This window comes from Thioalkalivibrio sp. ALMg11 (assembly GCF_000377905.1).
Classification (GTDB): Bacteria; Pseudomonadota; Gammaproteobacteria; order Ectothiorhodospirales; family Ectothiorhodospiraceae; genus Thioalkalivibrio.
Window position 1 is genome coordinate 111,639 of record NZ_KB898875.1, and the last position, 56,064, is coordinate 167,702.

57 protein-coding genes and 5 tRNA genes (2 of these 62 running past the window's edge) are annotated in these 56,064 nt (G+C 65.6%); 53 read left to right on the forward strand and 9 right to left on the reverse strand.

What is annotated here, in order from left to right:
• A protein-coding gene (gene nadB, locus D578_RS0110105; protein WP_018949840.1) for an L-aspartate oxidase crosses the window boundary here: on the reverse strand, positions 1–934 show its 5' portion. The gene continues 707 nt to the left of window position 1, outside the view; only the first 934 of its 1,641 coding nucleotides appear in the window; it begins with the start codon at positions 932–934; the stop codon falls past the left edge of the window.
• 144 nt (positions 935–1,078) lie between these two features.
• Between nadB and rpoE the strand changes: the two genes are divergently transcribed.
• From rpoE to D578_RS0110195, 18 genes are all read left to right on the forward strand, one after another.
• Complete coding sequence (gene rpoE / locus D578_RS0110110) at positions 1,079–1,660, forward strand: RNA polymerase sigma factor RpoE (protein ID WP_018949841.1); 582 nt, start codon at positions 1,079–1,081, stop codon at positions 1,658–1,660.
• A gap of 12 nt (positions 1,661–1,672) precedes the next feature.
• Positions 1,673–2,239, forward strand: coding sequence for a sigma-E factor negative regulatory protein (locus D578_RS0110115; protein WP_018949842.1), 567 nt, complete (start codon positions 1,673–1,675; stop codon positions 2,237–2,239).
• Positions 2,240–2,245: 6 nt separating this feature from the next.
• Positions 2,246–3,232 carry a MucB/RseB C-terminal domain-containing protein gene (locus D578_RS0110120; RefSeq protein WP_018949843.1) on the forward strand — a complete coding sequence of 329 codons (987 nt, stop codon included), beginning with the start codon at positions 2,246–2,248 and terminating at the stop codon, positions 3,230–3,232.
• A 22-nt stretch (positions 3,233–3,254) separates the two neighbouring features.
• Complete coding sequence (locus D578_RS0110125; protein WP_018949844.1) at positions 3,255–3,743, forward strand: SoxR reducing system RseC family protein; 489 nt, start codon at positions 3,255–3,257, stop codon at positions 3,741–3,743.
• An 81-nt stretch (positions 3,744–3,824) separates the two neighbouring features.
• Positions 3,825–5,249, forward strand: a complete 1,425-nt coding sequence (locus tag D578_RS0110130) for a DegQ family serine endoprotease (RefSeq protein WP_018949845.1) — start codon at positions 3,825–3,827, stop codon at positions 5,247–5,249.
• Positions 5,250–5,359: 110 nt separating this feature from the next.
• The gene (locus tag D578_RS0110135; RefSeq protein WP_018949846.1) at positions 5,360–5,599 is read left to right on the forward strand and encodes a glutaredoxin family protein; all 240 of its coding nucleotides are present in this window, start codon (positions 5,360–5,362) and stop codon (positions 5,597–5,599) included.
• Positions 5,596–7,404, forward strand: coding sequence for a translation elongation factor 4 (lepA, locus tag D578_RS0110140; RefSeq protein WP_018949847.1), 1,809 nt, complete (start codon positions 5,596–5,598; stop codon positions 7,402–7,404). The genes D578_RS0110135 and lepA overlap by 4 nt, the downstream gene beginning before the upstream one ends.
• Positions 7,405–7,471: 67 nt before the next feature.
• Complete coding sequence (gene lepB, locus D578_RS0110145; RefSeq protein ID WP_018949848.1) at positions 7,472–8,242, forward strand: signal peptidase I; 771 nt, start codon at positions 7,472–7,474, stop codon at positions 8,240–8,242.
• A 42-nt stretch (positions 8,243–8,284) separates the two neighbouring features.
• Positions 8,285–8,641: a DUF4845 domain-containing protein gene (locus tag D578_RS0110150; RefSeq protein ID WP_018949849.1), complete on the forward strand. Its 357-nt coding sequence runs from the start codon at positions 8,285–8,287 to the stop codon at positions 8,639–8,641.
• Between the two features lie 43 nt (positions 8,642–8,684).
• Positions 8,685–9,362: a ribonuclease III gene (rnc, locus tag D578_RS0110155; RefSeq protein WP_042798437.1), complete on the forward strand. Its 678-nt coding sequence runs from the start codon at positions 8,685–8,687 to the stop codon at positions 9,360–9,362.
• Complete coding sequence (era, locus tag D578_RS0110160; RefSeq protein WP_018949851.1) at positions 9,359–10,279, forward strand: GTPase Era; 921 nt, start codon at positions 9,359–9,361, stop codon at positions 10,277–10,279. Before rnc ends, era begins: the two co-directional genes overlap by 4 nt.
• Positions 10,276–10,932: a recombination protein O N-terminal domain-containing protein gene (locus tag D578_RS0110165; protein ID WP_018949852.1), complete on the forward strand. Its 657-nt coding sequence runs from the start codon at positions 10,276–10,278 to the stop codon at positions 10,930–10,932. Before era ends, D578_RS0110165 begins: the two co-directional genes overlap by 4 nt.
• A 35-nt stretch (positions 10,933–10,967) precedes the next feature.
• Positions 10,968–11,735, forward strand: coding sequence for a pyridoxine 5'-phosphate synthase (locus D578_RS0110170; protein ID WP_018949853.1), 768 nt, complete (start codon positions 10,968–10,970; stop codon positions 11,733–11,735).
• Between the two features lie 7 nt (positions 11,736–11,742).
• On the forward strand, positions 11,743–12,141 hold the full coding sequence (acpS, locus tag D578_RS0110175; protein ID WP_018949854.1) for a holo-ACP synthase: 399 nt from the start codon (positions 11,743–11,745) through the stop codon (positions 12,139–12,141).
• Positions 12,142–12,268: 127 nt separating this feature from the next.
• Positions 12,269–13,483: an FtsH protease activity modulator HflK gene (hflK, locus tag D578_RS0110180; RefSeq protein WP_018949855.1), complete on the forward strand. Its 1,215-nt coding sequence runs from the start codon at positions 12,269–12,271 to the stop codon at positions 13,481–13,483.
• Positions 13,483–14,367 carry a protease modulator HflC gene (gene hflC, locus D578_RS0110185; RefSeq protein ID WP_018938413.1) on the forward strand — a complete coding sequence of 295 codons (885 nt, stop codon included), beginning with the start codon at positions 13,483–13,485 and terminating at the stop codon, positions 14,365–14,367. The genes hflK and hflC overlap by 1 nt, the downstream gene beginning before the upstream one ends.
• Before the next feature lie 132 nt (positions 14,368–14,499).
• A complete protein-coding gene (locus D578_RS0110190; RefSeq protein WP_018949856.1) occupies positions 14,500–15,684 on the forward strand; it encodes an ATP phosphoribosyltransferase regulatory subunit in 1,185 nt (394 codons plus the stop codon).
• The gene (locus tag D578_RS0110195; protein ID WP_018949857.1) at positions 15,684–16,985 is read left to right on the forward strand and encodes an adenylosuccinate synthase; all 1,302 of its coding nucleotides are present in this window, start codon (positions 15,684–15,686) and stop codon (positions 16,983–16,985) included. Before D578_RS0110190 ends, D578_RS0110195 begins: the two co-directional genes overlap by 1 nt.
• Positions 16,986–17,128: 143 nt before the next feature.
• Here the strand turns inward: D578_RS0110195 and D578_RS0110200 are convergent.
• Positions 17,129–17,215: transfer RNA gene (locus D578_RS0110200), tRNA-Leu, on the reverse strand.
• A 243-nt stretch (positions 17,216–17,458) separates the two neighbouring features.
• On the opposite strand from D578_RS0110200, the gene rnr reads away from it, so the two are divergent.
• The 16 genes from rnr (at position 17,459) to D578_RS0110280 (ending at position 35,458) form a co-directional block, all read left to right on the forward strand.
• Positions 17,459–20,371 (forward strand): ribonuclease R, encoded by a 2,913-nt coding sequence (rnr, locus tag D578_RS0110205; RefSeq protein WP_018949858.1) that lies wholly within the window; start codon positions 17,459–17,461, stop codon positions 20,369–20,371.
• A 106-nt stretch (positions 20,372–20,477) separates the two neighbouring features.
• On the forward strand, positions 20,478–21,254 hold the full coding sequence (gene rlmB / locus D578_RS0110210; protein ID WP_018949859.1) for a 23S rRNA (guanosine(2251)-2'-O)-methyltransferase RlmB: 777 nt from the start codon (positions 20,478–20,480) through the stop codon (positions 21,252–21,254).
• Positions 21,255–21,426: 172 nt separating this feature from the next.
• Positions 21,427–21,831, forward strand: coding sequence for a 30S ribosomal protein S6 (gene rpsF / locus D578_RS0110215; protein ID WP_018168152.1), 405 nt, complete (start codon positions 21,427–21,429; stop codon positions 21,829–21,831).
• Between the two features lie 42 nt (positions 21,832–21,873).
• Positions 21,874–22,098: a 30S ribosomal protein S18 gene (gene rpsR, locus D578_RS0110220; protein ID WP_018144049.1), complete on the forward strand. Its 225-nt coding sequence runs from the start codon at positions 21,874–21,876 to the stop codon at positions 22,096–22,098.
• Between the two features lie 30 nt (positions 22,099–22,128).
• The gene (locus D578_RS0110225) at positions 22,129–23,064 is read left to right on the forward strand and encodes a hypothetical protein (protein ID WP_018949860.1); all 936 of its coding nucleotides are present in this window, start codon (positions 22,129–22,131) and stop codon (positions 23,062–23,064) included.
• 68 nt (positions 23,065–23,132) lie between these two features.
• Positions 23,133–23,582, forward strand: a complete 450-nt coding sequence (gene rplI / locus D578_RS0110230) for a 50S ribosomal protein L9 (RefSeq protein ID WP_018949861.1) — start codon at positions 23,133–23,135, stop codon at positions 23,580–23,582.
• Positions 23,583–23,661: 79 nt separating this feature from the next.
• Positions 23,662–25,020 (forward strand): replicative DNA helicase, encoded by a 1,359-nt coding sequence (dnaB, locus tag D578_RS0110235; protein ID WP_018949862.1) that lies wholly within the window; start codon positions 23,662–23,664, stop codon positions 25,018–25,020.
• A gap of 14 nt (positions 25,021–25,034) precedes the next feature.
• Positions 25,035–26,144 carry an alanine racemase gene (alr, locus tag D578_RS0110240; protein ID WP_026289290.1) on the forward strand — a complete coding sequence of 370 codons (1,110 nt, stop codon included), beginning with the start codon at positions 25,035–25,037 and terminating at the stop codon, positions 26,142–26,144.
• 53 nt (positions 26,145–26,197) lie between these two features.
• Positions 26,198–27,391 (forward strand): O-succinylhomoserine sulfhydrylase, encoded by a 1,194-nt coding sequence (locus D578_RS0110245; RefSeq protein WP_018949864.1) that lies wholly within the window; start codon positions 26,198–26,200, stop codon positions 27,389–27,391.
• A gap of 7 nt (positions 27,392–27,398) precedes the next feature.
• The gene (gene cls, locus D578_RS0110250) at positions 27,399–28,868 is read left to right on the forward strand and encodes a cardiolipin synthase (RefSeq protein ID WP_018949865.1); all 1,470 of its coding nucleotides are present in this window, start codon (positions 27,399–27,401) and stop codon (positions 28,866–28,868) included.
• A gap of 128 nt (positions 28,869–28,996) precedes the next feature.
• Entirely contained in the window at positions 28,997–29,353 is a 357-nt protein-coding gene (locus D578_RS16185) for a hypothetical protein (protein WP_231364112.1), read from the forward strand.
• Positions 29,354–29,461: 108 nt separating this feature from the next.
• Positions 29,462–29,593 carry a hypothetical protein gene (locus D578_RS16260; protein WP_018949867.1) on the forward strand — a complete coding sequence of 44 codons (132 nt, stop codon included), beginning with the start codon at positions 29,462–29,464 and terminating at the stop codon, positions 29,591–29,593.
• Positions 29,594–29,604: 11 nt separating this feature from the next.
• Positions 29,605–32,121 carry a heavy metal translocating P-type ATPase gene (locus D578_RS0110265; RefSeq protein ID WP_018949868.1) on the forward strand — a complete coding sequence of 839 codons (2,517 nt, stop codon included), beginning with the start codon at positions 29,605–29,607 and terminating at the stop codon, positions 32,119–32,121.
• Complete coding sequence (locus tag D578_RS0110270; protein ID WP_018949869.1) at positions 32,121–33,692, forward strand: multicopper oxidase family protein; 1,572 nt, start codon at positions 32,121–32,123, stop codon at positions 33,690–33,692. Before D578_RS0110265 ends, D578_RS0110270 begins: the two co-directional genes overlap by 1 nt.
• A gap of 30 nt (positions 33,693–33,722) precedes the next feature.
• The gene (locus D578_RS0110275; protein ID WP_018949870.1) at positions 33,723–34,559 is read left to right on the forward strand and encodes a ferritin-like domain-containing protein; all 837 of its coding nucleotides are present in this window, start codon (positions 33,723–33,725) and stop codon (positions 34,557–34,559) included.
• A gap of 677 nt (positions 34,560–35,236) precedes the next feature.
• Positions 35,237–35,458: a hypothetical protein gene (locus D578_RS0110280; protein ID WP_018949871.1), complete on the forward strand. Its 222-nt coding sequence runs from the start codon at positions 35,237–35,239 to the stop codon at positions 35,456–35,458.
• A 168-nt stretch (positions 35,459–35,626) separates the two neighbouring features.
• Here the strand turns inward: D578_RS0110280 and D578_RS0110285 are convergent, their stop codons facing one another.
• Positions 35,627–36,382: a UDP-2,3-diacylglucosamine diphosphatase gene (locus D578_RS0110285; RefSeq protein WP_018949872.1), complete on the reverse strand. Its 756-nt coding sequence runs from the start codon at positions 36,380–36,382 to the stop codon at positions 35,627–35,629.
• 7 nt (positions 36,383–36,389) lie between these two features.
• Positions 36,390–36,905, reverse strand: coding sequence for a peptidylprolyl isomerase (locus tag D578_RS0110290; protein ID WP_026289291.1), 516 nt, complete (start codon positions 36,903–36,905; stop codon positions 36,390–36,392).
• A 199-nt stretch (positions 36,906–37,104) separates the two neighbouring features.
• Between D578_RS0110290 and gltX the strand changes: the two genes are divergently transcribed.
• Entirely contained in the window at positions 37,105–38,535 is a 1,431-nt protein-coding gene (gene gltX, locus D578_RS0110295) for a glutamate--tRNA ligase (RefSeq protein WP_018949874.1), read from the forward strand.
• A gap of 50 nt (positions 38,536–38,585) precedes the next feature.
• Here the strand turns inward: gltX and folD are convergent, their stop codons facing one another.
• A complete protein-coding gene (folD, locus tag D578_RS0110300; RefSeq protein ID WP_018949875.1) occupies positions 38,586–39,449 on the reverse strand; it encodes a bifunctional methylenetetrahydrofolate dehydrogenase/methenyltetrahydrofolate cyclohydrolase FolD in 864 nt (287 codons plus the stop codon).
• A gap of 139 nt (positions 39,450–39,588) precedes the next feature.
• A complete protein-coding gene (locus tag D578_RS0110305) occupies positions 39,589–40,464 on the reverse strand; it encodes a GGDEF domain-containing protein (protein ID WP_018949876.1) in 876 nt (291 codons plus the stop codon).
• Between the two features lie 173 nt (positions 40,465–40,637).
• Between D578_RS0110305 and D578_RS0110310 the strand changes: the two genes are divergently transcribed.
• The 5 genes from D578_RS0110310 to D578_RS0110330 all read left to right on the forward strand — a co-directional run bounded on the left by D578_RS0110310 (position 40,638) and on the right by D578_RS0110330 (position 41,712).
• Positions 40,638–40,714 (forward strand) — tRNA-Pro (locus D578_RS0110310).
• Between the two features lie 67 nt (positions 40,715–40,781).
• A tRNA-Arg gene (locus tag D578_RS0110315) sits at positions 40,782–40,858 on the forward strand.
• Positions 40,859–40,898: 40 nt separating this feature from the next.
• A tRNA-His gene (locus D578_RS0110320) sits at positions 40,899–40,974 on the forward strand.
• Positions 40,975–40,992: 18 nt separating this feature from the next.
• Positions 40,993–41,068 (forward strand) — tRNA-Lys (locus D578_RS0110325).
• 188 nt (positions 41,069–41,256) lie between these two features.
• A complete protein-coding gene (locus D578_RS0110330; protein ID WP_018949877.1) occupies positions 41,257–41,712 on the forward strand; it encodes an RT0821/Lpp0805 family surface protein in 456 nt (151 codons plus the stop codon).
• A gap of 133 nt (positions 41,713–41,845) precedes the next feature.
• Here the strand turns inward: D578_RS0110330 and soxB are convergent, their stop codons facing one another.
• The 3 genes from soxB to D578_RS0110345 form a co-directional block, all read right to left on the reverse strand.
• On the reverse strand, positions 41,846–43,654 hold the full coding sequence (gene soxB, locus D578_RS0110335; protein ID WP_026289292.1) for a thiosulfohydrolase SoxB: 1,809 nt from the start codon (positions 43,652–43,654) through the stop codon (positions 41,846–41,848).
• A 110-nt stretch (positions 43,655–43,764) separates the two neighbouring features.
• Positions 43,765–45,207, reverse strand: a complete 1,443-nt coding sequence (locus D578_RS0110340) for a M48 family metalloprotease (protein ID WP_018949879.1) — start codon at positions 45,205–45,207, stop codon at positions 43,765–43,767.
• A 55-nt stretch (positions 45,208–45,262) separates the two neighbouring features.
• Positions 45,263–45,616: a hypothetical protein gene (locus tag D578_RS0110345; RefSeq protein ID WP_018949880.1), complete on the reverse strand. Its 354-nt coding sequence runs from the start codon at positions 45,614–45,616 to the stop codon at positions 45,263–45,265.
• 198 nt (positions 45,617–45,814) lie between these two features.
• On the opposite strand from D578_RS0110345, the gene D578_RS0110350 reads away from it, so the two are divergent.
• The 13 genes from D578_RS0110350 to D578_RS0110410 form a co-directional block, all read left to right on the forward strand.
• Positions 45,815–46,144, forward strand: coding sequence for a rhodanese-like domain-containing protein (locus D578_RS0110350; RefSeq protein ID WP_026289294.1), 330 nt, complete (start codon positions 45,815–45,817; stop codon positions 46,142–46,144).
• 137 nt (positions 46,145–46,281) lie between these two features.
• Positions 46,282–46,512, forward strand: coding sequence for a sulfurtransferase TusA family protein (locus D578_RS0110355; protein ID WP_018949882.1), 231 nt, complete (start codon positions 46,282–46,284; stop codon positions 46,510–46,512).
• Positions 46,513–46,699: 187 nt separating this feature from the next.
• Positions 46,700–47,374 carry a 4Fe-4S dicluster domain-containing protein gene (locus tag D578_RS0110360; protein ID WP_017941141.1) on the forward strand — a complete coding sequence of 225 codons (675 nt, stop codon included), beginning with the start codon at positions 46,700–46,702 and terminating at the stop codon, positions 47,372–47,374.
• Positions 47,375–47,417: 43 nt separating this feature from the next.
• Positions 47,418–48,824 carry a heterodisulfide reductase-related iron-sulfur binding cluster gene (locus D578_RS0110365; RefSeq protein WP_018949883.1) on the forward strand — a complete coding sequence of 469 codons (1,407 nt, stop codon included), beginning with the start codon at positions 47,418–47,420 and terminating at the stop codon, positions 48,822–48,824.
• Positions 48,825–48,847: 23 nt separating this feature from the next.
• Positions 48,848–49,876: an FAD-dependent oxidoreductase gene (locus tag D578_RS0110370; RefSeq protein WP_018949884.1), complete on the forward strand. Its 1,029-nt coding sequence runs from the start codon at positions 48,848–48,850 to the stop codon at positions 49,874–49,876.
• On the forward strand, positions 49,815–50,687 hold the full coding sequence (locus D578_RS0110375; RefSeq protein ID WP_018949885.1) for a hypothetical protein: 873 nt from the start codon (positions 49,815–49,817) through the stop codon (positions 50,685–50,687). Before D578_RS0110370 ends, D578_RS0110375 begins: the two co-directional genes overlap by 62 nt.
• A gap of 48 nt (positions 50,688–50,735) precedes the next feature.
• Positions 50,736–51,452 (forward strand): 4Fe-4S dicluster domain-containing protein, encoded by a 717-nt coding sequence (locus D578_RS0110380; RefSeq protein ID WP_018949886.1) that lies wholly within the window; start codon positions 50,736–50,738, stop codon positions 51,450–51,452.
• Positions 51,445–52,356, forward strand: coding sequence for a CoB--CoM heterodisulfide reductase iron-sulfur subunit B family protein (locus tag D578_RS0110385; protein ID WP_018144004.1), 912 nt, complete (start codon positions 51,445–51,447; stop codon positions 52,354–52,356). The genes D578_RS0110380 and D578_RS0110385 overlap by 8 nt, the downstream gene beginning before the upstream one ends.
• A 111-nt stretch (positions 52,357–52,467) precedes the next feature.
• Positions 52,468–52,914 carry a glycine cleavage system protein H gene (locus tag D578_RS0110390; protein ID WP_018168416.1) on the forward strand — a complete coding sequence of 149 codons (447 nt, stop codon included), beginning with the start codon at positions 52,468–52,470 and terminating at the stop codon, positions 52,912–52,914.
• Positions 52,915–52,922: 8 nt separating this feature from the next.
• The gene (locus D578_RS0110395) at positions 52,923–53,330 is read left to right on the forward strand and encodes a DsrE family protein (RefSeq protein WP_026289295.1); all 408 of its coding nucleotides are present in this window, start codon (positions 52,923–52,925) and stop codon (positions 53,328–53,330) included.
• 36 nt (positions 53,331–53,366) lie between these two features.
• Positions 53,367–53,804 (forward strand): glycine cleavage system protein H, encoded by a 438-nt coding sequence (locus tag D578_RS0110400; protein WP_081617365.1) that lies wholly within the window; start codon positions 53,367–53,369, stop codon positions 53,802–53,804.
• Between the two features lie 105 nt (positions 53,805–53,909).
• Entirely contained in the window at positions 53,910–55,091 is a 1,182-nt protein-coding gene (locus tag D578_RS0110405) for a radical SAM protein (protein ID WP_018949889.1), read from the forward strand.
• Positions 55,084–56,064, forward strand: partial view of a biotin/lipoate A/B protein ligase family protein gene (locus D578_RS0110410; protein ID WP_018949890.1) — the 5' portion only. Its footprint extends 114 nt past the window's final position; the window shows 981 of its 1,095 coding nt (coding positions 1–981); the start codon lies at positions 55,084–55,086; its stop codon lies beyond the right edge, outside the window. Before D578_RS0110405 ends, D578_RS0110410 begins: the two co-directional genes overlap by 8 nt.

Here is a 56,064-nt window from a genome sequence, read left to right on the forward strand (position 1 = left end):
GGCTGATGTCGAGGTTCACGTGGTCGATGCCGAGGCGTTTCATCTCGTGGTCGACCGCGCGCGCGACGATGTCGCGCGGGGCCAGTTCGGCGCGCTCGTCGAAACGCGGCATGAACCGCTCGCCGTTCGGCAGGAGCAGGACCCCGCCCTCGCCGCGGACCGCCTCGGAGATCAGGAACGACTTGGCCCGCGGGTGGAACAGGCAGGTCGGGTGAAACTGCATGAACTCCATGTTGGCGATGCGACAGCCAGCGCGCCAGGCCATCGCAATGCCGTCGCCGGTGGAGCCGTCGGGATTGGAACTGTAGAGATAGACCTTGCTCGCGCCGCCGGTGGCGAGGATCACGGTCGGGGCGAGGATGGTCTCCACCTCACGGGTCTTGGCGTCCTGCACGTAGGCACCGATCACGCGCCGGCTGCCATCCACCGGGTGAGTGATCAGGTCCACGGCGACGTGGCGCTCGAACACCTCGATGCTGCCCTGGCCCGAGGCGCTGCGCACCAGGGCCTCCTCGATCGCGCGGCCCGTGGCATCGGCGGCGTGCGCGACGCGCCGCGCACTGTGCCCGCCCTCGCGGGTCAAGTGCAGTCGGCTGCGGCCTTCAAGTGGTTCGCGGGTGAACGGGACCCCGAGATTGAGCAGCCAGTGAATCGCCTCGGGGCCCGCCGCCACAGTGCGGCGCACGGCATCCGCGTCACACAGGCCGGCGCCGGCGTCCAGGGTGTCCTGGATGTGGGCATCGAAGGAGTCGGTCCGGTCCAGGACCGCCGAGATTCCGCCCTGGGCATAGCGGGTGGAGCCCTCGTCCACCGGGCCCTTGCTGATCACGGTAACGCGACGATGCGGGGCCAGATGCAGGGCCGCGGAGAGCCCCGCCGCGCCGCTTCCGATGACGAGGACGTCCGCCAGGCGCGGTTGTTGTACTGTCCCCATGGGTCAGGTAACGTGCTGCGCTTGTTGCCAGAGCGAAATGTGGCCCTTGCGCAACAGTGTTGTGCGCAAAGCGAACTTAATGCGAGTCAGGCGGTCCATGCAACATAGAATACCGGAGACTGGCGTGTTGGCGGGAGTCCCCGCATGAGCGAGAAGGCTTCCGACGAGGCCCTGGTCAAGCGAGTCCAGAAAGGCGACAAGGCGGCCTTCGACGTTCTGGTGCTGAAGTACCAGCACAAGATCGTCAACCTGGTCGGGCGCTATGTCCATGACCATGCAGCGGCCCTGGACGTGTCCCAGGAGGCCTTCATCAAGGCCTACAAGGGGCTGGCGAACTTTCGTGGCGAGAGCGCGTTCTATACGTGGCTTTACCGCATCGCCATCAATACGGCCAAGAATCACCTTGTCTCCCAGGGACGGCGGCGGCCCGAGGCCGAAATCGATGCGCAGGACGCGGAACAGATGGGCGGTGACTCCGCCCTGAAGGACAGTGCAACCCCGGAGGGGGAACTGTTGTCCGAAGAGATTGAAGGGGCGGTGCGTCGCACCATCGAGGAATTGCCCGACGACCTTCGGATGGCCATCACACTGCGCGAGATCGAGGGACTGAGTTACGAGGAAATCGCGCAGACGATGGGATGCCCGATCGGCACGGTCCGGTCACGTATCTTCCGGGCCCGCGAGGCCATCGACCGGACCTTGCGTCCTTTGTTAGACAACCACTGAACGAGTAGCGCCATGACAGAGCAAGTCTCAAAGAATGAACGTCTTTCGGCCCTGGTGGACGGAGAAACGGATGACTTCGAGACGCGTCGCTTGATGGATGAACTGGTCAAGTCCGAAGAGGACCGCGGCCAGTGGGAACGCTATCACCTGATCGGCGACAGTCTGCGCGGCGGGATGCGCCGCACGGCCCCCGCGAACTTCATGGACGGTGTCCATGCGGCCCTGGCCGACGAGGCCCCGCTGTCGGCTGCCCACAAATCGGCTCATCCGCGCTGGCTTAAGCCGGTTGCGGGCACCGGCGTGGCCGCCGCGGTCGCGATGGTGACCCTGGTCGGGATGCAGATGATCGGCCCCGACACGGGTACGCAAGAGGCCGCTCCGGTCGCCAGCGAGACCCGTACCCCGGCACAGGTCGCCGATGGCGTGCAGCGGGCCAGTAACACCGACGTCGAGGCCCCGGCCGCCGGACGCGAGTCGCTGGATCCACGCTTTGCCCGCTACCTCGAAAATCACGCGGAACTGACCGGGCCGGGTTCCACCGCCCTGGGCCGGGTTCGTTACTCGGTGAGTGACGAGTAACGCGTGATGCGCCGCGGCCTGCCGTTCGTCCTGGTTGCCGCCGCTGCACTTTGCTGCGTTCCGTTGCCGGTTTTGGCCGGGGATCAATCCCCGGCAGACTGGCTGCAGCGGATGACCAGCAGCCTGCATTCGGAGAGTTATCAGGGAACTTTCGTGCTCCAGCGGGAGGACCGACTGGACGCCATTCGTGTGGTGCACGCCGCCGAGAACGGTGGCTACCGCGAGCGCCTGGAAACCCTGACCGGAACCCACCGCGAGATCGTGCGGTCGGTCGACCGTCTGAGCGCGTTGAAGGGTGCCCGGGCCGCGGCCGGCGAGGGCGCTGGCGGGGCCCCGCACTGGCCGGCCGGAGCACCGGTCTTTCTGCTCGAACATCACGATCAGTACGCCCTGGAAGACATGGGCGTGGACCGTGTCGCCGGACTCGAGTGCCGCATGATCCTTGCGCGTGCCCGCGACATGCTGCGTTACAGCCATCGCTACTGCCTGCACACCGCGACCGCACTCCCCTTGCTCAGCGAACTGTACGACGGTCACGGGGCGCTGCTCGAACGTCTGGCCTTTACCGATCTCGAACGTCTTGACGAGGTCGCGGAAACCGCCCTCGAAGCGACCCGCGAGGACGCCGAGCATGTCGAGGTGCGGGCCGACCATGGGCACAAGAAGCCCGACTGGGACGAACAGACCGGCATGGACGGCTGGGGTTTTGCCAACCTGCCGGATGGCTTCACCGCGATTGCCGCGTCCGAACGCCGTGTCGGAGATGATCAGGACAGCCTGCGTCACTTCGTGTTGAGCGACGGTCTGGCCTCGGTCTCGGTCTATATCGAGAAGGCCAGCGGCGAGCAGATGTTCGAGGGAACGACACGTGCCGGGGCCACGCACGGGGCCGCACGTTCGATTGCGGGGCACCAGGTCACTGCGGTGGGCGATGTCCCGCAGGCGACGGTGCGGGGCGTGCTGGACGCCGTGGTGCATCACCCCGGCAATTGAATCGCCACATGGGCCCGCAAACATGAGTGAATGGATCCGCGAACAGGGAACCGTGCTCTCAGTGGAGGGCTACGCGGCGCGTGTGCGCATCGAACGCCGGTCGACCTGCGGCAGTTGTTCGGCCCGGACGGGCTGTGGCAGCGGCGTCCTGTCCGAGGTGCTCGGCCGCAAGGCGGTGGAGGTGTCCATCGGCCACCCGGGCTCGCTGCAGCCGGGGGATACCGTGACTCTGGGTATTCGCGATCAGGCGCTGGTTTCGGGGGCCCTGGCGATGTACCTGCTGCCGCTCGCCGGCCTGGTGGCGGCGCCGGCACTGCTGATGCTGATCGTGCCTGGCCTCGGGGAGGGCTTTCACTTGCTGGCCGGGGCCCTGGGGTTCGCGGGTGGGCTGCTCGGCGTGCGCGCCTGGCTGCGCCGACGCGCCCCGGATCTGGCGCCGGTGCTGCTGGAGCGCCATCCGGCCACTGGAACCCACCGCGCCGCGACCCCCATGGCTGCGCCCCGGCCCTGAATCTTCGCGCCGGTCGCCGGGAACTTGTGGCCGGGCCAGCTTTCTAGAGCCATGAACCTACGACTTCCCAATGCGGGTTGGATGATGATGAAACCGATGCAATGGGCACTTGTGGCCCTGACCTTTCTCGCCCTGTCGCTGCCGGCCTCGGCGCGCATGCTGCCGGACTTCGTGCCGCTGGCGGAGGAACACAGCCCGGCGGTGGTGAATATCGCGACCACCCGCGAGCGCGAGAACCCGCATCGCAGTCAGATGCCGGACTTCGAGGGTTCGCCCTTCGAGGAACTGTTCGAGCGTTTCTTTGGGGGCCCCGGGGGCGAGGGTCAGCGCGGGCCGGAGCGCTTCGAGCGCAACTCGCTGGGTTCCGGGTTCATCTATACCGAGGACGGCTACATCATCACCGCCAATCATGTGGTGGAGGGTGCCTCGGAGGTTGTCGTGCACCTGTCCGACCGGCGCGTGTTCGACGCCGAGATCGTTGGCAAGGACCCGCAGAGTGATGTGGCCCTGCTCAAGATTGACGCCGAAAACCTGCCCACTCTGAAACTGGGTTCCTCGTCCGATCTGAAGGTCGGCGAATGGGTGCTGGCGATCGGTTCGCCGTTCGGTTTCGACCACTCGGTGACCGCAGGCATCGTCAGTGCCAAGGGGCGCAGCCTCCCGAGCGAGAATTACGTCCCGTTCATTCAGACCGATGTGGCCATCAACCCGGGCAATTCCGGTGGGCCGCTTCTGAACCTGGATGGCGAGGTGATTGGCGTCAACGCCCAGATCTACAGCCGCACCGGCGGCTTCATGGGGCTGTCCTTTGCCGTGCCCATCGAGATGGTGGGAGACGTGGTGCAGCAGTTGCGCGAGCACGGCGAGGTGACGCGTGGCTGGCTGGGTGTGCTGATCCAGGAGGTGACCCGCGAACTGGCCGACTCCTTCGGCATGGACAAGCCGGCCGGGGCGCTGGTCTCGCGCGTGCAGCCGGACAGTCCGGCGCAGAAGGCCGGTTTTGAAACCGGGGACGTGATCCTGTCGTTCAACGGTATCGAGGTGCCGAACTCGTCCGCGCTGCCGCCGATCGTCGGGCGTACGCCGGTGGGCGCCGAGGCCGAGGTCGAGGTGCGCCGCGGTGACGACACTCGCACCATCATCGTCGCGATCGAGCGTCTGCCGGAGGATATCTCCGCCCAGCGCGGCGGGCCGCAGCGCGAGGCCCCGGAGCGGACCGAACCGCAAAGCCTGTTGGGGATGGTCCTGGAGCCGCTGGATACCGAGCGCGCCGCGGAACTGGACGTCGATGGCGGCCTGGTGGTCCGGGACGTCACCGACAACCCGGCGCGCTCGGCCGGGGTGCGCTCCGGAGACGTGATCGTCCAGTTTGGTGGCCATGCGGTCGACTCGGTCGAAACGCTGGAACGCCTGATCGACGAGGTCGGTGAGCGGCGCACGGTACCGGTACTGGTGTACCGTGGCGGCAATCCGACCTATATCGCCCTGCGCGTTCCGCGGGACTGAAACCGCCTCGTGCTGCGCTCGCGCGTGTCCAACGGCGCGGGTGCTTCGGGGCAGCAATGGAGAACGGGAGGGCTGCCGGCGGGTTCGGCAGCCCTCCCGATCGTTTCTGGATGACCGAACTGACCCTTTATCATCGCGAGAGCTGCGGTCTCTGCCATGACATGCTGGCCGAGATCATGGCCCTTAAAAGCCGTTATACTTTCGCGCTTACGGTCGTCGACATCGACGAGGACCCGGACCTGCAGGCGCGTTTCAACGTCAAGGTCCCGGTGCTCGCGGTCGACGGCGACATTCTCTGCTGCCATTTCCTCGACCGAAAGGCACTGCTGGACCTACTGGCCCCTGCATGACCGAAACCCGCCTTACCCGCAATTTCTCCATCATCGCGCATATTGACCATGGCAAGTCCACGCTGGCGGACCGCCTGATCCAGGGTTGCCACGGCCTGACCGAGCGCGAGATGTCGGAGCAGGTGCTGGACTCGATGGATCTGGAACGCGAGCGCGGGATTACGATCAAGGCGCAGAGCGTGTCGCTGTACTACGACGCCCTGGATGGTCAGCGCTACCAGTTGAACCTCATCGACACCCCGGGGCACGTGGATTTCTCCTACGAGGTGTCGCGCTCTCTGTTCGCCTGCGAGGGCGCACTGCTGGTGGTCGATGCGTCGCAGGGGGTGGAGGCGCAAAGCGTCGCCAACTGCTATACCGCGCTCGACCAGGGTCTGGAGGTCGTGCCGGTCCTGAACAAGATCGACCTGCCGGCCGCCGAGCCGGATCGGGTGGCGGCCGAGATCGAGGACGTGATCGGTATCGAGGCGACCGACGCCCTGCGGGTCTCCGCGAAGACCGGCGAGGGGATGGCCGAACTGCTGGAAGAGATCGTGCGTCGTATCCCGCCGCCGGAGGGCGATTCCGAGGCCGCGCCCAAGGCGCTGGTGATCGACTCCTGGTACGACAATTACCTGGGAGTGGTCGCGCTGGTGCGGGTCAAGGCCGGGCGCTTCCGCGCCGGGCAGAAGATCAAGGCGATGTCGGTCGGGCGCGCCCACGAGGTCAGCCGGGTGGGTGTGTTCACGCCCAAGCCGGTGGATCGCGCGACCCTGGAGGTCGGCGATGTCGGGTATCTGATCGCGACCATCAAGGACATCTCCGGGGCCAAGGTCGGGGACACCTTCACCGATTTCAACAACTCGGCCACCGAGCCTGTGCCGGGTTTCCAGGAGGTTCAGCCGCGGGTGTTCGCCGGGCTGTTCCCGGTCAGCGCGGAGGACTTCAACGACCTGCGCGATGCCCTGGACAAGCTGCGCCTGAATGACGCCGCGCTGTCCTTCGAGCCGGAGACCTCGCAGGCACTGGGCTTCGGCTTTCGCTGCGGCTTCCTCGGCATGCTGCACATGGAGATCGTGCAGGAGCGCCTGGAGCGTGAATACGACCTCGACCTGATCACCACCGCGCCCACCGTGGTCTACGAGGTGGAAAGAAGCGATGGCGAGGTGGTGACGGTGCACAACCCCTCCGAGCTGCCGCCGAACAACGAAATTTTAGAGATCCGCGAGCCGATCATCGAGGCCAATATCCTGGTCCCGCAGGAATATGTCGGCGCGGTGATCACGCTGTGTGTGGAGAAGCGCGGGTCGCAGACCAAGATGCAGTACCTCGGGCGCCAGGTGCAGCTGTCCTACGAGTTGCCGATGTCCGAGGTGATGCTGGACTTCTTTGATCGGCTGAAGTCCGCCACCCGTGGCTATGCCTCGTTCGACTATCAGCCGCTGCGGTTCCAGGCGGCCCCGCTGGTGCGTGTGGATATCCTGATCAACGGCGACCGGGTGGATGCCCTGTCGGCGATTGTGCATCGCGACCACTCGGAGTCGCGCGGGCGACAGATCATCGAACGTATGGCCAAGATCATCCCGCGCCAGATGTACGAGGTGGCGATCCAGGCAGCGATCGGGTCGAAGATCATTGCGCGCTCCACGGTCAAGGCGATGCGCAAGAACGTCCTGGCCAAGTGCTACGGCGGGGATGTCTCGCGCAAGCGCAAGCTGCTGGAAAAGCAGAAGGCCGGCAAGAAACGCATGAAGTCGATCGGTAGAGTGGATGTGCCGCAGGAGGCCTTCCTCGCGGTGCTGTCTGTGGACGACGACAAGAAGTAACCATCAGGCCTGCGGCCCGGACGGGTCGCTGGGCGATCCCCGGCGGGCCGGGAACAGAGGACACGGCATGGCAAATCTCGAACTGATCCTGGTGCTGGCAACCGCCGTGACCGGCCTGATCTGGCTGGGCTGGGTGATCCTGCGGCGGCGCCGGAGCCCCGAGCGCCAGCGCGAGATGCCCTGGTTCGTCGACTACTCGCGCTCGTTCTTCCCGGTCCTGCTGATCGTGCTGATCCTGCGCTCGTTCGTGGCCGAGCCCTTCCGTATCCCCTCGGGTTCGATGATGCCCACCCTGCTGGTGGGTGACTTCATCATGGTCAGCAAGTTTTCCTATGGCATTCGTCTGCCGGTCACCCGGACCAAGGTGTTCGACGTCGGTGAACCGGAGCGGGGCGAGGTGGTGGTGTTCAAATTCCCGCGCAACCCGGCCGAGGACTACATCAAGCGTGTGATCGGCCTGCCGGGCGACACCATCGCGTTCCGCGACCGCGTGCTCTACGTCAACGGGGAGCCGCAGTCGGCCGAGCGCGTCGGTACCTTCGAGGGCGAGGGCTCGGGGCAGGTGATGGCGGGTGCCTCGCTCTTTGAGGAGACTCTGGACGGGCGCACCTACAACACCCTGATGCGTGAGCAGCAGGCCAGTCTGGACGGCTCGGTTACCGTGCCCGATGGGCACTATTTCATGGTCGGCGACAACCGTGACAACTCCAATGACAGTCGTGTCTGGGGGTTTGTCGCCGAGGAGCACCTGGTTGGCCGGGCGCTCTTCGTCTGGCTGCATTGGGATTACAATGAAGGCCATCGGGACTTTTCCCGGATCGGCCAGGCGATTCGCTAGGGAAACAGGGGCGGGGTATTCATGCAACATTCCAGACACTCGATGCAGGGCGCGGGCGCGGTCACCATTCTCGCGCTGATTTTCCTGGCGCTGCTGGTCGGGACCTTCGTGATCAAGATGGGCACGCAGTACACCCAGTTCCTCACCGTGCGCTCGATCATGCAGGACGTCGCCACCCAGGCCGGCGCGGCCGAGAAGAGCGAACGCGAACTGTGGCGCGAGATCAACCGTCGCTTCCAGATCAATTCCGTATACGACGGGATTGTCGAGGAGGACTTCAGCGTGACCGAGAATGGCGCCAGCCGCCAGCTGCACGTGGAGTACGAGGTCCGCCGCGAATTCCTCGGCAATGTGGACGTGGTCGCGCGCTTCTCGAACAGCGAGACGCTGGCCCCCTGATGGGGTCGGCGCCGGTTTCTGGCAGGCTTTGTCGGGTGGTTTCGTGAGCCGGGATTTTCGCAGTCTGCTGCCCGCGGCCGTGCGCGACGGCGACGGGATTGACCAGGCGTTGACCCACCGCAGCGCCGGCGGGCGCAACAACGAACGCCTGGAGTTCCTGGGTGATGCCGTCCTTGGGCTGGTGATCGCCGACGCCCTGTACGAAATGCTGCCGGAGGCCCCGGAAGGGGATCTCACCCGCCTGCGTGCGGCGCTGGTCAATCGCGAGTCGCTGGCGGATCTGGCTCGGGAGACCGGCCTCGAGGGCACGCTGAACCTGGGCCAGGGCGAGCGCAAGAGCGGCGGCCAGCGGCGCGACTCCATCCTGGCCGACGCGGTGGAGGCCCTGATCGGGGTAACCTACCGCGAGGCCGGGATGGAGGCCGCGCGCGACTTTACCCTGGCGCTGTATGTCGAGCGCCTGAACGATCTCCCGTCGGCCGAATCGCTGAAGGACCCCAAGACCCGGCTGCAGGAACAACTGCAGGGCCGCAATGCGGATCTGCCGGTCTATGAGGTGCTGGAGGTGGTCGGCCCCGATCACAAGCGCCAGTTCACCGTGGCGGTCCACCTGCCCACCCAGGGCTGGGGCCAACGTGGCCAGGGCTCCTCGCGCCGTCGCGCCGAACAGGCCGCGGCCGAGGCTGCCCTGAAACGCCTGCAACAGGTACAGGAACAATGAGTGAAACCATAGCCCCCGAACCCGCCACCACGCACTGCGGGTTGGTCGCGCTGATCGGCCGACCCAATGTGGGAAAGACCACGCTGATGAACCGCCTGGTCGGCGAGAAGTTGGCGGCGACGACCCGCCGGCCGCATACCACGCGCAATCGCATCCTCGGCATCGTGACCGAGGGGCAGGACCAGGTCGTACTGATGGATACCCCGGGGATCGATACCGAGCGTACCCAGCTGGTGAATCGTGTCCTCAATCGCACGGCCAGTCAGGCGCTGGCGGATGCCGACCTGGTCTGCTTCATTGTCGAGGCCGGAGAGTTCGGCCCCGGCGACGAGCGTATCGAGGAGACTATCCGTCATTCCGGGCGTCCGGCACTCCTGGTGATCAACAAGGTTGACCAGTGTCGGGAGAAGGAAGAACTGCTGCCGTTCATCGAGGCCCGCGCCGCGGCCTTCGGCTATGTCGGCGTGGTGCCGCTTTCGGCAAAGACCGGATCCAACCTGGACGGTCTGATCGCGGAGATTCGGGCGCATATCCCGGAGGGGCCGTTCCTGTACGACCCTGATCAGCTCTCGGATCGCCCGCAGCGCTTCCGTGCCGAAGAGATGATCCGCGAGTCCATGCTGGAGCACCTGGGCCAGGAAGTCCCGTACTCGGTGGCGGTGCGTGTGGAGGAATGGTCGGACGAGCCGCGCACCACCCACATCGATGCCGTGATCCTGGTCGAGCGCGACAGCCAGAAGGGCATCGTGATTGGCAAGGGCGGGCAGCGACTCAAGCGCATCGGCCAGGCCGCGCGCGTCCAGTTGGAGGCGCTGCTGGAGCGCAAGGTGATGCTGCGCCTGACCGTGCGTGTCGAGGCCGACTGGACCCGTAACCCGCGGGCCCTGCGTGAACTCGGGATCGAAGAATCGCGGTGAGCGCGACCGCCGGGCTCACCCAGGGGGTGGTCCTGCACGCCCGCCCGCTACGCGAAAACAGCCGGGTGCTCGACCTGCTCACCGCCGGGGCCGGGCGCCTGTCGGCAGTGGTGCGCGGCAAGGCCGGATCGGTGCAGCCCTTCGTGCTGCTGGATCTCGCCTGGCGTGGGCGCGGCGAGCTGCCCACGCTGAATGTGGCCGAGCAGCAGCGGGTCTTCCCGCTGACCGGGCGGGCCCTGGTCTGCGGGCTGTACCTCAACGAGCTGATCCTGCGCCTGTACCCGCGCGACGCACCGATCCCGGAGGCGCTCCCGGCGCTGTTATCCGCTTATGCCCGGCTGGCCGCCCGCGAGCGTGCCGATACGGTCCTGCGCCGCGCGGAATGGGCCCTGCTCGCACCGCTCGATTCCGGACTCGAACACGTCGACCCGGCCGAGCTGGACCCCGATGCCTGGTATCGCTACGACCCGGAAGCGGGGATGGAACGCGTGGCCGCCGGTCGCAGCGAGGCGATCCCCGGTGTCGCGCTGCAGGCGCTGGCCAGCGCCTGCGACGTGCCGGATAATCAGGCCCGCGTCAGCCGCGACTTCATGCGCCGGCTGATCGACATCCATCTGGCCGGGCGGCCGCTGCGGACCCGGGGTCTGCTGTAGTGGCTCGGACCGCAGCCATACAAGGGCACCGCATCATGTCGCATCCTGCTCCGCTGAAGCTCGGGGTCAATCTCGACCATATCGCCACCATCCGCCAGGCGCGGCATACGCCGTATCCGGACCTGATGCAGGCCGTGCGCCTGGCCGAGGCCAGCGGGGCCGACTCGATCACCCTGCATCTGCGCGAGGATCGGCGCCATATTCAGGATGACGACGTGTTCGGGATCAAGCCGCGCCTGAAGGTCCCGATGAATCTGGAGATGGCGGCCACCGAAGGGATGCAGGCGATCGCCCTGAAGCTGCTCCCGGAGGCCTGCTGCATCGTGCCGGAAAAGCGCGAGGAGTTGACCACCGAGGGCGGCCTGGATGCCGTGGGTCAGCTGGAGCGGCTGCGCGAGTTTGTCGCGCCGCTGACCGCCGCCGGGATCGAGGTCTCGCTGTTCGTAGAGCCGGATGCGCGCCAGCTGGAGGCCGCCGTGGCCATCGGCGCCCCGGTGGTGGAGTTGCACACCGGTGCCTATGCGAATGCCCGCGATGTAGCCGAGCGCGAGCGGCTACTGGACGGGATTAACGAGGCCGCTGCGGCCGGCCGGGCCATGGGGCTGGTCATCAACGCGGGGCACGGGCTGGACTATGACAACGTGCGGCCGATTGCCGCCAACCCGGTTTTTCACGAGCTGAACATTGGGCATTCGATCGTGGCCCGGGCCCTGTTCACCGGCCTGCCCGAGGCGGTCAGCCATATGCGCGGCCTGATGGATGCCGCTCGCCAGGGTCTGCCGCCCGGTCAGTACCCGGTTTGAGCGTCGGATGATCCTGGGCATCGGAACCGATCTGGTGCAGGTCGCGCGCATGCAGGGCATGTGGGAGCGCCACGGTGCGCGCCTGGCCGAACGTATCCTGCACCCGTTGGAGCGCGAGGACCTGCCGCCGGAGCACCCGGCCGGTTTTCTCGCCCGGCGTTTTGCCGCCAAGGAGGCCCTGTCCAAGGCGCTCGGCTGCGGGATCGGCGCGGATATGGCACTGGCCGAGGCCGGCGTGACCCATGATGCCCGCGGTCGTCCGGAGTTCGTGCTGGAGGGGCGCGCCCGCGCCACGGCCGAGCGTCTGGGCGCCGGGACCATCCATCTCAGCATCAGCGACGAGCGCGATTATGCCCAGGCGTTTGTCGTGATCGAGGCCGAACCGGCTCGAGCGGGGCCCGAGTAACCCGCATTTCCCTCCGGACGTGGTTGCCCGCCCGGGTGTGCCTCCCTAGAATGTGTCCCCTTATGCCCGCCGGTCTCCATGGATTCCGCGTCGGGCGCAGCCCTGAGCGAGCGACGGAGTCCACTCCATGCCCTGGAACGAACCGGGAAATAACAACCGCGACCCCTGGAGTGGGGGCGGCGGCGGCCAGCGCGGTAGCGGTGGCGGCGGAGGCGGTAACCAGCCGCCCGACCTCGAAGAGATGATGCGCAAGCTGTCGCGGCAGCTGAGCGGGATCTTTGGCGGGGGTGACAGTGGTGGCTCCGGCGGTTCCGGGAGTGGCGGCATGGGGCGTGGCACGCAGGCCCTGGTCAGCCTGGGTCTGATCATTGCCGTGGTCGTCTGGCTGGCCTCTGGGTTCCATATCATCTCGGAAGGCGAGCGCGGCGTCGTGTTGCGCTTCGGCGAGTTCCAGCAAGTGAAGAACCCGGGTCCGGGCTGGCACCTGCCGTACCCGATCGAGCGCGTCGAGATCGAGAATGTCGACAACGTGCGAACCCTCTCCCATCGCGCCCTGATCGTGACCGGCGATGAAAACATCATCGACGTCGATATCGCGGTGCAGTACCGCGTCCTCGATCTGGTCGATTATCTGTTCAATGTGCGCGACCCCGACACCACCGTGAACCAGGTGATGGAGTCGGCGATACGCGAGCGCATCGGCAAGAACAACCTCGACTTCATTCTCGGCGAGGGGCGTGGCGAGATCGCATCCTCCTCGCGGGTAGTGATGCAGGAAAACCTCGATTCATATGGCGCGGGCATTATCGTGACTGCCGTGTCCATGCAGCAGGCGCAGCCGCCGGAGCCGGTACAGGAATCCTTTGCCGACGCCATCCGCGCCCGCGAGGACGAGGTGCGCTTCCGCAACGAGGCCGAGGCCTACGCCAATGGCGTGATCCCGCGGGCCCGCGGTCAGGCCGCCCGCGTCATCGAGGAGGCCGAGGGTTACCAGGATCAGGTGATTGCGCGCGCCGAAGGTGACGCCTCTCGCTTCGATCAGTTGCTGGCCGAATACCAGCAGGCGCCGGAGGTGACCCGCGATCGTCTGTACCTCGAGGCCGTCGAGGCCGTGCTGCAGGATTCCCGCAAGGTGATGCTGGATGTCGGCAGCAGCAACAACCTGATGATGCTGCCGCTGGATCAACTGTTCCAGGGGCAGCGCTCCACCACTAATTCCGGTGACACGCCAACACCGCGGCCGCTGGATACCAGCCGCAGCACGTTCGGCAACAGTGGCACGGGCACGAACCGACTGGGCGATCGCAGCCCGGCCGCCCAGCGTTCGCGGGAGGTTCGCTAATGTTACGCATCGTCGGTATTGCCGTAGTCGTGCTCGGGATCGTGGTCGCGTTGTCGACCTACACCGTCGACGAGCGCGATCGCGTGATCAAGTTCGCCCTTGGGGAGATTCGCGAGGTCGACCCGGCCCCTGGGCTGCACTTCAAGTTCCCGTTGATCCAGAACGTCGAGAAGTTCGACGCCCGGATCATGACGCTGAACATCCCGCCGGATCGGTTCCTGACCTCCGAGGCGAAGAACATCATTGTCGATTTCTACGCCAAGTGGCGGATCGACGATGTCGGCCAGTTCTATCGTGCCACTCGTGGTGACGAGCGCCTGGCCGAGGAGCGCCTGGCGCAGATCCTGCGCGACGGGATGCGTAACGAGTTTGCGCGCTTCGAGTTGCAGGACGTGGTCGCTGGCGAACGCCTGACGATCATGGGTGCGGTGCGCCAGACCGCGCTGGAGACCGCGCAGGAGCTGGGGATCGACCTGGTCGATGTCCGCATCCGCCGCATGGACCTCCCGGAGGAGGTGTCCGAGTCGGTGTACGAGCGTATGCGCGCCGAACGTCAGCGGGTCGCCCAGGATTTCCGCGCCCGCGGTCAGGAAGAGGCCGAACGCATCCGCTCGCGCGCCGACCGTGAACGCACGGTCATCCTGGCGAATGCCTATCGTGACTCGGAAGAGATCCGCGGTGCGGGTGATGCCATCGCCACCGAGACGCTGGGACGTTCGTTTGGCGAGGATCAGGAGTTCTTCCGCTTCTATCGGAGCCTGATTGCCTACCGCAACAGCATGAGCGGCGAAAACAGCACCTTTATCCTGGAGCCGAACTCCGAGTTCTTCCAGTTCTTCAACGCCCCTGGTGGCGAACGCCCGGCGCCGCTGCCGACCCGGTAACGGGGTTCGGTTGCGGGCAGCCGTGGCTGCCTTGAAGGTGGCCGTTTGCAACGGGCCCGGAAGATTCCGGGCCCGACTTTTGCCGGGCCGCCAAGCGGGCGTGGTGGATCACAGCACAAGGGCAGGGACGAGATGACCGATATCAATCGCTGGCTGCTGCCGGACGGGCTGGAGGAGGCCCTTCCGGATGCCGCGCGCCGCCTGGAGGATCTCCGCCGGCGCGTTCTCGACCAGTTCGACACCTGGGGTTATGACCTGGTCATGCCGCCCCTGGCCGAGTATCTGGAGTCCCTGCTGACCGGGGCCGGGCACGCCCTGGACCTGCAGACCTTCAAGCTGACCGACCAGCTGACCGGCCGGATGATGGGCGTGCGCGCGGATCTGACCCCGCAGGTGGCGCGGATCGACGCGCATCGCCTGCGTGTGCAGGGCCCGAACCGCCTGTGCTACGTCGGTTCCGCGTTGCGGACCCGCGCGGACGAGTGGTCCGGCTCGCGCAGCCCGTTGCAGGCCGGGGCCGAGCTGTTCGGTCATGACGGGATCGACAGTGATCTGGAGATCATCCGCCTGATGCTCGCGACCCTGGCGACCTGCGGGGCGGAACGTCCGAGCATGGACCTCGGCCACGTCGGCATCTACCGCGCCCTGGCGCAGGATGCCGGCCTGAATGTGAACCAGGAGCAGGACTTCTTCGACCAGCTGCAGCGCAAGAGCGTGCCCGAGATTGAGCAGACGCTTGCCGCCTGGCAGGCCGGGGGCAAGGATCCGGCGGCCTGCGCGCGGCTGCGCTCCCTGGTGGATTTGAATGGGGATGCCACGGTACTCGACGCCGCCCGTCGCGCCCTGGCCGGTGCGCCGGCCGAGGTGGCGGTGGCGCTGGATCACCTGCAGGCCGTGGTTGCACGTCTCGAGGCCAGCGAGCCGGGGCTGGACCTGCACCTGGACCTGGCCGAGCTGCGTGGCTATGCCTATCACACCGGTTTGGTGTTCGCGGCCTTCGTGCCCGGTTCCGGCCAGGCGATCGCGCGGGGTGGACGCTACAACGAGATCGGTCGCGTGTTCGGCCGCGCACGGGCGGCCACCGGTTTCAGCACCGATCTGCGCGCCTTCGTGCGCCGCGAGGCCGGGGCGCCGATGACGGCTCGTCAGACGGTGCTTGCACCGGCCACTGGCGATGTGGCGCTGGAGGCGGCCATTGCGGATCTGCGGGCACGCGGCGTGCGCGTAGTGCGCGAGCTGGAAGGCCAGGAAAACGAATTACCCGGGGGCGCGCGGCTCGAGCAGCGCGCCGGGGAATGGACAGTAGTGGAGCATTGATGGCGATGGGACGTTTTGTAGTCGTACTGGGCAGCCAGTGGGGTGACGAGGGCAAGGGCAAGATCGTCGATCGTCTGACCGAGGATGCCGCGGCCGTCGTGCGCTTCCAGGGTGGGCACAATGCCGGGCATACGCTGGTGATTGATGGCGAGAAGACCGTGCTTCACCTGATCCCGTCGGGCATCCTGCGCGAGGGCGTGGAATGCATGATCGGCAATGGCGTGGTGCTCTCGCCGGAGGCCCTGATCACCGAGATGGAGGAGCTGGAGGCCAAGGGTGTGCCGGTGGCGGACCGTCTGCGCCTGTCGGATGCCTGTCAGCTGATCCTGCCCTACCATGTGGCCCTCGACCTCGCGCGCGAAAAGGCGCGTGGCAAGGCCGCGATCGGCACCACTGGGCGCGGCATCGGCCCGGCCTATGAGGACAAGGTCGCGCGCCGGGGACTGCGCCTGGACGACCTGTTCCACCGCGAACGCCTGGCCGCCAAGCTGGGTGAGGTGATGGACTACCACAACTTTGCCCTGAAGCATTATTTCAAGGCGCCGGTGGTGGATCAGCAGGAGGTCCTCGAGCAGTGCCTGGCGCATGCCGAACGCTTGCAGCCGATGGTGACGGATGTCGCCGGGCGCCTGCACAAGCTGCGCGAGCAGGGCAAGGACGTCATGTTCGAGGGGGCCCAGGGGACGTTGCTCGACATTGATCACGGCACCTATCCGTTCGTGACTTCGTCGAATACCACCGCCGGTGGCGCGTCCACCGGGTCCGGCGTTGGCCCGCGGGACCTGGACTACGTGCTGGGGATCACCAAGGCCTACACCACCCGGGTGGGCGCCGGACCGTTCCCCACCGAGCTGTTCGACAATATGGGTGAACACCTGGCGCGCCAGGGCAACGAGTTCGGATCCACCACCGGGCGGGCACGGCGCTGCGGCTGGTTCGATGCAGTCGCGTTGAAGCGGGCGGTCAAGGTGAACAGCATCAGCGGATTGTGCATGACCAAGCTGGATGTGCTGGACGGCCTGGAGAACGTGCAGATCTGCGTGGGCTACAATTGCGATGGCGAGACCCGCGAGGCGCCGCCGTCCGGCGCCGAGGCCTATGCGGCCTGCACGCCGATCTACGAGGAGATGCCGGGCTGGACGGAATCGACGGTCGGGGTCCGCGAGTACGATAAGCTTCCGGCTAATGCACGTGCCTATCTGGAGCGGCTCAGCGAGGTGGTCGGAGTGCCGGTCGACATGGTTTCCACCGGGCCTGATCGGGACGAGACCCTGGTGCTGCGCGACCCGTTCGACAGCTGATTCAGATAGACACGTCGGGGCTCCCATCTTGCGAGCCCCGACGTGTCCGGTGGCGAAGCAGGTGGGATGTACCACGCGCAAAGATACGCCACCCTCACGGGTGTCGCTTCGCGTATAACAGGGATTCGGGTACAGCTAAAAAATGGTGCCGAGGAGAGGACTTGAACCTCCACGGGGTTACCCCCACTAGCACCTGAAGCTAGCGCGTCTACCAATTCCGCCACCTCGGCACGAGGGACGACACACTGGGAAAACCGTGTGTCCTGCGCTTCAGGAGCGCGCAATATAGAGCGCGCCCGGGAGGCTGTCAACGTCCCGGAGCGGGAATGTGCCCCTCCGGTGTGGTCGGCAGGGGGCGCGCAAACGCGTCCCCTGCGCAACAAAATTCCGCATGCCTCATAATGGGCGCTTTGCGCGCCCAGCCGGATTCCCGGCGAGGGGCTGCCCATTGCAACATCCACAGAGTTCACTGAATGCCAAGACAACGTCGCAAGACCCCCGCCGATCCCAATTTCGAGCGCGAGGCGCAGAAATACGACAACCCCATCCCCAGTCGCGAGTTCATCCTCGGGCTTCTGCAGGAAGCCGACAATCCGTTGTCCTACGACGAGATCGCGGAACGTCTGAAGATCGACGACGAGGATCGCCTCGAGGCCCTGCGCCGCCGCCTGAAGGCGATGGAGCGCGATGGGCAGGCCCTTTGCAACCGTCGCGGTGCCTATCTGCCAGTCAACCAGGAAGACCTGATCCGCGGGCGCGTGATCGGTCATCCCGACGGCTTCGGTTTCCTGGTGCCGGACGAGCAGGACGACGACCTGTTCCTGTCGCCCAAGCAGATGCGCGGGATCTTCCACGGTGACCGGGTCCTCGCTCGGGTCATGGGCGTGGACCGCCGTGGGCGCCGCGAGGGCGGGATCGTCGAGGTCCTGGAGCACAACACCACCCAGGTGGTCGGGCGCCTGAAGATCGAGGACGGTGTCGGCATCCTGACCCCGGACAACAAGCGCATCACCCACGACATCCTGGTGCCGCCGGATGGCCTGGGCGATGCCGTCGACGACCAGATCGTGGTCGTGCGCATCCGTCAATCTGCTTCGCGCACGGCGCGCCTGCGCGGGGATGTACAGGAAGTCCTGGGCGAGCATATGGCGCCGGGTATGGAGATCGACATCGCGATCCGTGCCCACGCCCTGCCGCACGAGTGGCCGGACGAGGTCACGGCGGCGGCCGACGAGCTGGGCGCCGATGTGGCCGAGGCGGACAAGAAGGACCGCCTGGACCTGCGCGAGAAGCCGTTCGTCACGATCGATGGCGACGATGCCCGCGACTTCGACGACGCCCTGTACTGCGAGCCGGAAGGCAAGGGCTGGCGGTTGTGGGTTGCGATTGCCGACGTGTCGCATTACGTGCAGCGCGACGCCGCGCTGGATCGCGAGGCGCGCACCCGTGGCACGTCGGTATACTTCCCGAACAACGTGATTCCGATGTTGCCGGAGGCCCTGTCCAACGGTCTGTGCTCGCTGAATCCGAACGTCGATCGCCTGAGCATGATCTGCGAGATGGAGATCGGTGCGCGCGGGGCGCTGAAGAGCTATCGCTTCCACGAGGGACTGATCCGTTCGCACGCCCGCCTGATCTACGAGGACGTGGCCGCGATGCTCGACGGCGACGCGGCGCAGCGCGAGCAGAACGCGCACGTGATGCCGAACCTGGAAACGCTGCAGCAGGCCTTCAAGGCCCTGCACGCGGCCCGCAATCGCCGCGGCGCGATTGACTTCGACACCACCGAGACCAAGATCGTCTTCGGCGAGGACCGCAAGATCGAAAAGATCGTGCCGACCGTACGCAACGATGCGCATCGCCTGGTCGAGGAATGCATGATCATGGCCAACGTGGCCGCCGCACGCTTCCTCAAGAAGCACAAGGTGCCGGCCCTGTACCGCATCCATGATCAGCCGCCGTCGGACAAGATCGACGACCTGCGAGATTTCCTCAATGGCGCGGGCCTGAGCCTGGGCGGTGGTGACGAGCCGAGCCCCGCCGACTACACCGAAGTCCTGAAGGCAGCGCGCCAGCGCACCGACCAGCAGCTGATCCAGACCGTGCTGCTGCGTTCGCTGAGCCAGGCTGTGTATGCCCCGGAACTCGACGGCCACTTTGGCCTGGCGCTGGACGACTACGCGCACTTCACCTCGCCGATCCGCCGCTATCCGGACCTGCTGGTGCATCGCGGTATTCGCCATGTGCTGCGCAAGGGCAGTGGCAAGGCCTTCCCGTACTCGCATGGCGACATGGAGCAGCTGGGCGAGCATTGTTCGATGGCCGAGCGACGCGCCGACGACGCGACCCGCGACGCGGTGGCCTGGCTGAAGGCCGAGTATATGCAGGACAAGGTCGGCGAGACCTTCCCCGGCGTGGTGTCCGGTGTGACCGGCTTCGGTCTGTTCGTGGAGATCAAGGACGTCTACATCGAGGGCCTGGTCCATGTGACCAGCCTCGACAACGATTTCTACCACTTCGATCCGGCACGCCACAGCCTGACCGGCGAGCGCGGTGGCCGGGTGTTCCGTATCGGCGACGAACTCCAGGTGCAGGTGGCCCGAGTGAGCCTGGATGATCGCAAGATCGACCTGGCCTTGGCTCAGGAAGCGGGTCAGCCGAGCCCCGCCGATCCGCCGCCAAAAAAGCGCAGCCGTCGTAGCAAGCGCCGCAAGGATGCCGATACGGCCCCGGTCGAGGCCGACGCCGAGCCGACCGCAGCAGCGCCCGAGCCGGAGGCAAAACCCACAGCAGCTGAGTCGGAAGCGCCCGCGGCCGATGATGACGGCCCGGCGCCGAAGAAGAAGCGCCGCCGTCGTGGTGGTCGCCGCCGTGGGGCCGCCGGTGGCGAGACGAGCCCGTCTGCCGAGCCGAGCCCGGGGAAAGAACCGGGCTCGGGGAAAGAGCCGAAACCGGGGAAAGAACCGAAACCGGGGAAAGAACCGAAACCGGGGAAAGAGCCGAGCTCGGGGAAAGAGCCGAGCCCAGGCAATGAAGCAAGCCCGGGCAATGAGGCAAGCCCGGGCAATGAGGCAAACCCAGGCAATGAGGCAAGCCCAGGCAATGAGGCAAGCCCAGGCAATGAAGCGAGCCCGGGCAATGAACGCCGCCGGGGTAGCGGACGTGGCCGGGGCAACGAACGCAGCCCGCGGAACGCGCTGGATGAAGGTAACAGCGATGCCCCGGAACCGGGCAACGAGGCGGTTCCGCCGCCGCGACCCGAGGCCGACAAGGACGGAAATACCATTGTCGAGCCGAGTGCGGATCGGCCGGCCAAGGCCAAGGCCAAGGAATCGTCTGGGTCCGGACGTGGCCGCGGCCGCCGTCGACGTCCGTCCTCGTCCTGAGGCGCCGGGTGAGCCCGCGTCCGTTCCCCCGCTTGCTCGGGGGCCGCTCAGGCGATACCGGCCGGGACCTTGACCCGTGGCGGGATCGCCGCGCCGGAGGTCCACGATGAGCAAGGGGGGCAAGGGCAGTCGCGCCGAGACCTTTGGTGGCATCCACGCGGTGGCCGCCGTGTTGCAGCGGGCCCCGGAGCGGGTCAAGCGGTTGCAGCTGGCGACTGACCCCATCGAGCCCGCCCTGGAGCGCCTGCGAGAGCTGGCGCAGGCGCGGGACATCTCGATCGAGCGGGTAGGCCGCGAGCGGCTGGATCAGCAGCTTCCGGGGTTCCAGAACCAGGGCGTGGTCGTGCACTGCACGCCGCGTCCGCTGCTGGACGAAAAGGCCCTGATCACCCGGGTGCGCGATGGCCTGGATCTGCTGCTGGTGCTCGACGGGGTGACCGACCCGCACAATCTCGGGGCCTGCCTGCGGACCGCCGATGCGGCCGGGGCCGGGGCGGTGGTCATGCCGCGCCATCACAGCGCCGCATTGACCCCCGCCGCCGTCAAGGTGGCGTCCGGGGCCGCCGAGACCGTGCCGGTGGTGACGGTCGGCAATCTCGCGCGGACCCTGGCGGCCCTGAAGGATGCCGGGATGTGGACCGTAGGCCTGGCCGGGGAGGGGGGGGAGAGCCTCTATGACCTGGACCTGCGCCCGCCGACCGCGATCGTCATGGGGGCCGAGGGCGAGGGCCTGCGGCGTCTGACCCGGGAGGCCTGTGACCACCTCGCGGCCCTGCCGATGCAGGGCGCCGTGGAGAGTCTCAACGTCTCTGTCGCCACGGGCGTCACCTTGTTCGAGGCCGTCCGTCAGCGCCGCGAAAGTCCGCCGTCTGGTTCTGCGTAGCCGGTAGCCTTCCGGGGGGTGGTGCAAACCCCTGTTTCGTCGGCTCCCTGCTTGTTGTTGGCGCCCGCTTCGGTTATCGTGTCGCGCCTTTCTGCCCTGCGGCTGCGTCCGCTGGGTCGAACCCTTGCCTCACCGCATTTGACGGGAGGCTGATACCCGCAAGGAGTTCCCGATGCGTCACTACGAAGTAGTATTCCTGGTCCATCCGGACCAGAGCGAGCAGGTCCCGGCGATGATCGAGCGCTACAAGGGCCTGGTCGAAGGTCATGAAGGCAAGATCCACCGCCTGGAAGACTGGGGCCGCCGTCAGCTGGCCTACCCGATCCAGAAACTGGTGAAGGCCCACTACGTGCTCATGAACATCGAGGCCTCGGAAGAGGCGATGGAAGAACTCGCCAGTGCCTTCCGGTTCAACGATGCCGTGCTGCGCCACCTGGCGATGCGCATGGAAGAGGCCGTGACCGAGATCTCCCCGCTGGCCAAGGGCCAGGAAGAGGAGAGTGGCAAGGGCCGTCGCCGCGAGCGTGACGACGAGGGTGGCGAAGGCGCCTCCGACGACTCGGCTTCCGCCGAGTAAATCTCGCCCGTTCGTTGACCGAATCATTGAAGGAGATCTGACATGGCCCGTTTTCCGCGTCGCCGCAAGTATTGCAAGTTCACCGCCGAAGGCATCGAGTACATCGATTACAAGGACCTGAATCTATTGAAGGGTTTTGTGACCGAGACCGGCAAGATCGTGCCCAGCCGCGTCACCGGCACCAGCGCGAAGTATCAGCGCCAGCTGGCCACCGCGGTGAAGCGTGCACGCTTCCTCGCCCTGCTGCCGTACAGCGACAACCACTAAGTCCCGCACCGGTTCGCCGGGGCCGTCGCCATGCGCGTGCTGGCCGAATTTGCGATGAAAAGCCGGAGCCGCGCCGTGGGCGCGGTTTCCGGCTTTGGCGTGGCGGGCTTGTTCCTGCCTCCGGTGGCGCTGCTCAGCAGTGCGCTGATCGCGCTGGTGGGGCTGCGCGTCGGCCTGGGGCAGGCGCTCTTGGTGATGGCGCTGTCCGCTGTGCTGCTCGGGGTGGCGATGTTTGTCCTGATCCCGGAGGCCCCGCTGTTCGCGGGGGTGGTCGCCGGGGTTGTGCAGTGGGCGCCAGTGGCGCTGCTCGCCGAGCTGCTGCGGCGCACGGTCTCGTGGCGCATGACGCTGCAGGTCGCCGCCGCGGTCGCCGGGATCGGCGTGCTGGCCGCGCACCTGCTGGTGCCGGATCTCGAGTCCACCTGGGCCGAGGCTGGCATGGCGCTGCTGGGGCCTCTGGTCGAGGGCAGCGAGACCGGACCGCAGGAGCTGGAGGCGGGGCTGCGCCGCGCGGCGCCATACCTGACCGGGTTGTTGGCCGGGATCCTGCTGCTGAGCCTGACCCTTGCGGTGCTTCTGGGTCGCTACTGGCAGGCGCTGCTGTACAACCCGGGGGCCTTCGGCGAGGAGTTCCGGGGCCTGCAGTTCGGGCGGGTGCTGAGTGCCGTCACGCTGCTGCTGGCCGGTATCGGGCATCTGGGCCCGGTCCCGGTGGCCACGGAGCTGGCGTTCATCCTGGCGGTACTGTTCTTCCTGCAGGGGATCGCGTTGATGCACGCGCTGACCGTCCGCCAGGGGATGAGCAGTTTCTGGCTGGTGGGGATGTACGTGCTCCTGGCCCTGGCCATGCCGCAGATGTTTCTGCTGCTGGCCACCATCGGGGTCATCGACGCCTGGGCGGATATCCGCGCGCGGCTGGGCCCCGGTTCCGCGCAGGGCGGGCAGGACAGTGACAACAATCCGTGAGACCGGTCCGAGACCGGTGTAGAATGCGCCCCTTCGGGGGCTGATCAAACGTTACAGGAATACCAAAGATGGAAGTCATTCTGCTGGAAAAGATCGATAACCTGGGCACCCTGGGCGACCGCGTCAAAGTGCGTCCGGGCTTTGCGCGCAACTTCCTGCTGCCGCAGGGCAAGGCCAAGTTCGCCACCGCCGAGAACATCGCCGAATTCGAGGCGCGTCGCGCCGAACTGGAAAAGGCGGCCGCCGAGTCCCTGGCCGAGGCCGAGGCCCGCAAGGAAAAGCTGGACGCAACCGTGCTCGAGATCACCGCGAAGTCCGGTGGCGAAGGAAAGCTGTTCGGCTCCATCGGCCCGGCGGACATCGCCGATGCCCTGACCGCCAAGGGCACCGAAGTCGAAAAGCGCGAAGTGCGCATGCCGGAAGGTCCGCTGCGTACCACCGGTGAGTTCGAGATCGCCCTGCACCTGCACTCGGACGTGGACATCGACATCCGCGTCGTCGTGATCGGCGAAGAGTGATCCGAAGGACGTCGGGAAGGTGGCCCCACCGGGTCGCTGATGCCCGGCACATGGGCGGGTTCGTCGAATGAACTCGCCCATGATCCCGAATCCGCGGGTCCCCCCGCATTCCGAGGAGGCCGAGCAGGCTGTCCTCGGAGGGCTGATGCTGGATAACGCTGCCTGGGACCGGGTGGCGGACCGCATCACTGCAGACGACTTCTACCGCCATGATCACCGCCTGATCTTCCGGGCGGTGTCCGCGTTGGCGGATCGTAATGCTCCGTTCGACATGGTCACCGTGTCCGAGCAGCTGGATCGCACGACCGAGCTGGAATCGGCCGGGGGCATGGCCTATCTCGGACGGCTGGCCGCCGAGACGCCGAGTGCCGCGAACATCGTGGCCTATGCGGATATCGTCCGCGAGCGCTCTATCCTGCGTTCGCTGATCTCGGTAGGTACCGAGATCGCTGATTCCGCCTACACCCCGGAAGGCCGCGGCTCCAAGGAATTGCTGGACGTGGCGGAGCAGAAGGTGTTCCGCATTGCCGAGCAGGGCGCGCGCGGGGCCCAGGGCTTTCGCGGGATGAAACCGTTGCTGACCGCAGCGGTGGACCAGATCGAGTATCTCTACGAGAGCCAGAATCCGATCACCGGGATTGCGACCGGTTATCAGGACCTGGATGCCCTGACCTCGGGGCTCAATCCGGGCGACTTGGTGATCGTGGCCGGGCGACCTTCGATGGGGAAGACCTCGTTCGCGATGAACATTGCCGAGTACGTGGCGATGAAGAACTCCGAGCCGGTCGCGATCTTCTCCATGGAGATGCCGGGTGAGCAGCTGGCCATTCGCCTGCTATCCTCGATGGGCCGCATCAACCAGCAGAAGCTGCGTTCCGGACGGCTGGAGGACGGGGACTGGCCGCGTCTGACCAGTGCGGTGCAGATGCTCTCCGAGGCCCCGCTGTATATCGACGATACGCCGGCGCTCTCGCCCACTGAGCTGCGGGCACGGACCCGTCGGTTGATGCGTGAACACAAGGGCCTGGGCCTGATCGTGGTCGATTACTTGCAGCTGATGCAGTCCCCCGGTAGCAGCGAGAATCGCGCGAACGAGATCTCGGATATTTCGCGCAGCCTGAAGGCGCTAGCGAAGGAGCTGAGCGTGCCGATGATTGCATTGTCGCAGCTCAATCGTTCGCTGGAGCAGCGTCCGAACAAGCGCCCGGTGATGTCCGACCTGCGCGAGTCTGGCGCTATCGAGCAGGACGCGGACATCATCGCCTTCGTCTATCGCGACGAGGTCTACAATGAAGAGTCGCCCGACAAGGGCACGGCCGAGATCATCATCGCCAAGCAGCGTAATGGACCCATCGGCACCGTGCGCCTGACCTTCCACGGGCAGTTCACCCGCTTCGAGAACTACGCCCCCGACGTCTACGGCGAGATGGGCCACTAGGCCTGAGGTGCGGCGTGAGACGCGCGGCAAGTATCCAGCTCCATCCCGAGGCCCTCCGGCATAATCTGGGCGTGGCGCGCCGCTTGGCGCCCGGCGTTCCGATGTGGTCGGTGATCAAGGCCGAGGGTTATGGCCATGGCCTGCTGTGGGCGGCCGAGGCGCTGGCCGAGGCGAGCGACGGCCTGGCCGTCTCCCAGATCGGCGAGGCCCGCGCCCTGCGCGCTGCCGGCTTCGGCGGCCCACTGCTCGTGTTGCAGGGCCCGCGCGACGTGGCCGAGGCGCGCGCCTGCGCGGAGTTCGCCTTGCAGGCCGTGCTGCATGATGCGGCGCAGCTCGATTACCTGGATACCGCGAGCATCACCTTGCCCGAGGTCTGGGTCAAACTGAACACTGGCATGAACCGGCTGGGCTTCGCCCCGCAGGTGGCGATGGATGTCGATGCGCGTTTGCGGGCCGCCGGGCACGGGCATGACGGATTGCACTGGATGACCCACCTAGCCTGCGCTGATGAGCCCGGTCACCCCCAGAATGCCCGCCAGCTAGAACGCTTCGCCATGACGGTGGCGGAGCTTCCGGGGCAGCGCAGCGTGGCCAACTCGGCGGCCCTGTTCGCCGGCTGGGGCCAGGGTGGGGCGTCGGCGGCGCCCGGCGACTACTGGGCCCGTCCCGGCATCATGCTCTACGGCGCGCATCCGGCCTCGCTACCCGCCGGGCGTCTGCCGGAGGGCCCGGACGGCGATCTGCGGCCGGCGATGACCGTGCGCGCCCCGATCATCGCCACCCAGCCGCTCGAGCCCGGCAGTACGGTGGGCTATGGCGCGACCTGGACCGCCGCCGATCCGGGCCGTGCCGGGATCGTGGCGATGGGCTATGCCGATGGCTACCCGCGCCATGCCCCGTCGGACACGCCGATCCTGGTGCAGGACCGGCTCTGCCCGCTGATCGGACGTGTCTCCATGGACATGCTGGCGGTGGACCTGTCCGGGTTGCCGGAGGTGCAGGTCGGTGACATGGCGACGTTGTGGGGCGAGGGCCTGCCGGTGGAGCGGGTCGCCCGCGCGGCGGGTACGATCAGCTACGACTTGCTCACGCGCGTGGCCGACCGGCTGCAGCCCGGAAACTGACGGAAACGCCGGGTACACTGTCCGGTCAGCAATCCGTGGCCCGAGAGACCCCAATGACCGATTTCGATCCCAGCGAATACGACCCGCAGACCGTTGCCATCCGCTATGGCTATCAGCGCACGCCCGAGGGCGAGCACTCCGAGGCGATCTTCCCGACCTCGAGCTTCGTGTTCGGCAGTGCGGCGGAGGCCGCGGCGCGCTTCGGTGGCGAGGTCCCGGGCAATATCTATTCGCGCTTCACCAACCCCACCGTGCGCACCTTCCAGGACCGCCTGGCGGCGCTGGAAGGGGGCGAGGCCTGTGTGGCGACTGCCTCCGGCATGTCGGCGATCCTCGCGACCATGATGGGGCTGTTGAAGGCGGGCGATCACGTGGTCTGCTCGCGATCGGTGTTCGGAACCACCACCGTGCTGTTCAACAACTACCTGGCGCGTTTCGGCGTCGAGGTGACCTACGTCGAGCTGTCGAACCTCGATGCCTGGGACCAGGCCACGCAGTCGAACACGCGGCTGTACTTTTGCGAGACGCCATCCAACCCGCTGGGCGAGGTGGTGGACATCCGCGCCCTGGCCGACATCGCGCATCGCCACGACGTGCTGCTCGCGGTGGACAACTGCTTCTGCACGCCGATCCTGCAGCGCCCGCTGGATCTGGGCGCTGATATCATCATCCACTCGGCGACCAAGTTCCTCGACGGCCAGGGTCGCTGCCTGGGTGGTGCCGTGGTGGGGGATGCCGAGCGGGTGGGCAAGGACGTCTACGGCTTCCTGCGTACCGCCGGGCCGACGCTGTCGCCGTTCAATGCCTGGGTATTCCTGAAGGGGCTGGAGACGCTGGCCCTGCGCATGCGTGCGCACAGCGAGAACGCGCTTAATCTGGCGCAGTGGCTGCAGTCCCACCCCGCGGTCACCGCCGTGCACTACCCAGGCCTCGAGGATCACCCGCAGCACGCAATCGCGAAGCAGCAGCAAAGCGGCTTCGGCGGGGTGCTCAGCTTCGAGGTTGCCGGCGGGCGCGAGGCGGCCTGGTCGGTGATCGACGCCACGCAGTTCCTGTCGATCACCGCGAACCTGGGGGATGCCAAGACCACCATCACCCATCCAGCCACCACCACCCACGGCCGCGTGGATCCGGAAAAGCGCCAGGCCCAGGGCATTACCGAGGCCCTGGTACGCGTCGCGGTCGGTCTCGAGTCGGTCGCCGATATCCAGCGCGACCTGGCCCGCGGCCTCGACGCCCTGGGCTGAGGCGGCGATGTCGGCTCCCGCCGGGGAGGCCCGTTCGCAGCCGCGTCGGCGTCCGCGCTGGCGCGTCCTGCTGACCGTGGTGATTGGGTTTCACCTGCTGGGCTTCCTGTCGTCGCTGGACGCGCTGATGTCCACCCGCACGTCACAGGGGGCGGTGGCGTGGATCGTCTCGCTGAATACCGTCCCCTATGTGGCCGTGCCGGCCTACTGGGTGTTCGGCGCCAGCGAGTTTCGCGGTTACGTGGTCGCGCGCCGTGACGTGGATTCCAGCCTGGCCCGGGCCCTGCAGCCGAAGACCGAGGAGCTGTGGTCGCACCAGTACTTCGCGGCCGAACCCAGCAAGCACCTGGATGGGGTGCAGCAACTCGCCCGTTGGCCGTTTCTCGACGGTAACCAGGTCGAGCTGCTGGTGGATGGCGAGGCGACCTTCGACAGCATCTTCCAGGGGATCGAGCAGGCCGAGCGCTACCTGCTGGTGCAGTTCTACATCGTGCGCGACGACGAGGTGGGGCGCGAACTCCAGCGCCGGCTGGTGGAGCGGGCGCGGGACGGGCTCGAGGTCTATTTCCTGTATGACGAGATCGGCAGCTACCGCCTGCCCGGTTCCTATCTGGACACCCTGCGCGAGGCCGGCGTGCACGTGCACCACTTCCATTCCACCCGCGGGCGCGGCAACCGCTTCCAGCTCAATTTCCGCAATCACCGCAAGATCGTGGTCGCCGACGGCGAGCAGGCCTGGGTCGGCGGGCTGAACGTGGCGGACGAATACCTGGGCCGCGACCCCGGGATCGGCCCGTGGCGGGATACCCACCTGCGCATCGAGGGCCCGTCGGCCCTCGCGCTGCAGTCGGTGTTCCTGGAGGACTGGCACTGGGCCACCGAGGAGATTCCCGAACTGGAATGGCAGCCGGCGACCGTGGCCGACGACGGCGTCCCGGTGCTGATCCTGCCCTCGGGTCCGGCCGACGAATTCGAGACCGCCAGCCTGATGATGCAGCAGGCGATCCACGCGGCGGACCGCCGCATCTGGATCGCCAGCCCGTACTTCGTCCCCGACGAGGGCGTGCAGGGCATGCTCAAGCTGGCCGCCTTGAGCGGCGTCGACGTGCGCGTACTGATTCCCGAGGTCACCGACAACCCGCTGACCACGCATGCGGCCTACGCCTTCCTGGGACCGCTGCTGGACGCCGGCGTGCGTGTCTATCGTTACGAGGAAGGCTTCCTGCACGGCAAGGCGTTCGTGGTGGACGACATGGGCGCGGCCGTGGGCACCGTGAACCTGGACAACCGGTCGTTTCGTCTGAACTTCGAGGTCACTGCGCTGGTGATGGACCCCGCGTTCGCGCGCGAGACGGCGCGCATGTTCGAGGCCGACTTCGCCCGCTCGCGCGAGATGACCCCGCAGGACGTGGATGACCTGCCGCTCTGGCGCCGTGTGGCGGCGCGTGCAGCCTATCTGCTGGCGCCGGTATTGTAGCGGCGCGGCAAGCGTTCCCGCTGTTTTGTGTCCCCGCAATAGGGTCTTCACGGCCTTTGATCTGGATCATGTGAAAGGCAGCCCTCGCTGCTAGACTTGTACTCCATATGTGTTTTCGAGGCCTGCCCGTGCCGCGCGCCCTGTCCCACCTGCTGACTCTGCTGATCGCAGCTGCGCTGTTGCTGGCGCCGATCGCCGGTGCGGGGATGATGCATGGGGGTCACGGGGCGCAAGTGGCGACGCCGGGCCATTGCCCGGATCAAGGTGCCACAGTGCATTCGGACCTCATGCCTTCGGACCCCGCGGTTCAGGCCGGCCTTTCGGCCTGCGAGATGCCGTGCGCGGTCTGTGGCACCTGCGGGGTCTCGGCCCTGCCTTCCTCCGTGACCATGCCGGTCACCGCTTCGCTGTCCCGCCCCGTTCCGGGGGCCGTGGCCATGGGTCCCGGCGCCCGTGCGGGTCCGGATCTGCGGCCCCCTCTCTGAGTCCTCCCCGGCCGGGCATCCGCCTGGCCCCGGGCGATTGTTGATCGCCCCCTCGGTGCGCGGTTTCGCGTATCGCCGTTGCATTTAGGTCCCTGGGAGGACTACATCATGATGAATGAACAAGGTTTTGGCTGGATGGGCGGTATGGGTCTCGGCGGAGGCCTGATCGGGCTTCTGGTGTTGGTGTTGCTGATCCTCGGGATCGCCGCGCTGATCAAGTATCTGTTCGGTGGCCGCTAAGGAGTCACGCGATGACGACGTCAGAAACCAAGCCAGCGAACGCGCGCGAGGCGGTGGTGATCGTCCCCGGCATGGGGTCGGACCACTGCGGGGGCATCGTGCGCTCGGCGCTGGAGAAGACCCCGGGGGTGACCTCGGTGGGGACCAATATCGCCCGCCACCGGGTGACGGTGGGGTATGACCCCGACCAGGTGGACCCGCAGGGTCTGCGCGAGGCGGTGGAGGGTGCCGGCTACGATGTTGCGCAGGTCGAGGGCGAGGCCGGGGGTTCGGGTGCGGTGCGCCTGGTGGTGCCGGGCATGGGCTCGGATCACTGTGCGGGCATCGTGCGTGCGGCGATCGAAAAGCTCGATGGGATCGAGACGGTGCGCACCAACATCTCCGACCATCGGGTGACGGTGGAGGTGACACCGAATGGGCCCGATGGTGAGGCCCTGCGCGCCGCGGTGGAAGGGGCTGGCTACGACGTGGCGGCGGTGGAGACCGACGACGCCGCGAGCGAGGCGGACGACGCGGCGATCGATGCGGCCTACGTGAAGCAGGCCTGGAACCGTCTGTGGTTCGCGATGGTGCCGACCATCGCGATCATGGTCCTGATGATGCCGCACATGTTCTGGCAGCCGATCCCGGGCTATCTGCTGATCATCGCGCTGCTGGCCTTCCCGGTGGTGTTCCTCGCGGGGGGCGCGGCCACGCATCGTTCCGCCTGGCGTTCGCTGAAGAGCGGGAACCTGAACATGGACGTGCTGATCTCCATGGGCTCGCTGCCGCCCTACCTGATCGGACTGGTCGGTTTCGTCTATCCGATGACCTCGTTCATCGAGATGGCCGCGACCATCATGGCCTTCCACATGCTCGGGCGGTATCTGGAGTACCGCGCCAAGGGCGAGGCCTCCTCGGCGATCCGCAAGCTGCTGGACCTGGGTGCGAAGACCGCCCGGGTCGAACGCGATGGCGAGGAGGTCGAGGTGTCGGTCAAGTCGCTCCAGGTGGGCGACGTGATGATCGTGCGCCCGGGCGAGAAGGTGCCGACCGATGGCGAGGTGGTGGCGGGCGAGAGCACCGTGGACGAGTCCATCGCGACCGGCGAGTCGGTCCCGGTGGACAAGGGTGAGGGCGACACCGTCCTCGGTGCCACCCTGAACCAGCAGGGGCGGCTGAAGGTGCGCGCCACTCGGGTGGGGGCTGACACCTTCCTGTCGCAGGTGATCCGCCTGGTGAACGAGGCGCAGGGATCGCGCGTGCCAGTGCAGGAGCTGGCGGACCGGATCACCGCGCGTTTCGTCCCGGCCGTGCTGGTGATCGCGCTGGCGTCGTTCGCGGCCTGGCTGGCGTTCTCCGGGGCGTTGCAGCCGATCCTGATCTGGGGCGAGGCCTTCCTGCCCTGGGTCGATTCCGAGCGTCCGCCCCTGGTGCTGGCGATCCTGGCGGCGATCGCCGTGCTGGTGATCGCCTGTCCCTGTGCGCTGGGGCTGGCCACGCCCACCGCGCTGATGGTCGGCTCCGGCATGGGGGCCGAGCGCGGCGTGCTGATCCGCTCGGGCTCCGCGATCCAGACGCTGAAGGACATTGCGGTGATCGTGCTCGACAAGACCGGCACCATCACCCGGGGGAAGCCGGCATTGACCGACGTGATCCCGGCCGAGGGCTTCGACGAGTCCCGGGTGCTGCGGGCGGCCGCGGCCGTCGAGGCCGGTTCCGCGCACCCGCTGGCCGAGGCCATCGTGCAGGGCGCGCGTGACCGGGAGCTGGAAGTTGCCGATGTCGAGCAATTCCAGTCGCATACTGCCCGCGGTGTGGAGGCGCACCTCGACGGTGAACGGGTGCTGGTGGGCAGCCAGCGGCTGCTGGAGGAGCAGGGCCTGGATCCGTCGGCCCTGCTGGATTCCCTGCGGGAACTGGAGGATGCCGGCAAGACCGCAATGCTGGTGGCCATTGGCGACCAGCCGGCCGGCATTGTCGCGGTGGCCGACACGCTCAAGGAAGAGTCGCAGGCCGCGATCGAACAACTGCATGCCCTCGGTATCCGCTGCGTGATGGTCACCGGCGACAACGAGCGCACCGCGAACGCCGTGGCCGCCCAGGTGGGGATCGACGAGGTCCGCGCCGGGGTGCTGCCGGAGGGCAAGGTCGAGGCCATCCGCGAGTTGCAACAACAGTACGGCGATCACGTGGCGATGGTCGGCGACGGCATCAACGATGCCCCGGCCCTGCAACAGGCGAATGTCGGCATTGCGATCGGGGCCGGTGCGGATGTCGCGATCGAGGCGGCGGATGTGACCCTGGTGCGCGGTGAACTGACCAAGGTCGTCGAGGCCGTGCGCCTGTCGCGGCTGACCTTTCGCAAGATCGTGCAGAACCTGTTCTGGGCCTGGGCCTACAACAGCGCCGCGATCCCGATCGCCGCGGCCGGCCTGTTGCACCCGATGATCGGTGTGGTCGCGATGACCGCCAGCTCGCTCTCGGTTATCGGAAATTCCATTCTGCTGCGCCGGAGCATGCCGGCATCCCGTACTGGAGAAAAATAATGATGAAACGACGTCAGTTTCTTGGGCTGGCCGCGGCGCTTCCCGTGATCACCACATTCGGCGGCTGGAGCCTGTTCAACCACGCGGTGTCCGCCCCCCGTTTCGACAACACGCTGTTTCTGCCTGGCGCCGACGGACCGTTTGCGGTGCTTGAGCCCAATGAGCCGCTGACCCTGGTGGCGGAACAGGGGTGGTTGTCGGTGCCGGGGCGCGGTGAGACGCCATTCCTCTGGTATCGAACGAAGATGAACGGCCATGAGTATCAGAACCCGATCCTGTTGCTGCGCACCGGGGACGAGCTGGATGTGACACTGGATAACCAGCTGGACGAGGGCACGATCATCCATTGGCATGGCCTGCATGTGCCGGGCCGGGAGGACGGACATCCGATCCAGACCGTCAATCCCGGTAGCCAGTATGAATACCGGTTCCGGGTGACCAATCGCGGGGGCACCTACTGGTACCACACGCACGCCCACCATCGGACGGCGCGCCAGGCCCACCAGGGGCTGGCGAGCTTCCTGCTGGTGAGCGATGACGACAATGAGGCGCTGAACGACGCGCTGGGGCTGGAACTCGGCAATACCGACCTGCCGCTGGTGCTGCAGGACAAGCGCTTCGACCGGCTCGGCCATCTGGTGTACCAGCCGAACCCGATGCAAAGGATGATGGGCTATCTCGGGGACGAGGTGCTGGTGAACATGACGCCGTCGGCGACCCATGAAGTGCAGCGGCGCCTGCATCGCCTGCGCCTGCTGAACGGCTCCACCGCCCGGATCTATCGCCTGGCACTGCGGGCGGACGGCGAGGCGGTTCCGTTCCAGGTGATCGGCACGGACGCGGGTCTGCTGGAATCACCCCGGGAGGCCCACGAGGCCTTCCTGTCTCCTGGAGAACGCCTGGAGCTGCTGGTCGACTTTGCCGCGTTTGCCGGAGGCGACCGGGTCGAGCTGCACAGCCTGGAATTCGAGCCGATGGCCGGCGGCGGCATGATGGGTGGCGGCATGGGCGGTGGTATGGGTCGCATGATGGGTGGCGGCATGCACGATGGCGATCCGCTCGCGCTGCTCGAGTTCGTGGTCCGAGAGGGCGAGGCGGTCACCGCCGAGGTGCCCGAGCGCTTGTCGCGGATCGAGCCCATCGACGTGACCAACGCAGCCGAACGCGACATCCGCCTGGATATGGCGCGGATGCAGTGGCGCATCAATGGCGAGGTCTATGACCCGGACCGGGTGCCGATCGAGGTGGATGCCAACACCCAAGAGGTGTGGGTGATCCGCAATGCGGACCGCAGCATGCCGCATCCGATGCATATTCATGGCTTTTCGTTCCAGGTGCTGTCGCGGTCCGGTGGCCCGGATTTCGTGCGCGAGCAGGCCGTGAACGAAGAAGGGCTGACCGTCGCCGACCTGGGCTGGAAGGACACGGTCCTGCTGTGGCCGGGCGAGACGGTGCGCATCGCGATCGATTTCACCCATAACTATGAAGGCGATCAGCTCTACGTGTTTCACTGCCACAATCTGGAACACGAAGACAACGACATGATGGTGAACGTGCGCGTCCGGGCCTGACGGGTCGCGACGACAAGGGAAAGGAACGGCATGACCGAAAGACCGCGGCCGCATCCGGCCGTCTACCCTGCGGCCGAGGTCGCGCTGCGCGAGTGTGATCCGGAGGCCAAGTGCGAGCGCGTGCTGGAGCTGATGCACGCTTGGTGGGCGGATGACTTGGAGGGTGCGAATGCCCCCGCGCCGGCACGCATGGAGGTGCCGGGGCGGCCGGAGCGGCCGGAGTTGGTACATCCGAAAGAGTTGCCGCGGCGTGGGTTGCACACCACCGCCGGGCGGGTTGCGCTGGTGCATGCGGTGGCGCATATCGAGTTCAATGCGATCAACCTGGCACTGGATGCCGTGTATCGTTTCCGCGACATGCCGGCACCGTTCGTCAGCGACTGGTTGCAGGTGGCAGCGGAAGAGGCACGGCACTTCCGGTTGCTTCGGGCGCGGCTCGTTGAGCTGGGTGCGGACTACGGCGATCTGCCGGCTCACAACGGGTTGTGGGAGGCGGCGCTGGTCACCGACCACGACGTGATGGTGCGCATGGCGCTGGTGCCACGGGTGCTGGAGGCGCGCGGGCTGGACGTGACCCCGGGCATGATCCAGCGGCTGGAGGCGGCGGGCGATGCCGACACCGTGGCGCTGCTGGAGATCATCCAGCGCGAAGAGGTCGCGCACGTGGCGATCGGCACCCACTGGTTCCGCGAACTGGCCCGGGCGCGCGGTCTCGATCCCGAACCGTTGTTCCTCGACCTGCTCGCCGAGTACATGCCCGGCCGCGTGCGTCCGCCGTTCGCCCACGCGGCGCGCCGCGCCGCCGGCTTCACGGAATCGGAGATGGAGCAGCTGGAGGCCCAGGCCGCCACCGGGAACTCCCCGTAGGGTGCGGTTGAGCGCAGCGAAACGCACCGACATTGCGTTTGTCTTCGCGATCCGAGGCTGGTCCTGGTTCGGGATCCGGTGTTTACGTGCCTTCGGTCCGCCGCCTGCCGAGCGCTTTCTCGCGAGCGCACCGCGCCCGTTTTTGATCAACAACGGACTTCTTTGCTCGTGCAAAGAAGTCCCCAAGAAACACGCCCGACTGCCGCGACCCCGGCCCGCTGCGCGGGCCGGGGGTTCCCTCGCTCCGAGGGTTTTCGCGGGCGGCGCTGAACTCGCTACGCCTGCGGCTCCACTCAGACATCCAGCGCCCCCGTGTCTATTTAGAATCGTCCCGCGAAAAGCCTCTCCACTCGGCGCGACGACAACGGGGGGAAGATCAAGACAACGGCTGTCCCAGCCATAGTGCCAATGGATAGAGGCTGGGCCCTTCACACATCCTGGGCACGCGCGGCCTGCGGCCATGGCGTGCCGCGCCCGCGAAGCGGGCGCCGGGGGGCGTAGGATGTGATGAGCGAAGCGAATCGCATCAGGGTTTCGCACGGCGTGGGGTCGGTGCGTTTCGCTGCGCTCAACCGCACCCTACGGGATACCATCTGTTTTGACCTTCGCTTCCCGTATGGAGCCCCTTGTGGAAGGGTCCTCCGGCTGGCCAGTTAACAATAGATACGGGGCGCTGGATGTCTGAGCGGAGCCGCAGGCGCAGCGAGTTCAGCGCCGCCGGCCCGAGGACCCTGGAGCAAGGTTTCCGGGCGGAATCCGGCAGCCTTTCTTTGGGCACTTTCTTGGGCAAGCAAGAAAGCCAGTTGTTGATCAAAAACGGGCGCGGCGCGCTGGCGAGTCAGCGCATGGCAGGCGGCGGACCGAAGGCACGTAAACACCGGATGCCGAACGAGGCCTAGCCTCGACCTAAAAGGCTATCTTCGTACCGATGCGATTCGGGACCCTGTGGGCTTTCTGTCAGGGCTTGGCGGGGGCTTTCGCGGGCAAGCCCGCTCCCACAAAGCCTGTCACCACAAAGTCTGCTTTCACAGAATGCGATCCGGCAATGTGCGCTGGGGCGGATTCGATCAGGGGCAGAGCAGGCGCTCGGGGTAGGGTGTGCCGTCGAGTTGGCACAGGATGGGGCCTGTCGCGCTGATCTCCAGGTACCCCGGGTGTTCGTCCCAGGCGGGCAGGACGCAGCGCTGGCGCGGTTGGCCGTCGACGGTCAGCTCGTGGATCGCCGGGCGGTGGGTGTGGCCGTGGATCATCAGCGGGACGTCGGTGTCGCGGAAGGTGTCGGCGACTGTCTCCGCATTGACGTCCATGATCGCGGCGGCCTTCATCTGACCCTTGTCGCGGCTGGCGGCGCGCATGGCCTCGGCCTGGCGGATGCGTTCTTCCAGCGGATGGGCCAGAAACGCACGTTGCCATTCGCCACTGCGTACCTGCTGGCGAAACGCCATGTGCTCGGTGTCGTCGGTGCATAGGGAGTCGCCGTGCAATAGCACGGCGGGTCCGCAGGGCAGGGCCGCATGCAGGGGGTCGGGAGCGAGCTGCATCCCCGCGCGTGCGGCATAGGCCGGGCCCACGAGAAAATCCCGGTTGCCATGGATGAAGGCCACCGGGCATTCGAGTGCGTGCAGTTCCTGGGCGAGCCGTTCGGCAGCGGGAAAGCCGGCGTCGTCGCCGACCCAGTACTCGAACAGGTCGCCGAGGATGTACAGAGAGGAGGCCGTGCGCGCCGGCCCTTCAAGGAAGGCGAGCGTGGCATCCAGCAGGGGGCCGGGCTCGCGATCCAGATGCAGGTCGGAGATGACCAGGGCCGGCGCGCGGGCACTCACGAAGGGGTTAGTCCTCGACGCGCTTGACGCTTTCCATCACGACCGGCTCCTGGGGCACGTCCTGGTGCATGCCGGCGCGGCCGGTGGGAAGGGCCTCGATCTTGCGCACCACGTCCATGCCCTCGGCGACCTTGCCGAACACGGCATAACCCCAGCCCTGCGCGTTCGGGGCGGTGTGGTTGAGGAAGTCGTTGTCGTTCACGTTGATGAAGAACTGTGCGGTGGCCGAATGCGGGTCCTGGGTGCGCGCCATGGAGATCGCGCCGACCTCGTTCTTCAGGCCGTTGTCCGCCTCGTTGCGGATCGGCTCACCGGAGGACTTCTGGTTCATGTCCTTGTCGAAGCCGCCGCCCTGGACCATGAAGCCCGGGATCACGCGGTGAAAGATCGTGCCGTCGAAGAAGCCGTCATCCACATAGGAGAGGAAGTTGGCGACCGTCTCCGGCGCGGCCTCGGCGTTGAGTTCCAGCACGATGCGGCCGTGGTTGGTTTCGATTGCGACCTGCGGATGGGTATCGGCCATGAGGGCTCCTGATGTAAAGAGGGTGATCAGCAGGGTGGCCAGCACGACGCCGAGCCGGGTACGGATGCGTTGCATTGGACTGACCTCCGGAAGATAAGACCGGCAATGGTACCCGCCACTGGCAAGGCCTGCCAGCATGCCGGAAGTGTGTGTGGGCGTGAGGGCGAAGCGCTGGTGAGCCGGTGGGCGCTCCGCTACCATGCGCGCGATGACGAACTCGATAACCCGCACCCGCTTCGCCCCCAGCCCCACCGGTCTGTTGCACCTGGGCAATGTACGCACCGCGCTGTTCAGCGCGCTGCTGGCTCGCTCGCGCGGGGGGCGTTTCCTGCTGCGCATCGAGGACACCGACGCCGAGCGCTCGCGCCCGGAGTTCGTCGACGCGCTGCAGCGCGATCTGCGCTGGCTCGGGCTGGACTGGGACGAAGGCTTCGGCGCCGGGGGCGATGCCGGCCCCTACGCGCAGTCCGAACGCGGCGACCTCTATGCCGATTATTACCGGCAGCTGATCGATCAGGGGCTCGCCTATCCCTGCTTCTGTTCGTCGGCCGAACTGGAGCGTGGCCGCAAGCGTATGCGCGCCCAGGGCAAGCCGCCGCGTTATCCCGGGACCTGTGCTCATCTGAATGCGGAGGAGGCCGCCCGGCGCGAGGCCGAGGGGCAAAAGCCCACGCTGCGTTTTCACGTGCCGCTGGGCCGGACCATTCGCTTCGAGGACGGGGTGCGCGGGCCGGTCAGTTTTCGGACCGACGAGATCGGGGACTTCGTGATCCGCCGCTCCGATGGCACGCCGGCCTTCTTCTTCTCCAACGCGATCGACGATGCCCTGATGGGCGTGACCGACGTGGTGCGTGGCGAGGACCATATCGCCAACACCCCGCGGCAGATGATGCTGCTGGAGGCCCTCGGCCTGGGCGCGCCGGCCTATCACCACCTGCCGCTGGTGATGGGGCAGGACGGGGCGCCGCTGTCCAAGCGCAACGGTTCCGCGAGTGTCGAGGAGTTGCGGACGAAGGGCTATCTCCCGGTCGCGATCCTGAACCACCTGGCGCGCCTGGGGCATCGCTACGAGAGCGACGCCCTGCTGTCGCCTGCGGAGCTGGCGGGCGGATTCAGCCCCGAGCGCATTGGCCACAGTGCCGCGCGGCACGATTCGCAGCAGCTGGATCACTGGCAGTCGGAGGCCCTGCGCAGCCTTTCGGATGCCGAGATGCAGGCCTATCTGGAGGCGGCGGGGGTGCTGGAGACGGTCGCCGCCGAGCAGCGCCCGACCCTGGCGCGGCTGCTGCGCGACAACATCACCCGCGCCGAGGAGGCGCCGCTGTGGGTGGCGGCGTTCGCCACGGATCCGGCGCCGTACAGCGAGGCCGCGCACGAGGAACTGACCGCCGCAGGTCCGGATTTCTTTAACGCTGGGCTGGAGGCGCTGGATGCGGCCGAGGATTTCCCCGCCCTGGCCAAGGCGGTGGGGCAGGCCACCGAACGCAAGGGGCGCAAGCTGTTCATGCCGTTGCGGGCGGCGTTGTCCGGGCAGACCTTTGGGCCGGAGTTGCCGCGTATCTGGGAGTATCTGGGGCGCGAACGCGTGCGTCTGCGCCTGGAAGCCGCGCGTAGTCACGCAGCGGGCTGAATCCGCGCAAAGCAAGCGCCCGCCTGCGGGCGGGCGATGGACGCCATCGTTCAGGCTGCTTCGTGGGTCCCGAAGGCGCGGGCGCGCAGGGTGTTGTCCAGCAGCATTGCGACGGTCATCGGGCCGACCCCGCCCGGCACGGGCGTGATCCAGGCGGCCTTCTCGGCGGCGGCGTCGAACTCCACGTCACCGGTCAGGGTGCCGTCGTCGCGGCGGTTGATGCCGATGTCGATCACCGTGGCGCCGGGCTTGATCCAGTCGCCCTTCACCAGGCCGGGTTTGCCGACTGCGGCTACGACGATGTCGGATTGCCGCGCAATGGCGGCGGTATCCGGGGTGAAGCGATGGCAGATGGTCGGGGTCGCACCGGCCAGTAGCAGTTCCAGTGCCATCGGGCGGCCGACGATATTGGAGGCACCGATCACGCAGGCCGTGCGGCCCTTGAACGGTTCCTCGATGTGTCGCAGCAGCTGGATGACACCCCAGGGGGTGCACGGGCGCAGGCGCGGCACGCGCGCCACCAGGCGGCCGACGTTGTACGGGTGGAAACCGTCCACGTCCTTGGACGGGGAGATGCGCTCGATCACCGTCTCGGGGTCGATGTGATCCGGCAGTGGCAGCTGGACCAGGATGCCGTCAATGGTGCGGTCGGCATTGAGCTGGTCGATCAGCGCCAGCAGGTCGGTCTGCGGCGTGCCCGCGGGCAGGTCGTAGGAGTGGGAGACCACGCCGACCTGTTCGCAGGCCTTGCGCTTGTTGCGCACGTAGACCTCGGAGGCCGGGTGGGTCCCGACCAGCACCACGGCGAGGCCCGGCGGACGCAGGTCGCGCGCGGTCATGGATTCGATCTCGGTCGCGATTCTTGCGCGGTGGGTCTGGCCAATCGCGCGTCCGTCGATGATCTGGGCCGTCATGGGGTCTCGCCTCCGGGGGAACGCCCGCGATCTTCCCATGGCGGGCGCGGGGGCTCAAGCGATTTGCCGGGCGGAAGGTGCACGGGGGGCGAGGCGGGTGTCTCGACCCGGGCCCGTTCGGCCAGTCGGGGCTACTTGGCTACAGGGCCGCCGACAGGCCGCTTGCGGGCGCGCTGGCCTCGCAGCGGTTGCGCCCGTCCTGTTTGGCGCGATAGAGCGCGTCGTCGGCGCGGGCAATCAGGGTCTCGGCGGTGTCCCTGGATTTCGGGTTCGTGTCGAGGCTTGCGATGCCGACGCTGACCGTGACCGTCAGGGTATCCGGCGCGCAGGGCGGGGCGGCCTGGTGGCCGGTCAGGGTGACCGGGGTGCCGGATATGGTGTCGCGCAGTTTCTCGCCCAGCGCCATGGCCGCCTCGAGGTCGGTATGCGGGGCGATGACGACGAACTCTTCCCCGCCGAAGCGTGCGGCGAGGTCAGAGCGTCGCAGCACCAACTGCATGCGTTCGGCGAGGACGGTCAGGATGTAGTCACCCATCAGGTGGCCCAGGCGGTCATTGATCGGCTTGAACTGGTCGACATCCAGCATCACTGCCGACAACGGCTGGCCGTAGCGCCGCGCGCGGGATACCTCCTCGTCCAGCCGGCGATCCATGTGCCGGCGGTTGAACAGGCCGGTCAGCGGGTCGGTGATGGATTCGTGTTCCAGCCGCGTAATGTGGCGGATCTTCTCCACCGAGCTATGGGTCAGGCCGACCACGGTGCAGACGAAACAGCCCCCGAGGAGGAAGATGGCCGGCACCAGCAGGTCGGGCAGGCCATCGTAGAGCCCCCAGTTCAGCGGGATGTAGCCGAAGTAGCCGAGGGTAAAGATCGGAACCAGAAAGAACATCATTTTCCAGCCGGTGCGGACCCGGCTCTCGGGGAGTTCGCGCAGCAGCTGGACGAGTGTCCACTGGGCATACAGGAGGCCGCTTGCCCCCAATACAATGGCCGTGTTGGCTACCCAGTTGAGCATCCGTCCCCTCCGCGCTCGCGACCGTGCGACCGTCCCGGGCCGACGTTAGCATGGGGCCGCGTCCGAGGGGAGTGCATTGCGTGCGAAATCTGTTGATGAATGTTGACCGCGAGCCCCCCGCGGGGCTACCATCCTGCGCTCGCTGTGTAGGCCCTTTAGCGGGGACGGCTCGACGGGGTATAGCGCAGTCTGGTAGCGCGCCTGCTTTGGGAGCAGGATGTCGGGGGTTCGAATCCCTCTACCCCGACCATGGCTCCCGGCCACGGTTTTCCGGCTGGCTCGGATCAGGCGCCATGGCCTCAATGCTCGGCGGTAACGCGCTCGTAGCTCAACCGGATAGAGCATCGGCCTTCTAAGCCGACGGTTGCAGGTTCGAGTCCTGCCGGGCGCGCCAGGGCCGCCCTTCGCGCAAGTAGCTGTACAGTGACACGGTGGTGACCGTAGCTCAGTTGGTAGAGTCCCGGATTGTGACTCCGGTTGTCGTGGGTTCGAGTCCCATCGGTCACCCCACCCCCTTTTTTGTTCCGGGGGCCGTTAGCTCAATTGGTAGAGCAGTGGACTCTTAATCCATTGGTTGTAGGTTCGATTCCTACACGGCCCACCATTGCTTTTCCCTTCCGTTCCCCTGTCTTCTCGCAAAGCGCCGCTGGCGTGGGCGGGCCCCTTTGTTGTGTCTGGCACGAACGTGCACCGTGACGTGGGCGATGCTTTCACCTTCCGTTCAGATGCGCGGACGTAGTCTGTCTGCGTGTTGCGGATCACGGCGGTTTTTGCCGTCGGGAGGCTGGAAAGATGACAGGCAGAATTCTGACGATACTGGGGCTGGTGGTTTCCATGACCCTGCTGGCGGGCTGCCAGACGATCAGCAAGCAGCAGACCGGGGCCCTGATCGGGGGCGCGGCGGGCGGTGTTATCGGCAGTCAGATCGGTGGCGGGCGCGGGCGCACTGCGGCGATTATTGCCGGGACCCTGGCGGGTGCGGCGGTTGGCGGTTCGGTGGGCCGGAGCATGGATGACGTGGACCGGATGCGCGTGTCGCGCACGCTGGAGACGGTGCCGGATCGCCAGAGCTCGACCTGGCGCAACCCGAATACCGGGCATCAGTACCACGCTACACCGACCCGGACCTACCGCTCCTCGGGGCAGGACTGCCGCGAGTACCAAGTGCAGGCCACCATGGACGGTTACCCGGAAACGATCAACGGCACGGCCTGCCGTGATGCCAGCGGGCGCTGGGTGAACGTGTAGAGGTGATGCAGGCTCATAAGCCGCCTTCTCGGATTGCACCCCGAAGCCGGTGACTTGCAAGGCAGCCACAAAAAAGCCCCGCATCGCGGGGCTTTATCGTTCCGGGAGGACCCGGAGGGTTACTGCAAACCGATCAGGACTTGCGGTACATGTCCTCCGTGGTCGGGATGTAGCCGAGGTTGTCCTCGCCGATGCCCTTGACCTTCGGTTCGTTCAGATCGCTGATGCGCACATTGCCGTCCTGGCTGCGCAAGTAGTCGGCGATCCCGTCCCAGACGTCGACCCCGACACCACCGGGTACGCTCTCCTGCACGCTGGCCCAGCCTGCGACGACGTATTCCTTGTCGGCGTCCAGCTTCCTGCCCCCCAGTTCCATCTCGGAGATGCGGTTGCCGATCTCGGCGGTCGGGTCGATCGCATACTTCAGACCGCCGACACGCACCATGTCGCCACCCTGCTGGTAGAACGGGTCAACGTTGTACAGGTTGTCCGCCACGTCTTCCAGAATGTCCTTGATCTGGGCACCGGTGAAGGTGTTGCGCGTCATCTCCGGGTACGTCAGACCGGTCTGGTCCATCACGTGCTCGAAGGTGATCGGCATGCCCGGCAGCACGGTGGTACCCCAGCGGAAGCCGGGCGAGAACGAGATCTGAGCGTCGTTGTATTCGATCAGGCCGTCGCAGATCAGCTGGTCGAAGGTGCCGTTGAAGTTGCCGCGGCGATAGAGCAGGTCGTCGGTGACCGCCAGTTCCTCGGAAAGCTTCTCCTCCATGTTGAAGGTGTCGCCCTTCCAGGTGACCTCGCTGTTGCGCATGTTGTGGATGTAGGTCGCCATGCCCGGGTCTTCCCGCAGCATCTCGGAAAACACCGGCACCAGACGGTATTCCCAATCCTTGATCGCGCCGTCCCGGAAGTCGAAGTCCAGCACGCCGACGAATTTGGCATTGGAACCGGCATTGGTAACCAGACAGGTGCCGCCGTCCGGGCGCTCGACTGGCAGAGGCTGTGGTACGGCGTCGTGGGTATGACCGCCCATGATGGCGTCCAGGCCTTCAACCATCCCGGCCATCTTGATGTCCACGTCCATGCCGTTGTGCGACAGGGCGACGACGATCTCCGCACCTTCGGCACGGGCGGCGTTGACCGTTTCCTGCATGTCGTCCGGACGGATGCCGAAGGACCACTGTTCGACCATCCAGCGCGGATTGGCAATCGGGGTATAGGGGAATGCCTGCCCCACGACGGCCACGTTGACGCCGTTCATCTCGCGGATCACATAGGGCTTGAAGATACGGTCGCCCCAGTCCACATCGCGGATATTCTGGGCGACGAAGTCGATGCCGGCATTGGCGAAGTCGCCGTTCACGATCTCCTCGACGCGGTCGGAACCGTAGGTGAACTCCCAGTGGCCGGTCATGACGTCGATGCCCAGCAGTTTCTGCGCATCCACCATGTCCTGCGCGTTGGTCCACAGCGCGGAGCCGGAGCCACCACCCCAGGTGTCGCCGCCGTCCAGCAGGAGGGAGTTGGGCCGGGAGTCACGCAGCTTGTTGATCAGCGTCTTCAGGTGCGCGAAGCCGCCCACGCGTCCGTACTGTTCGGCCGCTTCCATGAAGTTCAGGTTGGTATAGGCGTGCGCGTAGATGCTGTTGCGATCGATGTCGTAGTGCTGCAGAAAGTGCTCACCGGTAATGTGAGGCGGACGATTGCGCATGCCCGCGATACCGAGGTTCATGTTCGGCTCGCGGAAGTACACCGGCTTCAGCTGGGCGTGGCAGTCGGTGTAGTGCAGCAGGTGCACGTTGCCGAAGCGATCCAGGGTGTCGTAGGGATCACCCGCAGTGCCGCCCTTGTTGTTGCTGCAGGCGGCGGCGCCCAGGGGGAAACCGGCGGCGCTGGCGGCGGCCAGTAACTGCATGAATTCTCGGCGTGAGATGTGCATGAGGAGTTCTACCTCTCTTGTCCGGGTGTATTGGTGGTGGGTTTTCGGGCAGTTCTATGGCTGTCGGTAGACGAATGGTCCTGCGGGAACATTCCCCGCGTACGAGGTTTCTATCGCCTTTCTTCGCGAGCCTCGCGCGCGGTCTCGCGGGCCATGTCGCGCTTGTCCTCGATGCGTTGACGGTCGCGCTCGCTGGCATCCGAGGCGTCCATGCCCGCCTCGAACTGGCGCACGGCCTCCTTGTACTGCGCGCGATGGAAGAAGTATTCGGCCATGGCCTCGCGGCTGATTGCAATATACCCGGCCGCGTCCGCGATGTCCGCCTGCAGGCGCAGGATCTCCGGATTGGGGGCAGCCTCCCGGCGGATCATGTCGGACAGGATGCGGATGGCGCGGTCGGGCTGTCCGAGGTCGCGGTGGACGCGGGCCAGGCGCTCGCGGATCACCGGGTGACCCGGGTACACCGCGTCCAGATCCTCCAGTCGTTCCAGCGCCGCTCCGTGGTCGCCTTCCTCGCGCAGCAGTGCTGCGAACGCGAGTTCGAGGGTGAGTCCGGGGGCGTCCGCCGCATCGAGGCGTTCGAGCTGCTCGCGTGCGCGGCCGGGTTCTCCGCGCTCAAGATACGCGACCGCCGCGCCGTAGCGCTGCTGTGGCGAAGGGGTGTCCGTCGCGCGGAAGCGTTCCAGGGTCCGCCGTGGATCCTTCAGCGCCTGCATGCGCGCCTGCATCCACTGGAATTCGGGGCCACGGTTGCGGGTGTCGCTGGCGGCCATCTGGTTTGCGCGGTTGCGAGCGTCGGTGATCCTGTCGAGGGTGACCGGGTGCGTGCGCAGGTACTCCGGCACCTGGTCGCCAACCCCGCGCGACAGCTCTTGCAGGCGTTCGAAGAAGTCAGCCATCGCGTTGGGGTCGAAGCCGGTGCCTTGCAGGATCTGCATCCCGGCACGGTCCGCCTCGGCCTCGTTTGCGCGGGTGAAATTGATCTGTTGCTGGATGCCGCCGGCCACGCCCCCGGTAATGATGGCCGAGCCCAGGGTGGGGTCCACTGCCGAGGCAAGGATGCCCGCCAGGATGGCGAGGCCGGTGGTGAAATTGATGTCGCGCCCGCGTGCGAACATGCGTGCGAGGTGACGTTGGGTAACATGCGCGATCTCGTGTGCGACCACGGCGGCCAGTTCGGCCTCGTCGCGGACCTCCAGCATGAGCCCGGCATGGATGCCGATGATGCCCCCGGGCATCGCGAAGGCGTTCACCTGACTGTTGTCGATGGTCAGGAAGTAGAACGGCCCATCGGCACTGGGTGTGTTGGCCAGCAACTGGCGTCCGAGGGAGTCGACATAAAAGACGATCTCCGGATCGGTTACCAGGGGAGCGCTGCGGCGGACCTCGCGCAGCAGGGAGCGGCCGAGTTCGCGTTCTTCCGCCGGGGTCAGTACGCCGCCGGAGGCCTCGCCCAGGTCGGGCAGGGAAACGCCACTGGAGTGGGCGGGTGGTACCGCCAGGCTCGCGACCACCAGAAGGGCGGCGAGCAGGAAATGGACTATAAGAGGCATGCCGCGAGGGCCGGCGGGCGCCGGCCCTCTTGTGTGGGCATACCGGGGGCTGTCGTTACTTGCCAAGCCCCGGGGCCGACGAATAGGTGCGCATGCTGTCGCGGGTTTCCCACAGCTTCGGCTTGAGCATCGCCGCAGGCACCATGAACTTCTTGCGGTCCAGCACCTTGTGGGTGCGGACGAGCTTGATGACGTCGTCATAGTCCATCTTGAACAGCAGGCCCACATCACCGCCGGAGGTACGACGCGCGATCATGTAGCCGTCCTGCATGTCGTGCACGTAGATGTTGGCTGGGCGCAGCTTGCCGTTTTCGTCTTTCAGCGTGACGGCGTAGTGGCCGTCGACCTGGAATTCGCTCTTGTCCACCGGGATATCCTCCGCGAAGCAATGAAGCTGACCATTATGCATCAGCGTTTTCTAAAGCGTGGGCGACGATAGCAGAACTTTTCCCGGCGGGCGACCATGCACCCGCCGGCACGCGGACTTGTTTGCATTTCCGGATGGTTTCGCTATGCTCCGCGCCCACTCCTCAACGCAAGGCGCCCCGAAAGGCTGGCCTTGCGTGGCGAGTTCGGCTTTCAAGCAAGTGATGACGCGGAGCGCAGCGTGTACGGATTTACCGAGATCACCCCGGACGAACTGGAACAGTGGCGCAACGAAGGCAAGACCTTTCGTCTGCTGGACGTGCGCTCCCCCGGCGAGACCGGTCGCGGTGTCATCCCGGGGGCGGAGCTCATCCCGCTGGCCACCTTGCCGCTGCGCAAGGACGAGTTCACGGGCGGCGATACGCCACTGGTCATCTATTGCCAAAGCGGGGCACGTTCCGCCCAGGCCTGCGCCTTTCTCGCCCAGCAGGGTGTGGACGGTGCGAGCAGCCTGCGCGGCGGGATTGTCGGGTGGGCCCAGACCGGCAAACCGGTGGTAAGCCCGGATTAGAATTCGGTTGTATTCCGATGCCGATTCGCCTATAAGGGGGAATTCGGTTGGTAACCGTTCGGTAACGGTCGCAGCGTTCAGGGCCCGATCCGGACCGCAGTACACGACTGATAAAACGCACTCAAAGGAGAGAAACGATGGCCAACTTTGACCAAGAACTCGATGCTTCCGGCCTGAACTGCCCGCTGCCGATCCTGCGCGCCAAGAAGGCGCTGGCTGCGATGGACGCCGGCCAGGTCCTGCACATCATCGCCACCGATCCGGGCGCCGTGAAGGACTTCCAGGCCTTCGCCAAGCAGACCGGCAACGAGCTGATGGAGCACAAGGAAGAAGGCGGCAAGTTCTACTTCCTTATGAAGAAGGGCTGAAGCGTTTCAAGCGCTTGATTCGGGGCGGCAATTCGCAAGGGTTGCCGCCCCGAATCCTGAATAACGATGGTTACCATGCGGTAACTGGATTGGTGCCTGGACGAGGTCTAGGCTGGCTGCGCAAGGTTCACAAGAAACCTGCATCGCCTAAAGCGAAGAGGTGTGAGATATGGCGACATACGCTGAGATGCAGCAAATCTTCGACGATATTCGTGGAGATTTTCGCTACGACCACGAGCTCAACGGCTGCCTGAACTGCGGCATCTGCACGGCCACGTGTCCGTCCGCCCAGTTCTACGATTACTCGCCGCGCGAGATCGTGCAGCTGCTCTGGACCGAGAACGTCGAGCAGATCTACGACGCGATGCAGGAAAAGATCTGGGCCTGCGCCCAGTGCATGACCTGTGCGGCGCGCTGCCCGTTCAAGAACTCCCCCGGTGGCCTGGTCGCGATCATGCGCGAAGTGGCTATCAAGCACGAGATGCAGTCCGCCAAGGACGTGCTTCGTCCGTTCGGCCGCGTCATGCTCAAGCTGATCACCACGGGGAACCAGCTGTCTCCCGATATGATCCAGCCCGATCACTTCCCTGACTGGGGCCCCAACATCCAGAAGGTGGAAGGTGATCTGCGCATCCTGCGCAAGGCGATTCCGGTGAAGACGCTGCAGACGGTCGAGACCGCCTGGGAAGTGTCCCTGAAGACCTCGGTGGAGATGTACACCATCTGGGAAATGACCGGAGTCCTGAAGTCCCTCGAGCTGATGGACGAGAATCTCTTCGACGTGATCGAAGACTTCATCGACGAGAAGCGCGAGGACTACGAAGACTGGCTCGAGGAGCAGGAAGAGGAAGACGACGAGTAAGTCGTCCACCGATTCCCGCATCCAAGACATCAGGAGAAGCGTTATGAGTGAACAGACCCCAGGCAACCACAACCAGAATGGTGAAGGCGCTGGCGCCGGCACCATGAAGCCCGGTTCCCACAATACCGACGGGCAGGGCATCGCCGGTCACGGTTCCTTCTTCCAGTCGACCGACCTGTCGAAGGAAGACGCAGTCAAGGCCACCGACTGGGTGCGCAAGCACGTCGACCGCCGCACCGTCGACCTTGGCGACCGCATGGACGACGTCCGCGAGCATATGTACGAGCTCGAGAAGGACGGCCAGATCATCATTCATCGCATTAACGATGAACACGAGCCGATGTCGGTGAAGACCCTGTTCGGCTGGGACAAGAAGATCCCGACCAAGCAGCTTTGGCACCACAAGTCCTGTGGCCAGTGCGGGAACATCCCTGGCTACCCGACCTCGCTGCTGTGGTTCATGAACAAGTTCGACTTCGAGCCGGGCAAGGACTACCTCGACGAAACCGACCAGACCTCCTGCACCGCGTGGAACTACCACGGCTCCGGTATCGGGAACGTCGAGTCGCTCGCTGCGGTGTTCCTGCGCAACTTCCACCAGGCCTATGTCTCCGGCAAGCAGCACGGCCACGAGCTGGGTCACTTCTACCCGCTGGTGCATTGCGGCACCTCCTTCGGTAACTACAAGGAGATCCGCAAGTACCTGATCGAGTCCGCCGAGCTGCGCGAGAAGGTCACCAAGATCCTCGGCAAGCTGGGTCGCCTGGTCGACGGCAAGCTGGTCATCCCGGAAGAGATCATCCACTACTCCGAGTGGGTGCACGTGATGCGTAACCGTATCGCTTCCGAGCTGCAGACCATCGACGTCTCCCACATCCGCACCACCGCTCACGTGGCCTGCCATTACTACAAGATGGTCCACGAGGACGCGGTGTACGATCCGACCGTGCTGGGCGGCAACCGTACCGCGATCATTACCTCCACCGCCCAGGCCCTGGGTGCGCAGGTGATCGACTATTCGACCTGGTACGACTGCTGCGGCTTTGGCTTCCGCCATATCATCTCCGAGCGCGAATTCACTCGCTCGTTCACGATGGATCGCAAGATCCGCGTGGCCCGCGAGGAAGCCAACGCCGACGTGATGCTGGCCAACGATACCGGCTGTGTCACGACCATGGACAAGAACCAGTGGATCGGCAAGGCGCACAACCAGAACTTCCAGATCCCGATCATGGCGGAAGTCCAGTTCGCGGCCCTGGCCTGCGGTGCGGACCCGTTCAAGATCGTCCAGCTGCAGTGGCACGCTTCGCCCTGCGAGGATTTGGTCGAGAAGATGGGTATGTCCTGGTCCGAGGCCAAGAAGACCTTCCAGGAATACCTGAAGGAAGTCGAAGCCGGCAATATCGAATACCTCTACAATCCTGAACTCGCTTACGGGGGCAAGGTCTGATGCAGCAAGATACCGTTCTAGTAGTGGGTGGTGGGCCGGCCGGTCTGGCCGCTGCCGCCAATGTCAACTCGGCCGGCTACAAGGCCGTGGTCGTCGAGAAGGAAGACGTCCTGGGCGGCGCCCCGATCCTGTCGGGTTACGCCAAGCTGGTGCCCTCCGGCGAGTGGGCCAAGGACGCCATTGGCCGCATGGTCAAGCGCGTCGAAGACGATGCCAACTCGACCGTGCACAAGGGTGCCAAGGTCGAGAAGCTGGAAGGCGAGGCCGGTAACTTCACCGCCACGCTGACCAACGGCGAATCCGTCCAGGCGGGTGCCGTGGTCCTGGCCACCGGCTTTACCCATTTCGACTCCATCAACAAGCCGGAGTGGGGCTTTGGCACGTATGAAGACGTGCTGACCACCACCCAGATGGAACAGATGGTGGGCAGCGGCAAGATCGCCTGCCCGTCCGATGGGCGCGTGCCGGAGCGGGTCTGCATCCTGCTGTGCGTTGGTTCCCGTGACCGTCAGATTGGCCGCGAGTGGTGCTCCAAGATCTGCTGCACTGTCTCTGCGAACCTGGCCATGGAGATCAAGGAGATCTCGCCGGAAACGGACGTGTTCATCTACTACATGGACATTCGTACCTACGGCCTGTACGAAGACAAGTTCTACTGGAAGTCGCAGGAAGAGTTCAAGACCAAGTTCGTCAAGGCGCGTATCGCGGAAGTGACGGCCTCGGGCGATGGTCGCCTGCTGGTCAAGGGTGAAGACACCCTGGTCAAGCGCCCGATCATCATCCCGTTCGACATCGTCGTGCATGCCATCGGCATGGATCCGAACGCCGATAATCCGGAGCTTTCTCAGGTCTTCGGTATCGGTCTCGAGAAGCACGGCTTTATCGAGAAGGCCGAGCAGTACACCAACACCTGTGGCACCACCCGCAAGGGGGTCTACTCCTGCGGCGCGGCCTACGGCCCCGAGACGATCGACGATTCGATCACCCAGGGTGCCGCCGCTGGTGGCCGCGCGGTTGCGGATCTGCATGCGCTGGTTCAGAAAGCCGGCTGAGGTCGTCAGCGACGACGCGGCTTCGGGGCTGGTCCCGGAGCCGCTTGAGGTTACCTTTGACAAGGATATCCTCGCGTCCAAGCTCTCCGCTCTGAGAGGGGCCATCGCCGAAGCGGGCGGGGTCGAAGGGCTGGAGACGTTCATTGAGGCGTTGCGTTCCAAGCACGAGGTCTTTGCGGCGATTGTTGCCAAGGGCGACGAGATCGACGCGGAAGATGTGCGAGCCCTTGGGGGGCTGGTTTTTTCGGTTCGCCGGAAGCTGGTTACCCTGATGGCGGAACGGCAAGGGGCCCTGGTGGACGGGGTGCGTGCCTTGGTTCGTCCGGAAGTAGATGTCGACTCTCGCCTGGCCGCGTTCGCGGATCTGGCGGCAGACGACAAGAAACTACGGCGGGCGATCTGGGACTTCGGTGCCGAGATCCTGCATTTCGCGGATCCCGACGCCATGCCATTGGCCTGTCGCTGGGTCTGGGACACATCGACCACGACCGGGGCGTTGCGCGAATTCATCCGTGCGAACGACACGCTTCGATCCATTCCCATCGGGGATTCGGTGGGTGCGATCGAGGGGGCGCGGCGCTGGTTTAACGAAGCGCTGGCCGAAGAGGGCTTTTACCGGGACCTGCCGTTTGTGACGGATCTGGTCTGGGTGCAGGCTTATTCGGATTACGCCCGTGCCCTGTCGATGAGTTTCGGCATGATCGACAACCAGTTTGGTGGCAAACAGGACCCGCTGGAGCTGGCCGTGAAGCTGCTGGGGATCGATTCCCCGGAAGGTCGCCTGAAAGGAACCGATGCGTCGCTGCATTGAATAACGGAACGAACTTGAGCCTGCTATACAGGTTTTCGGAGAGACGTCATGGCAATACATGAAAAAGCACTGATCGAGGACGAACGACTCCAGCAGCACGATGAGCTGGTGGTCGACGGGGTGGATGTTTCCGGTCACTGGAACACCATGATTGCCCCGCGCACGGTTCGCGATTACGACGACGATTTCGAGGCGAAGATCCAGACCTACACGGGTGCGGAGAACGTTCACCGCTGCTGGCAGTGTGGGTCCTGCACCAACTCCTGCACGATGTATGCGCAGAATGTTCAGTTCAATCCGCGCTACTGGATCTACCTGACCCGCCTGGGCATGAAGGAAGAGCTGGTCAAGGACAAGGACATCATCTGGCAGTGCGTCTCCTGCAACAAGTGCACGAACATCTGCCCGAAGGATGTGAAGCCGGAAGGCGTGATGAAGGCGCTGGCGCACTGGATGGAAGAGGAAGGGATCACCGAAAAGACCCCGTCCAGCATCTTCGATGAAGAGTTTGCCGATCAGATTTACAAGACCGGCCGCATTGAAGACTCCAAGGTGATGCAGAACTTCTTCAAGAAGACCGGGCAGCCGCTGGTGCAGGATTGGATCAAGATATTTGTCTTCCGCATGATGAAGCACCTGCCGGTGAAGCACCTGATGATGATGGGCTTCAACACGATTCATACGCCGCGTACGAAGTCCTGGGGCAAGACCGGGGACGTGCTGAAGAGTTACGTGCGCGAACAGAAGGAGGCCGCTCATGGCTAAGGTTGCTTACTATCCGGGTTGCGCGCTTGAGGGCTCCGGTGGGCCGTACGATCGCTCCACCCGCGTGCTGGTGAAGGCGCTGGGGCTCGAGATGGAAAACCTGCGCGACTGGAACTGCTGCGGCGCGATGGAGGTGAAGAACGTTCATCCCATGCTGCAGACCTACCTGTCCGCACGGAACATGGCGATCGCCTCCGAGCAGATGGGCATGGACACTGTGATGGCGCCGTGCAACGGCTGCTATCACAACCTGAAGAAGGCCGAGTTCGAGACCGCCACGTCCGAAGACGCGATGAACACCGTCCAGGATCTTGCGCGCCAGTCTGACGACCCGGTCTACAGCGGCGACGTTCGCACCCTGCACCTGCTCGAATGGCTGATGGAGGAACTCGGCCCGGAAGGCATCAAGCAGAAGATGACCAAGAGCCTGAACGGCATCAAGGTTGCGAACTACTACGGCTGCATGTACACCCGCCCGCGCCAGATCTTCCCGGAGAAGGACAACGGCCCGGGCTCGGACTCCAGCTATCAGCCGCACTTCATGGATGACCTGCTCGGTGCCGCCGGCGCCGTGAATGTCGAGTATCCGCTGAAGACCTCCTGCTGCGGTGGTGCGCACACGTTGTCCGATTCCGACACCTCGACCCAGCTGGTGCTGAACCTGCTGCAGTCGGCGGAGGACTCCGGTGCGGAAGTGATCGCCACCGAGTGCCCGACCTGCCACTCCGGTCTGGAGATGCACCAGGTTCGTGCCGAGACCGAGTTTGGCATCAAGACCGACGTGAAGGTGTTGTACTTCACCCAGCTGCTCGGGCTGGCCATGGGCCTGTCTGCGCGGAAACTGGGCATTCACGAGAACGTGAGTGACTCGATTGGCCTGTTGAAGGAGAAGGGGGTCATTTGATCCCCCGACCCATGCCCGGCATGGCCCATCGATGAGTTTGGAAGACGGGCGCCTGGCGCCCGTTTTTTTGTGGAGGCACGGGTCCCCGCGGTCCCGGGAATGAGGCGAAACATGGATTGCAACGGCTGCGAGTTTCACCCTGAACTGTTCTACGACGACGAATTCCAGATTTGGCTTCGCCGCGAGGATGACGACACCCTGACCGTGGGGATGACCGATCTGTCGCAGACGATTGCGGGCAAGATCATCCATGTGCGGGTGCGGCGGCCGGGTACGCGGCGACCGCCGGGCAAGCCGGTCGCCACGATCGAAAGTGGAAAATGGGCGGGTCCGATCCCCAATTTCATCGATTGCAAGATCGTCGAGGGGAACGAGGAGGTGCTGGAGAACCCGGTGCTGCTGAATTCCGACCCCTACAATGCCTGGATCGCCCGAGTCGAGCCCACCAATGGGATCGAGGCCGCGCTGGAGGTGTTCCTGACCGGCGACAAGGCCGAGGAAGGCTACTGCAAGCGGGCCAAGGACGATGACATTCAGTGCCAGCGCAAGCTGCGGTGAGCGGAACCATGGCTGATCTCGAAAACGACTATTACCTGGACAACGACGAGCAGACGGTCGTGATCATCATGACCTCGGGCCCGTCGACGCCTGGCCGTTGTGCTACGCCGTTCTATCTTGGCGCGGTGATGGCCTCGATGGATGTTGACGTCCATATCTTCTTCACCATGGAGGGCGTGCGCCTGATGGAGCAGGGTGTAGCGGATGATCTGCGGGCCATGGAAGGCGGCAAGCTGATCAAGGACTTTATCCAGGACGCAAAACGCGCCGGCGTGCGCTTGCACGTTTGCCAGCCCGCTCTGCCGGGGTATAGAATCGACGCGTCTTCGGATCTCATCGACGAAGTCGATGAAGTGAATCGGGCGAGCGAACTAGCCGACCTGATACTACGCAGTGATAAAACGATAACGTTTTAATTTTCCCGCTTTATTTGAATATTCCTGGAGGAAGACATGGGTGCAGTTCGGGGTTGTGATATTCCTGAAGATCTGATGTACAACGTTGAAAACAACGTTTGGGTGCGCAAGGAAAGCGACGGTACCGCGACCGTCGGTCTGACGTCCTACGCCTGTTCGCTGGCGGGCACGATTGTGTCCTACACCCCGAAGAAGGTCGGCAAGGCGGTCAAGAAGGACAAGTCCTGCACCACCGTCGAATCCGGCAAGTGGGTGGGTCCGGCGAAGACCCCGGTCACCGGTGAAGTCACCGAGACCAACGACAAGGTTGCGGGTAACCCGGGTCTGATCAACGAAGATCCCTATGGCGAAGGCTGGCTGATCAAGCTGAAGCCGGAAGACTGGGATGGCGAAATCGGCGATCTGAAAACCGGTTCCGATGCCCATGCGGCCTTTGAAGCCAAGATGGAAGCGGACGGTTTCGGCGGCTGCTAAGCCCCGATCCGGTCCGGGCCGCCGACCCGTTGAGGTTGGCGGCCTCTTTTTTTCGGTAATACCCGAGTAAAACCTTCAAGAAATGCGCCGACCCGGAGACCGCCGATGACGAGCTGGAACGATGTAATCCAGCGGGTAGAGCCCCTCGAGGACGTCCCCGTCGATCCGTTGCTGGTTGATGACCTCCAGCATAGCCTGCAACACGCCGGGGATCCGGGTTCGGTGCACTTTTATACCCCGACCTTCAAGTCCTACCAATCCAGCGAGCTGGCCGATTGTGGCAAGAGTGCTTGGCCTGCGATGTCCATTACCGGTGGCGATTGCAAGCTGGCCTGTGATCACTGCAAGGCCAAGATCCTGGATCCGATGATCCCCGTCCGCACCCCGGAGGATCTTTGGCGTCAGGTGAATGGCGTGATCGAGTCCGGTGCCCAGGGCATGCTCCTGACCGGTGGTTCGAATCATCGCAACGAGGTCGAATACGACCCGTATTACTCCACCATCCGGCGCATCAAGGACGAGTTCCCCGAATTCCGCATTGCCATGCATACCGCGCTGGTGGACGACGACATCGCGCTGTCCATGGAGCAGGCGGGAATCGACGCGGCGATGATGGACGTCATCGGTGCCCAGGACACCATCACGCAGGTCTATCACCTGCGTCGCAGCGTGGATGACTTCGAGCGCACGCTCGAGAGCCTGGTGAACACCAACATGAAGGTGGTCCCGCATATCGTCATCGGCCTGCACTACGGCAAGCTGCTGGGCGAGTGGAATGCGCTCGAGATGCTGGCGCGCCACCTGCCGGATGCCGTGGTGCTGGTGGTTGTCATGCCGTTCTACGCGCCGGCCAGTCGCCCGTTCGAGACCCCGGACGTGCATGCGGTGGGCCGCTTCTTCCACGACGCCCGCGCTCGCCTGGCTGATACCTCGCTGCTGCTGGGCTGCGCCCGTCCGCCGGGCGAGGCCAAGAGCCAGATCGACAGCTACGCCGTGATGGCGGGCCTGTCCGGGATTGCCCACCCGGCAGAAGGGGTGGTGGAACTCGCCGCTCGCCTGGGCAAGAAGGTGCGCGTGACTCCGGCCTGTTGCTCGATCGCTGTCGGTGACGAGGTGATGGCCGAAGACGCCGGCGCCGCCAGCGGCGTCGAACTGGACCTGGACACCATCGTGGCCGAGGAAGCCCGCCGTCGCGAGCAGGAGCGCAAGGCGCGCCAGGGCCTGGGCGGCATCCGCATCGTCACCGAGGGGGGCGAGATTGCAGCCGGGGGTGGCTGTCATGCCTGAGCGCGATCAGAAGACCCTGCGCATCCTCGACACTGGGCTGCGCCCGGCTGCGGAAAACATGGCGTTCAACCGCGCCCTGCTGGAATGCCATCAGGAAGGTGTATCGCCGCATACCTTGCGCTTTTTGCAGTTTCAGCCCTGTGCCCTGGTGGGCTTCCACCAAAACGTGGACCAGGAGATCAACACCGAGTACTGCAAGGAGAACGGAATCGCCATCCAGCGCCGTATCACCGGCGGTGGTGCGATCTATTTCGATGCCACCCAGCTCGGCTGGGAGCTGTATCTGGACAAGCGTTTCCTCGGTTCGGCCGACATGGGGCAGATCGCGGCGCGCATCTGCAACGCGGCGGCGGCAGGCATGCGTTCGCTGGGCGTGGACGCGCAGTTCCGCCCGCGCAACGATATCGAAGTGGATGGTCGCAAGATCTCCGGCACCGGCGGCGCCTTTGACGGCGAATCGATCATGTACCAGGGCACGTTGCTGATCGAGTTCGATGTCGAGGACATGCTGCGCATCCTGCGCATCCCGGCGGAGAAGCTCTCCAACAAGGCGATCGAGTCGGCGCGCGACCGGGTGGTGAACCTCGCCACGCTGCTCGACGAGATGCCCGCACTGGACGTGGTCAAGGATGCCATTGCGCGCGCCTTCGCCGAGGAGTTCGGGGTGCGCACTGAAGCCGCCAACCTGCTCCCGGAAGAGCGCCGCGCCTTCGACGAGGCGCTGGCCGACATCGATACCGAAGAGTGGGTCTATCAGCGCAACCGCCCGGCCACCGATGCCCCGATGTTCGAGAGTATCTCCAAGTCCGATGGCGGGTTGATGCGGGTTGGCGTGGCTCTGGATCCGGAGCGCAAGCGTCTGAAGCAGCTTTGGATTACCGGCGACATCTTCGTGAAACCGGCTCGCACCGTCGCCGATCTCGAGGCGGCCCTGCGCGATACGCCGCAGGACGAGATGGAGGAGCGCGTGCGC

Coding starts and splice junctions, on each gene's coding strand:
- folD (WP_018949875.1), bottom strand. CDS start 39,449: ATGACGGCCCAGATCATCGACGGACGCGCGATTGGCCAGACCCACCGC.
- rpsF (WP_018168152.1), top strand. CDS start 21,427: ATGCGTCACTACGAAGTAGTATTCCTGGTCCATCCGGACCAGAGCGAG.
- D578_RS0110340 (WP_018949879.1), bottom strand. CDS start 45,207: ATGCCTCTTATAGTCCATTTCCTGCTCGCCGCCCTTCTGGTGGTCGCG.
- gltX (WP_018949874.1), top strand. CDS start 37,105: ATGCGCGCGATGACGAACTCGATAACCCGCACCCGCTTCGCCCCCAGC.
- D578_RS0110135 (WP_018949846.1), top strand. CDS start 5,360: ATGACCGAACTGACCCTTTATCATCGCGAGAGCTGCGGTCTCTGCCAT.
- D578_RS0110330 (WP_018949877.1), top strand. CDS start 41,257: ATGACAGGCAGAATTCTGACGATACTGGGGCTGGTGGTTTCCATGACC.
- D578_RS0110195 (WP_018949857.1), top strand. CDS start 15,684: ATGGCGATGGGACGTTTTGTAGTCGTACTGGGCAGCCAGTGGGGTGAC.
- cls (WP_018949865.1), top strand. CDS start 27,399: ATGTCGGCTCCCGCCGGGGAGGCCCGTTCGCAGCCGCGTCGGCGTCCG.
- dnaB (WP_018949862.1), top strand. CDS start 23,662: ATGATCCCGAATCCGCGGGTCCCCCCGCATTCCGAGGAGGCCGAGCAG.
- lepA (WP_018949847.1), top strand. CDS start 5,596: ATGACCGAAACCCGCCTTACCCGCAATTTCTCCATCATCGCGCATATT.
- D578_RS0110345 (WP_018949880.1), bottom strand. CDS start 45,616: ATGCATAATGGTCAGCTTCATTGCTTCGCGGAGGATATCCCGGTGGAC.
- D578_RS0110380 (WP_018949886.1), top strand. CDS start 50,736: ATGGCAATACATGAAAAAGCACTGATCGAGGACGAACGACTCCAGCAG.
- D578_RS0110360 (WP_017941141.1), top strand. CDS start 46,700: ATGCAGCAAATCTTCGACGATATTCGTGGAGATTTTCGCTACGACCAC.
- D578_RS16260 (WP_018949867.1), top strand. CDS start 29,462: ATGATGAATGAACAAGGTTTTGGCTGGATGGGCGGTATGGGTCTCGGC.
- D578_RS0110115 (WP_018949842.1), top strand. CDS start 1,673: ATGACAGAGCAAGTCTCAAAGAATGAACGTCTTTCGGCCCTGGTGGAC.
- D578_RS0110400 (WP_081617365.1), top strand. CDS start 53,367: ATGGGTGCAGTTCGGGGTTGTGATATTCCTGAAGATCTGATGTACAAC.
- rpsR (WP_018144049.1), top strand. CDS start 21,874: ATGGCCCGTTTTCCGCGTCGCCGCAAGTATTGCAAGTTCACCGCCGAA.
- D578_RS0110190 (WP_018949856.1), top strand. CDS start 14,500: ATGACCGATATCAATCGCTGGCTGCTGCCGGACGGGCTGGAGGAGGCC.
- D578_RS0110265 (WP_018949868.1), top strand. CDS start 29,605: ATGACGACGTCAGAAACCAAGCCAGCGAACGCGCGCGAGGCGGTGGTG.
- D578_RS0110150 (WP_018949849.1), top strand. CDS start 8,285: ATGCAGGGCGCGGGCGCGGTCACCATTCTCGCGCTGATTTTCCTGGCG.
- rpoE (WP_018949841.1), top strand. CDS start 1,079: ATGAGCGAGAAGGCTTCCGACGAGGCCCTGGTCAAGCGAGTCCAGAAA.
- D578_RS0110270 (WP_018949869.1), top strand. CDS start 32,121: ATGATGAAACGACGTCAGTTTCTTGGGCTGGCCGCGGCGCTTCCCGTG.
- D578_RS0110225 (WP_018949860.1), top strand. CDS start 22,129: ATGCGCGTGCTGGCCGAATTTGCGATGAAAAGCCGGAGCCGCGCCGTG.
- lepB (WP_018949848.1), top strand. CDS start 7,472: ATGGCAAATCTCGAACTGATCCTGGTGCTGGCAACCGCCGTGACCGGC.
- era (WP_018949851.1), top strand. CDS start 9,359: ATGAGTGAAACCATAGCCCCCGAACCCGCCACCACGCACTGCGGGTTG.
- D578_RS0110395 (WP_026289295.1), top strand. CDS start 52,923: ATGGCTGATCTCGAAAACGACTATTACCTGGACAACGACGAGCAGACG.
- rlmB (WP_018949859.1), top strand. CDS start 20,478: ATGAGCAAGGGGGGCAAGGGCAGTCGCGCCGAGACCTTTGGTGGCATC.
- D578_RS0110280 (WP_018949871.1), top strand. CDS start 35,237: ATGTCTGAGCGGAGCCGCAGGCGCAGCGAGTTCAGCGCCGCCGGCCCG.
- D578_RS0110275 (WP_018949870.1), top strand. CDS start 33,723: ATGACCGAAAGACCGCGGCCGCATCCGGCCGTCTACCCTGCGGCCGAG.
- hflK (WP_018949855.1), top strand. CDS start 12,269: ATGCCCTGGAACGAACCGGGAAATAACAACCGCGACCCCTGGAGTGGG.
- D578_RS0110405 (WP_018949889.1), top strand. CDS start 53,910: ATGACGAGCTGGAACGATGTAATCCAGCGGGTAGAGCCCCTCGAGGAC.
- D578_RS0110385 (WP_018144004.1), top strand. CDS start 51,445: ATGGCTAAGGTTGCTTACTATCCGGGTTGCGCGCTTGAGGGCTCCGGT.
- D578_RS0110120 (WP_018949843.1), top strand. CDS start 2,246: ATGCGCCGCGGCCTGCCGTTCGTCCTGGTTGCCGCCGCTGCACTTTGC.
- D578_RS0110125 (WP_018949844.1), top strand. CDS start 3,255: ATGAGTGAATGGATCCGCGAACAGGGAACCGTGCTCTCAGTGGAGGGC.
- D578_RS0110355 (WP_018949882.1), top strand. CDS start 46,282: ATGGCCAACTTTGACCAAGAACTCGATGCTTCCGGCCTGAACTGCCCG.
- rplI (WP_018949861.1), top strand. CDS start 23,133: ATGGAAGTCATTCTGCTGGAAAAGATCGATAACCTGGGCACCCTGGGC.
- acpS (WP_018949854.1), top strand. CDS start 11,743: ATGATCCTGGGCATCGGAACCGATCTGGTGCAGGTCGCGCGCATGCAG.
- soxB (WP_026289292.1), bottom strand. CDS start 43,654: ATGCACATCTCACGCCGAGAATTCATGCAGTTACTGGCCGCCGCCAGC.
- D578_RS0110245 (WP_018949864.1), top strand. CDS start 26,198: ATGACCGATTTCGATCCCAGCGAATACGACCCGCAGACCGTTGCCATC.
- hflC (WP_018938413.1), top strand. CDS start 13,483: ATGTTACGCATCGTCGGTATTGCCGTAGTCGTGCTCGGGATCGTGGTC.
- D578_RS0110290 (WP_026289291.1), bottom strand. CDS start 36,905: ATGGCCGATACCCATCCGCAGGTCGCAATCGAAACCAACCACGGCCGC.
- D578_RS0110130 (WP_018949845.1), top strand. CDS start 3,825: ATGATGATGAAACCGATGCAATGGGCACTTGTGGCCCTGACCTTTCTC.
- D578_RS0110365 (WP_018949883.1), top strand. CDS start 47,418: ATGAGTGAACAGACCCCAGGCAACCACAACCAGAATGGTGAAGGCGCT.
- D578_RS0110170 (WP_018949853.1), top strand. CDS start 10,968: ATGTCGCATCCTGCTCCGCTGAAGCTCGGGGTCAATCTCGACCATATC.
- D578_RS0110390 (WP_018168416.1), top strand. CDS start 52,468: ATGGATTGCAACGGCTGCGAGTTTCACCCTGAACTGTTCTACGACGAC.
- D578_RS0110305 (WP_018949876.1), bottom strand. CDS start 40,464: ATGCTCAACTGGGTAGCCAACACGGCCATTGTATTGGGGGCAAGCGGC.
- rnr (WP_018949858.1), top strand. CDS start 17,459: ATGCCAAGACAACGTCGCAAGACCCCCGCCGATCCCAATTTCGAGCGC.